Genomic DNA, 56978 nt, shown 5'->3' with positions numbered 1-56978 from the left:
CGTCTCCCGGGCCGCCCGGCTCACCCTGCTGGACGAGACCGGCGCGACGATCCGCGACGCGCACTGGAAGGACGATCTGGCGGCCTGGCTCGGCCGGGATCTCGGCGATCTGGCCTACTGGCCGACCGGGGACCTGGCCGCCGGGCCGAGCAGTGGCTCGTACCCGGCGCGCGGGATGGTCGTGGTGCCGGCCAGCACGGCCGCCTGTGCGGGCATCGCCATCGGCTTGTCCAAGGACCTGCTACAACGCGCGGCCGAGGTGAATCTCAAGGAACGGCGACGGACAGTCATCGTTCCGCGAGAGACGCCGGTTACCCGTAGTCACCTGGAGCACCTGATCGCCCTGCACGACGCCGGGGCGGTGGTGCTGCCGGCCAGTCCCGGGTTCTATGGATCCGGGGCGGACGCGACGGCACAACAACTGATCGACTTCGTGGCCGGCAAGGTGCTGGACGCTTTGGGCGTACCCCACTCGCTCTTCCGGAAATGGACCGGCGAATTGGGTGAGGGACGTGCTCAGCGCAACCCGTTGGGCGGGCCGTAGCCCGCGCCCGGGTTAGTGGGGCCGTTGTTACGCGGCTTGTTGGCGGCGTCGTCCTCGCGCATTTCCTCGATCACGCCGTCGCCCTCAAGCAGAGCGCGGACTTCGGACTCGCGGAATCGGCGGTGTCCACCGGGAGTACGGATGCTGCCGATGCGTCCGGCCGCAGCCCAACGCGTTACCGTCTTGGGGTCGACGCGGAATAACGCGGCCACCTCACCCGGTGTCAGCAGACGATCTCCAGTGTCCACAACCCCCTCCTCCGGTTTGGTATCTGGAGCGGCCGGTGGTCACGGTGAGTGTCGGCGTGCTCGATCTGGACGTAAAGCCATTAGAGCACCGCCCCTGAACCAAGTCCGTGAAATGCGGAAAAAGCCCCGATTGCGACAGTGGTCATTATCCTGCCGCCCATTCACCGCTACCGGGCGTGAAGGCTGGAGCGCCACCCGATTAGGGTTTCAACCATGGACTCCATCGACCTCCGGCTGATCGACCTGCTACGAGAGAACGCCCGCTCGTCGTACGCCGAACTCGCCCGCAAGGTCGGGCTCTCCGCACCCGCCGTGCACGAGCGTGTGGGTAAGCTCGAGACCGCCGGAACGATCCGTGGCTATCGGGCCGACATCGACCATGAGGCGATTGGGCTCGGCGTCACCGCGCTGATCGGCATCATCGAGGACTCCGGTGCGGACACCGACGACGTGCTCGCCGCGGTGCGCGCGATGCCCGAGGTGGAGAGCTGCTATTTCATGGCGGGAGTGGAGTCTTACCAGCTCATCGTGCGGGTGGGCACGATCGCCGAGCTGGAGCAGCTGATCGTGCGGATCAATCGGACGCCGGGCGTCGCATCGACCCGGACCGCTATCGCGCTGTCCACCAAGTGGGAACACCGGCCCCAGCCAGGTCTCGGATGACGTCCCTCGACCGCTGCGACGATGCCGTCCGCGACTGGACCCGGGACGCGATCGGACTGGTCGAGGCGGACGCCAATCGGTCCGCCGACACCCACCTGCTGCCGTTCCCGCTGCCGGCCTCCTGGGGAATCGATCTCTACCTCAAGGACGAGTCGTCGCACCCCACTGGTTCACTCAAGCACCGTCTGGCACGTTCGCTTTTCCTGTATGCCCTCTGCAATGGCTGGATCGGCCCGGATACGACGATCGTGGAAGCCTCGTCCGGATCGACCGCGGTGAGCGAAGCATATTTCGCGCGAATGCTCGGTCTGCCGTTCATCGCGGTGATGCCGGCCGCCACCTCCCCGGAGAAGATCTCGCTGATCGAGTTCCAGGGCGGCAAGTGCCATCTGGTGCCCGACCCCACCGCGGTGGTGGCCGAGGCCCGGCGGCTCACGGCCGAGCTGGGCGGGCACTTCATGGACCAGTTCACGCACGCCGAACGGGCCACCGACTGGCGGGGCAACAACAATATCGCGGAGTCGATCTACAGCCAGCTGGCGTTGGAGCGGCACCCCGTACCGGCGTGGATCGTGGTCGGCGCCGGCACCGGTGGCACCAGCGCGACCATCGGCCGGTACGCCCGCTACCGCCGATTCCCGACGAAGCTCTGCGTTGTCGACCCCGAGGGATCAGCCTTCTGGCAGGCTTATGTCACCGGCGACTGGAACGTCGTGACCGGCCGCGGATCGCGGATCGAGGGCATCGGGCGGCCCCGGGTGGAGGCGTCCTTCCAGCCCGCCGTCGTGGACCGGATGGTGCACGTACCGGATGCCGCGTCGCTGGCGGCGATGCGGGCCGGCTCCGCGGTGCTGGGCCGCCGGCTCGGTGGCTCGACCGGCACCAACCTGTGGGGCGCGTTCCGGCTGATCGCCGAGATGCTCGCGGCCGGGCGGACCGGGTCCGTGGTCACGTTGATCTGTGACGGCGGCGAGCGGTACGCCGACACCTACTACTCCGACGAGTGGGTCGCCGCGCAGCGGCTGGACCTGAGCCCGTACGCGACCGTGGTCGGCCGCTTCCTGGCCGACGGGAACTGGACGGGATAGCAGCTATCGACGGACCGTGATTAGATCCACGGTCGTGGAAGATCGTTCACCTCCGGTTCCCCCTTCCCCGGAGCGGAAGCGGAAGTCGCTGATCGCGATCCTCGTCGCGTTCGTGGTTCTGGCCGGTGGCGGCGCGGCCGCAGTCCTCTGGCCCGAGGCCGACGAACCGGCCGCCGCAGTGCCGACCCCCAAGCCGTCCCGGGCACCGACCCCCTTCGAGCGCGGTCTCGACGTGCTGGAAGCCCAGGCGGCGGCCCTGAGCGACGGCGACGAGAAGGCCTTTCTCGCTCCGGTCGACGCGAAGCAGCCGAAGCTGGTCGCCCGGTACCGGACGACGTTCCGCAACCTCCGGGGGATCGGTATCGGTCAGGTCGAGTACCACGGCCGGCCCGGTCCGGTGTCGAAGAAGGCCGCGGCCATCGTCAGCGCCACCCTCAGCTACTGCTTCCAGGGCGCGGCTTGCCCGCAGTGGCGCAACACGTACTCGTCCGGCCCGCCGAAGCTCTACCAGGACGTGACGTTCACGCAGCGCGGCGACCGTTACGTCATCACCGGGCTGGAGACGACCAAGAACCAGGGCGCCCTCTCCGCCCCGCCCTGGGAGGGACAGGCGCTCAGCTTCGCCACCGGAAAGCGAGTGATCGTGGCCGGCCCCGGCAGCCAGAAGAAGCACCTCAAGAAGATCCTCAAGGTCGCGGAGAAGGCGGCGCTCGTCACCGACCGGTACGCCGTCCTGGTCGGCAACAAGCAGGCCGCCCGGTACCGGATCTATCTGGCCGACGACAAGTCCTGGAAGTCCTGGTACGGCGGCAACGACAAGCCGTGGGCGATCGGCTACGCCCTCCCGCTCAACTCCGCCGGCACCGACATCGTCCTGCGGACCCGCAAGGTTCTCCAGGAACAGGACATGTCGCTCATCATTCAGCACGAGCTCGCGCACGTCGTCACCCTCGCCGGGCTCAGCACCCGGGACACCGACGACGACCAGTGGCTGGTCGAGGGCATCGCCGAATACATCGGCGCCTACCCGAAGAAGCCGCAGAACACCTACAGCCGGTACGCGCTGGCCGAGGCCTTCCAGAAGCGCGGCGCACCCAAGTCGATCGCGGTGAAGTCGCTGACCAACGAGGCCGACGATCTGACCGTCTCCACCCTCTACGCGATGGGGCACTACGCGAGCGCGTGCATGGCCACCAAGTACGGCGAGCCGAAGCTCATGCGGTTCGCCGACCTGGTCCTGCGGAAGGGGCGCAAACCGGCCGAGGCCGCCCCGGAAGCGTTCGGTCAGCCCTTCAAGACCGTCGACAAGGCCTGCCTGAGCTGGATCAAGAGCCGGGTGTGACCCGCTGCGCCAGCCCCGGGTAGTCGACCAGGAAACCGTCGTCGTCACAGACCAGGTCCGCACTGAAGGTCTCGCTCGCGAACCGGACCCGGTTGCCGCCGAGCGGCGTGTAGATCTGGTCCGCCTGCACCACCTCCAGGCTCGGCACCAGCACCCACGCGACGCTGAGCCGGTGCGCGACACCGGTCTCCGCCTTCAGCAGGTCCAGCCGGCGGATCGGCAGGCTGTTCGTCAGCGGCGAGCCGCCCAGATCAGCGTCGAACGCACCGTAGAGCAGATCGGGATCCTCACTGCCGGGCAGCCCGGCGCGGGCATGCCCGGCCGCGACCAGCGCCGCGTCGAGATCGCCCGACTCGGTGGCGGTGACCCGCCAGCGCCCGGCGGCCAGCTCCAGCCGCACACTCCGGCTCCAGCCGGCACCCTCGGTGCGGACGTCCAGCCGGGTAGTCAGCCAGCCTGGGTCGGTCTGTAGCTCGTAATGGCACGCATACGGCACCGGGGCGGCGGCCAGCGCGGTGCCGTGCGCGTACAGCCCGGTGCGTGCCTCGAGCAACGCATGCTCGGCGCCGGCAACGTCGCGGCGCTCCCAGAACAACGCTGTGGGTAGCGGCATGCCGGTAACCTACCTGCTTCGGCGGTTTCTTGCGCTTTTCTGCAAACCCTTCGAGGTACGCGTTCCGCACAGTCCCCTGCTACGACGCGATCCAGGAGCCAATCCAGGCCCCAGCGCGACCGCCGGGCTCCGGCCCAACAACGCCGAAGGCCCGGCACGCGATGCGTGCCGGGCCTTCGATCAGATCAATCAGTGACTGCGGGCCGGGCGAGCCGTGCCGAAACGGCCGGACGGGCCCTCCCGGCGATCGGTGCGGAAGCCCTCCCGGCGCTGGCCGGTCGGACGGTCACCAGTACGCGCCGGGCGGTCCCCGAACGGCCGGTCACCGAAGTGACGGTCGCCACCGGTCCGCTCGGTGCGCACCGGGCGGTCGCCGAAGTTCCGGTCCCCACGCGGACGGTCGCCGAACTGGCGATCCCCGAACTGACGGTCGCCGCCGGTACCGCCGGTGCCGCCGGACCGCTCACGGTCACCCGCCGGCCGGTCGCCGTACGGCCGCCGCGGCCGGTCGCCGAAGTTGCGCTCGCCGCCGTTGCGGTCCCCGCCACGGTCGCCGTAGGAACGCTGCGGCCGGTCGCCGAACCCGCCGCGCGGGCGGTCACCGAACCGGCGCGGACGGTCGCCCCGCTCACGGCGCGGCTCCGGCTCTTCCACAACCGGAATGCCGCTCGGCTCGCGGGCGCCGGTGATGTCGGCCAGCTTGTCGTCGCCGATGCGCACCCGGACCTCGCCCGGAGCGACTCCGGCCTTGGCCATCATGGCCTGCGTGCTGCGACGCTGCTTCGGGAGCACCAGCGTGACGACCGCGCCGGACTCGCCGGCCCGAGCCGTACGCCCGGCCCGGTGCAGGTAGTCCTTCGGGTCCTTCGGCGGGTCGACGTGCACGACCATGGAGATGCCGTCGACGTGGATGCCCCGAGCGGCGACGTCGGTCGCCACCAGGACGTTCGTCCGGCCTTCCTTGAACTCCGCAAGCGTGCGCGTGCGCACCCGCTGGGTCTTGCCGCCGTGCAGCGCACCGGCGCGCACGCCGACCGCCGCGAGCTGCTCGGCCAGCCGGTCCACGCCCATCTGGGTGCGGGCGAAGACGATGGTCTTGCCCTCCCGGTTGGCGATCCACGAGGTGATCGGGAACTTCTCCGCCGGCGGGATCAGCAGCAGGTGGTGATCCATGGTGGAGACGCTGGCCTCCGCCGGGGCGGTGGAGTGCGTCACCGGGTCGTGCATGAAGCGCCGGACCAGGGTGTCGACGTCACCGTCCAGAGTGGCCGAGAAGAGCAGCCGCTGCGCGTTCTCCGGGGTCTTGGCCAGCAGGTCGGTGACCTCCGGGAGGAAGCCCATGTCGGCCATCTGGTCGGCTTCGTCGAGCACGGTGACCTCGACGTCGTCGAGCTTGCAGGCGCCCCGCTCGATCAGGTCGCCGAGCCGTCCCGGGGTGGCGACGATCACTTCGACGCCGCGGCGCAGAGCGTCCATCTGCCGGTCATACGGAACGCCGCCGACGGCGGTCTTCAGGAAGACGCCCACCGAACGGCCGATCGGCATCAGCGCGTCGGCGACCTGCATCGCCAGCTCGCGCGTCGGAACCAGGATCAGGGCCTTGGGGTAGTGCGGGCGGGCCTTGCCGCTCTGCGCCGTACGAGCCAGCACCGGCAGGCCGAAGGCGAGCGTCTTCCCGGAGCCGGTCTGGCCACGGCCGAGCACGTCACGACCGGCCAGCGCGTCCGGAACGGTCGCGGCCTGAATCTCGAACGGGGTGGTGATGCCCTCACGGGTGAGGACTCGGACGATCTCGGCGGGCAGGCCCAGATCGGAGAAGCTGGTCACCGGGGCGGCGGGCGCGGCGGGGGCGGTCTCCGGCTCCGGGATTTCAGTAACGGGGATCTCGTGTACGGACGGGAACGTGCTGGGATCAGCGAAAGTGGTCAAGAGAACCTCTCTACGGGGGCGCATGCTCGCGAATGGCCCGCCGCGGCTGTCGAAAGCAACCGCTCGCTGAAATGCCCGCAAGAACGCCCGTGGCGTGCACCGGGTTGGCACGCCGCGTCAATAACTACCATCAGTGTACGGGGCAACGCCTCCACCGCCGACCGCATTCCCGTCGGGTAGTGGGCAGGCTCACCCCGGAGCACAACCTCGCCAGCTTAGGTCGTGCCGCCTGTCGCAGCAAACCCCGCTGGTCACCGAACGGGTGACGGAGGCCCGTCAGTTGGTCATGTTCTTAATCATGTCGGTGAAAGCGTCACCCGCTGTGAACACGAACACGAGGCTCACCGTAACCAGCAGGCCGAGGACGGCCAACATGGCCACGACCACCTTGAAGTTGCTGCGACGCTGCTCGACCGGAGCGTCGTACCAGCCCTGGGCCAGGATGTGGCCGGTCAGCGAGCCGGAGTTCTCCAGCGGGTCGGAGACCGGCATCGTCATGTCGATCGCCGGGTACCCGCCGGTGCTGTAGACGGTGCCCTGCCCACGCTGCTGCGGCACCCCACCGGACACCGGATCCACCGGGGTGGTCGGCGAGCCCCAGGCCGGCGCGCCGTGCGGGGTCGGGGGGCCATTGCGTACCGGCTGCGTCATGTCGATGTTCTCCGGGTTCGCCTTGCCGTACGTCGTCGGAGGCAGACCGGCCGGGCCGGTGCTTGGCGGCAGCGTATAGGCGGGCAGCCCGCTCCCGATGACCGGGGGCGGCGGGACGATCGGCGGCACCGGACCCGGCACCGGGCTCGGTCCGGGGCCGGGCGGGACCGGGCTTGGTCCAGGGCCGGGCGGCACCGGATCCGGGCCGGGGCCGGGTGGCACCGGGCTCGGCCCGGGGCCTGGGGGTACCGGACCGGGCGGAACGGGGCTCGGGTCGGGTCCGGGGCCGGGTGGCACCGGGCTGGGTGGGACCGGGGTCGGCGGCACGGGGCTGGGTGGAACCGGAGCGGGCGGTATCGGGCTGGGACCGGGGCCGGGCGGTATCGGGCTGGGGCCGGGGTCCGGCGGCACCGGGGAGGGCGCCGGCTCGGGAGCGGGCGTCGGGAACGGGCCGGGCGGCTCCGGGAAGGGTGGCGGTTTGATCGGCTCGGGGGGTCCGGGCTCCGGTCGCTCGCCTGGTTTTGGCTCGCCGGGCTTCGACGGGACCGGGCGGGGTGGCGCCGGGTGCGGCTCGGGCTCGGTGGGCTCGGGCTTGTCGGGCTGAGGCTCGGCGGGCTCCGGCTTGTCGGGTTCCGGCTCGCTCGGCTCCGGCTCGGCGGGTGCGGGCTTCTCCGGCGCGGGCTCGGCGGGATCGGCGATCTGGTGCGGTTCCGCTGCGCCGGATGGCCGGTGCGGTTCCGCTGAGTCGGGGGTCTGGTGCGGGGCGCCGTAGACGGTTGGCCGGCCGGCGGCAGCGTGCACGTCGCCGGAGGGGTGCAGGGCACCGGGCACCGCGGCGCGAGCCGCACCCGCGCCGGGCGCGGCGGAGATCGGCCGGGCCGAACCCGCGTAGCCCGCCTTCGGAGTCTCTGCTGGAGCCGATGCCGGAGCTGTGGCCCGGCTCGATGCCGGTACCGCGGCCTTGCCCGCGCTGGGTGCCGCCGAGACCGGCGCGCTGGAGGTCGTCGCCTTGCCGTTCGGCGGTTCAGCGCTCGAGCTGTCGTCGTCGGATGACTTGGCGGAAGCGTCGGAGGTAGCGGCCCAGAGCGCGCCCGGGGCGGGGGGTGGAGGTGGGGTGTAGCCCTCGCCGTCGTTCGCGGGCGGCCGCGCGGCGGGCGGCGTACCGGTATCGCCGTCCCGGGTCGCCTGCTGCTCGTCCATGTGGATCCTCCCGACCACCGCTGCCGACGGTTCGGACGCCGGTCGCTGACCTTAACCGTGCCACATCAGCCGGTGTGAACACACCCGGCCCGGGGCTCACCTCGCGACCTGCCGATGTCCGAGGCACATGTGGCCGTTTCGGATGATTTTCCCGGGCGGCGTTCTACTCGATATCCGGACTAACTGTCCGGCTACTTGGCGCTGGACGAAGCGGACGGCGAGGGCGACTTCGACGCGGCGGAAGCCGCCGCGGACGAGGCCGCCGACGACTCCGCGGCGTTCGCCGAGGAGGTCGTGCCGCTCGGCGACCGGGAGGTCGCCGCAGCGCTCGGGCTGGTGGTCGGCCGGTCCGACGACGCCCCGGGCTCGGGGGTCGGGCTCGGCGAGGACGCCGGCGACGCTGACGACGCCGAAGGCCTGGGTGCGGACGGCGACGAACTCGGGTTCTGGCTCGGCGAGGACGGCGACGCCGACACCGGCGGCGAGCTGGGCGAGGTGGGGCTGGTCGGCGAGGTCGGTGACGTCGGCGGCTTCGACCGCGTCGGGGTGCGGCTCGGGGTCGGCGGCGTGGGCGTGGTCCGGCTGGGCGCCGGGTTGACGCCGCCCGGCTCCTCCGGATCGGGGGTGCCGAGATCCGGGATCTCCCCCTCGCCCTCGACCGAGCCGAAGATGCGGGTGGATTGGAACAGCCGCGTCCAGCGAACCGGCACGAGCCGGACGTTCAAACCGGTCCGCGGGGCCTCGACCATCATGCCGTTGCCCGCGTACATCGCGACGTGGTGAATCCCGGTCCAGCTGTTCGTCGAGCTGAAGAAGAGCAGGTCGCCGGGGAGCAGCGAGTAGCGGTCCACCACCTTGTTACGAGTCTGGTAGTACTGGTCGCGGGACACCCGGACCAGCGGGAACCCGACCGAGCGGTAGGCCGCGTACATCAGACCGGAACAGTCGAACCGATCCGGGCCCTCCTCGGACCACATGTACGGATCGCCGCGCTGAGCCAGGGCGAACTCGAGCGCCCGGATGGCCCGCGGGTCGGCGCTCCGGCCGTCCTCCGCTCCGGCCAGGTACTCCGCGCCGAGCTGCTGATCGGCCGCGGTCTCGCTGCTCTCGGCGGCGCTCAGCTCGGCGGCGTTCTTCTGCTCGAGTTTCTGCTGTGCCGCCTGCTTCTGGGCGAGCTGGGTGTTGGCCTGCGTCCACTGGGCGGCCAGCGTCGTGTACCGCTGGCCGGCGGTGGCCTGTTCGGCGCGGGCGAGCTGGAGGTTGCTCTCCGCCGCCCGCAGCCGGCGCGCGGCGCCCTCGTCCGGCGGGACGTCGCCACGCTGCAACCGGGAGAGCGCGTCGAGGTCGAGCAGGCCCGAGTCGGAGTCGAGTGCGCCGGGCGGCAGTGCGGCCGCCTGCCGGACGGCGGCGTCAGCGGCGGCTGCCACATCCTCCTTGGCCAGGCGGATCGCCTCCTCCGCCTGGGCGATCTGCTGCGCGGCGGTGGTGGACTGGGTCTGCGCGAGGTCGCGCTCCTGACCGATCCTGATCAGCTGGTCACCGAGCGCGGAAATCTCGGCGCGGCCCTTCTCGATCTGCTGGACGATCGGGCTCACGATGGCGCCGGGTGTGGTCACCGACGGGGTGGTCGTGGTGGGCCGGACCGGCGTGCCGGGGAGAACGAGGGTGCCGGTCTGCACCGGGCGGGCGCCCGCGTCGGGAACCGAAGGCGTGGTGGAGACCGGCGGAGCCGCCGGGTTGGCCATCGCCGGGATCGGCTGGAGCAGCGCGGCGAGCGCGACGGCGGTGGCCGCGGACATGGTGAACGGACGCAACCAGGTTCGTGCCAGGCGCGTGGGGTTCGGTGACCCGTACCTCAGTGCCTTGGACATGAGCTCCCCGTCCGCGTCGGTCGGACCGTCGCTAGTCGTTCCTAAAGGGTTAATACCCCACGCGGAGTACCGGTGTCGATCGAATGAAGGTGAAAGGACGCTGAGAATTTTTCGGCTACCGGGTACGCCGATCGCCACGGTGCCCGCCGCGTGTCCGATGTCAGACCCGGGCCGTACTCTCGACGGCGAGGTGACGAGAGGGGCGCAGATGGATTCCGGGCTGAAGCGTGAGCTCGAGGCGAAGGTCTACGCCGGTGAGCGGCTGACCCGGGCGGACGGCATCGCGCTCTACGAGTCGGACGATCTGGCCTGGCTCGGCCGGCTGGCCCACCACAAGCGCACCGAGATGAACGGTGAGCGGGTGATGTTCAACGTCAACCGGCACCTCAACCTGACGAACGTCTGTTCCGCCAGTTGTGCGTACTGCTCCTTTCAGCGCAAGCCGGGGGAGAAGGACGCGTACACGATGCGCATCGACGAGGCCGTTCGTAAGGCCAAGGAGATGGAGGACGAGCAGCTCACCGAGTTGCACATCGTCAACGGCCTGCACCCCAGCCTGCCCTGGCGCTATTACCCCAAGGTGCTGCGCGAGCTGAAGGGCGCCCTGCCGAACGTCAAGCTCAAGTGCTTCACCGCCACCGAGGTGCAGTGGTTCGAGAAGATCAGCGGCCGCTCCGCCGGCGAGATCCTGGACGAGCTGATGGACGCCGGTCTGGAGTCACTTACCGGTGGCGGTGCCGAGATCTTCGACTGGGAGGTCCGGCAGCACATCGTCGACCACAACTGCCACTGGGAGGACTGGTCGCGGATCCACCGGCTGGCCCACGAGCGGGGCATGAAGACGCCGGCCACCATGCTGTACGGGCATATCGAGGAGCCCCGGCACCGGGTCGACCACGTCATGCGTCTGCGTGAGCTGCAGGACGAGACCGGTGGCTTCGTGGTCTTCATCCCGTTGCGCTATCAGCACGACTTCGTCGACTCGCAGGACGGCAAGATCCGTAACCGGATCCAGGCGCGCACCACGATGGCCGCGCCGGCCGAGTCGCTCAAGACCTTCGCCGTCTCGCGCCTGATGTTCGACAACGTGCCGCACGTCAAGTGCTTTTGGGTCATGCACGGCCTGTCGGTCGCCCAGCTCTCGCTCAACTTCGGCGCCGACGACCTGGACGGCTCGGTGGTGGAATACAAGATCACCCACGACGCCGACTCGTACGGGACGCCGAACACCATGCACCGCGACGATCTGCTGCACCTGATCTGGGACGCCGGTTTCCAGCCGGTCGAGCGCAACACGCGTTACGAGGTCGTCCGAGAGTACGAGTCGGCCCCCTCGCTGGCCGAGCGGCGCAGCGAACCGCAGCGGGTCTGGGCCTGAGCGGCGGCGGGTGGGTGACGTGGTGACTGAGCAGCGGAAGATCCGCGGTCTGCGGCGGGATGCCGGTGGGCGGCTGGCGACCATCGGCGACCTGCTGGGTTCCGCGTTCGCCGGTCTGGCCGCCGGCCTCGCCATCCTGCTGATCTTCGAGGCGGTGATGTCGCTGACCGGGCTCGGCACGTTCGGCGACACGAACGGCTGGTTGGCGCTGATCCTCCCGGTCTGGCTCTTCACCGAGGAGTTCCGGGCAGAGGGCTTCGGCGCACACCGCGTGCTGGTGGCCGGTCTGGCCGCCGGGTTCGGCGTCGCGGCCGGGATGACGGCCGCCGGTCTCATCGCCGGATTCGTGCCGGCGCTGGTCAGCGGCGCGGCCGGTGCCGCTACCGGTACGGTCGTTTATTGCCTGGTCTGGTTCTACGGCCTCCGGTGGCTCAGTCACCGGGCCGGTTGAGGGAGAGAAATCATGAGTCCCGCCGTCAAGTACACGCTCGGCCGGCTCGGCCTGTTCGCGGCCTCCTTCACCGCGCTCCTGCCCGTCCCGCTCAACCCGCTGGTCAAGCTGATGGTCGCGTTCGTGGCGTCGGCCGCCCTGTCGTTCCTGCTGCTGCGCAAGTGGCGCGACGACATGGCCGAGCAGCTCGGATCGATCGCGGCCCGGCGGGTGGCGGAGAAGGAGCGGCTGCGTTCGGCGCTCGCCGGCGACGAGAACGCGGCTGCCGCCGGCGACCGCGTGGCGGCGGCGGACGCCCCCGATCTGCCCACGACGACCGACCGGACCGTGGAGGGCCGCGCTTAGCCCCCGGCGAAGCGCCGGACGCCGCCCTCCGCGGTGGGCCGGTCACGGTGGCGGCGGCTGCGGTCTGCGTGGGCGGCCGCGGTGGCGGTGGGTGCGATCTACGTGCACGGTGACAACCGGGACGCGGCGCAGGAGTTCCGGCATTGTGGCACCTTTCGCCTGGATGTGGTGGAGGGGCGAATCGTGCTACTCGGCTGAGCCGGGGCAGGGGCGGTGGGTTAGCGTTTCAGGGACCGCGCCGCAGCGAAGCCGGTGTGAAACCGGAGCTGTCCCGCAACTGTGATCCCTCCGTTCGTGAGGTCTAGCCAGGTCGCCTGGGCGTCGGTCGCGATAAAGCGCTCTCGGGGAGGGGCGCCTCGCGGGCGGCGGCCGCAGTGGCCCCTGTCGGCGAAGCACCACAAGCCCGGCCGACAGGAGGAACTGTGAAACGTCTGCTCATCGCCGCGGTGGCGACCACCGCACTGCTGCTCGGTGGTTGCGCCGGTGACAGCGAGGAACCCACTACCGGTTCGTCGAGCGCCGCTGGCGCGTACCCGGTCACGGTGGGAACCGTGACCCTCGACGCCCGGCCCGAGAAAATCGTCTCGCTCAGCCCGACCACCACCGAGATCCTCTACGCCGTCGGCGCCGGACCGCAGGTCACGGCGGTCGACGATCAGTCGAACTACCCGGCCGACGCGCCGAAGACCGAGCTGTCCGGGTTCAAGCCGAACGCCGAGGCGATCGCCGCCAAGGACCCGGACCTGGTGTTGCTCACCAACGACACCGACAACATCGTTGCCCAGCTCACCCAGCTGAAGATCCCGGTCTTTCTGGCGCCGGCCGCGGCCAAGCTCGACGACACCTACAAGGAGATCCGCGAGATCGGCATGCTGACCGGTCACCAGGCGGAGGCGGAGAAGGTCAACGCGGAGATGGCCGCGAAGATCGACGGGATCGTCAAGTCGGTGCCGGCCCGGAGCAAGCCGCTCAGCTACTTCCACGAGCTCAGCCCGGACCTCTACACGGCCACCTCGAAGACCTACATCGGCTCGGTGTTCTCGCTCTTCGGCATGACCAACGTGGCGGACAGTGCCGACCCGGACGGCGCCCTCGGTGGATATCCGCAGATGTCGCAGGAGGCGCTGATCAAGGCGAACCCGGACACGGTGTTCCTGGCCGACAGCAAGTGCTGCCAGCAGTCCGCCGCGACGGTCAAGGCGCGGAGCGGATGGGCGGCCGTGACTGCGGTGCAGAAGGGGCAGATCTACCCGCTCGATGACGACATCGCGTCGCGCTGGGGTCCGCGTACCGTCGATCTCGTGCAGGCCGTCGCCGACGCGGTGAGCGGGATCCCAGCATGATTCTCCGCCGCGGCGCGGCGGAGAGCAGATCGAGACCGACGCCCGCTCGGCTGCGCCCGGCCTGGCTTGCCGCAGGCGTGCTGGCGGTGCTGGTCGCGACGATCGCCGGCCTCGCCTTCGGCTCGGTCTCGCTGCCGCCCGCCGGCGTCGCGGTGGAGATCCTCAACCTCCTTCCGGGGGTACGCCTGGACAGCGGCCTCACCGAGCGCGAGGCCGCGATCCTGCTCCAGCTCCGGCTGCCCCGGGTCGTGCTGGGTCTCCTGGTCGGGTCGATGCTGGCCCTCGCCGGCGCCGCGTACCAGGGCGCGTTCCGCAACCCGCTTGCCGACCCGCACCTGATCGGCGTGGCGGCCGGTGCCGGGCTCGGTGTGACCGTGGTGATCGTGCTGCGGGCCGGGACCACGGCGGAGCTGCCGATCGGCGTACCGGTGGCGGCGTTCGCCGGTGCCATCGGCGCGGTGCTGCTGACCTGGCTGCTCGGCGCGGCCGGCGGGCGGGACCGCTCACCGGCCACGCTGATCCTGGCCGGGGTCGCCGTGTCCGCGTTCCTCTCCGCCGGGCAGACCTACCTGCTGCAACGGCACGTGGAGTCGTTGCGGGAGGTGTATTCCTGGCTGCTCGGGCGGCTCGCCACCGCGGGCTGGCACGACGTGCTGGTGATCCTGCCGTACGCGGTGATCACCGCCGCGATCGTGCTGACCCAGCGCCGTGAGCTGGACGTGCTGACGGTCGGTGACGCGGAGGCGGTCAGCCTGGGCCTGCACCCGGAGCGGAGCCGATACCTGCTGCTCGTCGCCGCATCGCTGGGCACCGCGGCCGCGGTCTCGGTCTCCGGCCTGATCGGCTTCGTCGGGATCATCGTGCCGCACACCATCCGGCTGCTGACCGGACCGAGTTACCGCGCGCTGCTCCCGCTGTCCCTGCTGTTCGGCGCGGCCTTCCTGGTGCTGACCGACCTGCTGGCGCGAACCGCCGGCGGGGACGCGGAGATCCCGATCGGGGTGGTCACGGCGTTCCTCGGCGCACCCTTCTTCATCCTGGTCATGCGAACGAGCCGGGCGGTGCCGACATGACGACGTCCGGCGGGCACGCCATCGCGGTTGACGATCTGACGGTACGACTCGACGGCACCCTGATCGTCGACGGCGTGGACCTGGACGTCGCGGACGGCGAATGGGTCACCGTGATCGGCCCGAACGGCGCGGGCAAGTCCACCGCGTTGCGGGCGATCGGTGGACTCCTGCCCTTCAAGGGCGCGATCCGCCTGCACGGCACTCCGGTGGACCGGATGCACCGGCGGGAGCGGGCCAAGGCGATCGCCACCGTGCTGCAATCCCCGGTGGTCCCGCCCGCGATGCGCGTCTTCGACTATGTGCTGCTGGGGCGTACGCCGTACATCCCGCCGCTGGGTCGTGAGTCGGCCGCCGACCTGGACGTGGTCGACGAGGTCCTGGCCGCGCTGGACCTCACGCCGTTCGCCCGGCGCCGCCTGGAGACCCTTTCCGGCGGAGAACGGCAGCGGGTCTTCCTGGCCCGCGCGCTCGCCCAGGGCGCGGGCATCCTACTGCTGGACGAACCGACCAGCGCGCTGGACATCGGGCACCAGCAGGAGGTCCTGGAGCTGGTCGACCGGCTCCGCGCGGAACGCGGCCTGACCGTGCTCGCCACCATGCACGACCTCTCCACCGCGGGCGAGTACGCCGACCGCATGGTCCTGCTCGCCGGCGGCCGGGTGGTCGCCGCCGGCACCCCGGCGGAGGTCCTCACCGGGGCCAACCTGGCCGAGCACTACCGGGTAAAGGTCCGAGTGATCGAAGGTGATCACGGCCCGCTCGTGGTGGCGGTCCGCGGCTGACCCGGCAACCGGACGGCAACTCCACTGCGCCCGTTTCGCACTCCTCGGAATCCTCAAGTTCCCGATGTGATGGGCATGACGGACACGATGGTGATTGAGCTCGGACTGCAGGCCATGAGCGTCGCGGCGAAGTTGTCGGCGCCGGTGCTGCTGACCGCGCTGGCGGTCGGCTTCGCGATCTCGCTGTTCCAGTCCGTCACGCAGATCCAGGAGGCGACGCTGTCGTTCGTCCCGAAGGCGGTGGCGATCGGTGCGGCGCTCCTGCTGACCGGCAACTGGATGCTGCGGGAGATGATGACCTTCACGACGCAGCTGTTCGAGAAGCTGCCGGCTCTGCTGAGCTGAGCAGACGCGAAGAACAGGCCGCCCATCGGGCGGCCTTTTCGTTTACCGGGTGGCGGCGAGGACGGCGAACGTGCCGCCCTGCGGATCTTCGAGGACCGCATAACGACCCACCGCGATCGTGGTCGGTGGGTGCACGATCCGGCCGCCCAGCGCGTACGCGTGATCCGTCGCCACATCACAGTCACCGACCGCGAAATACACCAGCCAGTGCGGCGGCAGATCGTCCGGCCAGGCACTGCCGACCATCAACTGGATGCCGGCCACCGAGGTGCGGTTCAGCTCGCAGATCACGTACGGCAGGCTGCCGACCTGGGTCTGGCGGAACGTCCAGCCGAACACCGCGCCGTAGAACGCCTGCGCACCCTCCAGATCCCGGGTGTTCAGCTCCGCCCAGGTCAGCGCGCCGGGCAGATCGAAGACCTCGGCGCCGCGCATCATCCCGGCCTCCCAGACGCTGAACGGAGCGCCGGCCGGGTCCAGGAACGCCGCCATCCGGCCCTGATCCATCACGTCGAACGGTGGGACCAGCACCTTGCCGGTCGCGGCCTCGACCCGGGCGGCCACCACGTCGGCGTCGTCGACGGCGACGTACGTGCTCCAGGCGGTCGGCTGCCCCTCGCCGAACAGCGGCCCCGCCCCGGCGACCGGCAGCCCGTTGAGCAGGAACGTGGTGTATCCCCCGAAGTCGTCCCCGGAGATCTCCGCGGTCCAGCCGAAGAGGGTCGTGTAGAAACGGATCGCGTCCTCGAGGTCGGCGGTGGCCAGATCCACCCAGTTCGGCACGCCGGGCAACGGAGCGGTCATGTGTCGCATCGTTGCATTCACATGCCTGCCACCGTATGAAACTGTCATTGTTCTAGCCGAACCTGCGACCCTCATCTCGCCGGTAGGCCCACACCGCGAGGGCAGCGAACAGCCCGGTCCACCCGACCAGACTCGCCGCCGACCAGAACTCCAGCGGGTAATCGCCGACCGCGGCCCACATCAGTCGTACCGCGCCGCCGGTCGGCAGGTAGGGCGCCAGATCCTCGACGAACCCCGGGGCGCCGCCGGGCGGCGACATCAGCCCGCCGCCGAAGGCGAGCGGCAGGAACAGCACCTGGGCCACCACGATCGCGGCCTTCTGCGGAAGCGAGTACCCGATGGCGAGGCCCATCAGGATGAACGGGATCGAGATCGCGGCGGTCACCACGACCGCGGTGACGAACTCGGCCGCGGACAGGGTGGCCGCGGTGAAGAACATGGCGATCAGAACGACCGGAGTCAGCGCGACCGCCATCATGGCCAAGCCGGTCAGGATCCGGCCCGCGAAACGGGGCGCGGCACCGGCGGGCAGGGTCCGGACGAACGGATCCCAGGGTTGTGCCCGATCCTCCGAGACGCCGATGCCGTACTGGAACAGATTGGTGCTCATCACCGCGAACGTCACCATCGACGCGGTCGCATAGGTGGCGTAGACCGGCTCGTCCCCGACGAACGGCACGACGAACGCGAGCATCGAAGCGGCCGGCCAGAACGCGCTGCCGATCACCGCGATCGGGATCCGGAACAGCTCGATGATCTGGAACCTGGCGTGGGTCAGTGCGAGAGATGACATCACGACTCCGATCAGGCCGCGGCCGGGGAGTGGGTCAGGGCGAGGAACGCCTCCTCCAGCGAGGTGGGGCGTACCTCCAGGTCGCGGAACGGGACGTCGTGCGCGACCAGCGCGCGGACCAGACGGTCCGCGTCGGCCGTGAGGAGATGCAGGCGATCCTCCGCACGCTCCACACTCACCAGACCTTCAAGATCGGGGAGGGGTACGGGTGAGGTAAGGCTGACCCGGCGCATCCCGACCAGCCCGCGAACCGCCGTCACGCTGTCGTCGGCGAGCACCCGGCCGTTGGCAAGCACCACCACCCGCCGGGCCAGCGCCTCGATCTCCTCCAGATAGTGGCTGGTCAGCACGACCGTGCCGCCCTCGGCGTGGAAGGCGCGCACCCCGTCCCACAGGGAGCGGCGGGCCTCCACGTCGAGGCCGGTGGTGGGCTCGTCGAGGAAGACGATGCTCGGCCGGCCGGCGAAGGCCAGTGCCACGGCGAGGCGGCGCCGCTGACCGCCGGAGAGGCCGCCGGTCTGCCGCCGGATCAGGTCGGTGAGCCCGAACCGGTCGAGCAGCTCGTTCCTGGTCAGCGGGTTCGGGTAGTGCGCGCGTACGAAATCGATCACCTCGCCGACGCGCAGCGAGGCGGGTAAGCCGGTCTCCTGCGGGGTCACGCCCAGCGTGCGCCGGCTGGCCGGATCACGCGGATCGCCGCCGCACAGCTCGACCCTGCCGTGGGTCGGCCGGCGGATGCCGATCAGCAGGTTGACCAGGGTGCTCTTGCCCGCGCCGTTCGGCCCGAGCAGGCCGACCAGTTCACCCGCCCGCACCTGAAAATCGACGCCGTCGAGAGCGAGCGTCTTGCCGTAGCGGCGGCTGACGTTCTCGGCACGTGCCTGGATCATGGTGTCTCCCCCGGTGGTAGCAGGCTGCGCAGGACGGTGACGTACTCCTCGAAGGCGAAGCGGCCGCGGCGGGTGAGCCGGACCAGGGTGGCCGGGGTCCGCCCCCGGTGCGTCTTGGTGACCTCCACGTATCCGGCGTCCTCGAGCTTGCGGAGGTGGACCGAGAGGTTTCCGGCGGTCATCCGGAGGATCTCCTGGAGCCGCGGAAAGGCGATCCGGTCCGACTCGTTCAGCTGGGAGAGAGCGGAGACCACACGGAGGCGGGCCTGGGCGTGGATCACCGGGTCGAGGTCCGGCAGCGTTCCGTCGCTCATCGCAGGCGCCACCAGCCGACGAGCCCGGCGATCAGCAGCCCGCCGCCCCCGGCGATCGCCACGAGCAGCGAGTGCCAGCCGGGTCCGAGAAGGACACCGACGACGTTGACCCCGCTGATCCAGGCGCCCAGGACGAACATGTCCCGGTCGGTCCAGATCGCCGCGCCGGCCATGTACAGCGCGCCGACCAGGGCGACCATGCCGCCGCCCCAGAGGATGCCCATCAGCTCGTCCGGAATCGCCCGGGTGAGCCGGGCGAAGACCACGGAGAAGCTCGTGAAGCCGACCGACCAGGCGAAGCCGTACATGGCGCCCTGCCGGCTCGACGGACCGGAGACCTGCCGGCTCGATCGGGAGCCGACGATGCCGGTGGTGATGCCGGCGATGATCATCAGGCTGGACATGATCAGCAGCGGCAGCCAGCCGGGCATGTCGACGAAGACCCGGCCGTCCGGGCCGTAGCGGAGGAAGAGCAGGCCGGAGCCGATCAGCCAGGCGAGGCCCCACGGCCAGTACATCAACCGGGGGTCGGGAGTGAGCTCGCGCTCGAGGTTGGCCTGCTCGCGCTCGATCAGGCGCAGCGCCTCGGCGGGATCCTCAAAGGAGGATTCGTCGTCGATCGATGCCATGGCTCGACTTTACAACGCAAAGTCAAAGAACTTTGTGCCATAAAGTTCACGGAAGCCTCACTAGGGTGGCGGCGTGGCAGATCTGATCTTCAGGGCGGCGCAGGACGGCGAGCTCCCGGCGGTCCTCGACTTCTGGCAGGCGGCGGCGGAGAACGAGAGCCGGCCGGTGGACACCCCGGCGGCCATCGAAGCGCTGCACCGGCGAGATCCCGGCGCGCTCATCCTGGCGGTCGACGGCGACGAGATCGTCGGAACCGTGATCGCCGGCTGGGACGGCTGGCGCTGTCATCTCTACCGGCTCGCGGTCGCGCCGTGGCGGCGCCGGGAGGGCATCGGCGGCAGGCTGATCGCCGCGGCCGAGGGCCGCTTCCAAACCTTCGGGGGTACGCGCGCCGACGCCATGGTCCTCGACGGGAACGAGGTCGCCCACGGCATCTGGGCGGCCCACGGCTATGGCCGGCAGCAGGAGTGGTCCCGCTGGGTGAAGCCGCTCCCGCCCTTGACCGATTGATCAAGGGCGGGCCGGACTTCACCGTCCCAGAGCGGTGAGCGCGGCGCGCACCTGGCCGAGCGGGTCAGGGCCGAACGGGCGCAGCACGACGGTGCTCACGCCCGCCTCGGTGAGCGTGCGCACCTTCGCCGGGACCTCCGACGCCGGGCCGACCAGGGCGAAGACCTCCTCCGGCTGGACTCCGAGGAAGCCCGCCTGGCCGGTCAGGGCCTCCCGGCTGGTCCGCGCGGCACGCTCCGGATCGTCGTCGATGTGCAGGAAGGCGAAACCGATCACCTCGTGCTCGTCCGTGGCGCCGCCCCGGCGGATGTGCCCGATCGCCTCGATGATCTTGGCTGGGCTCAAGCCCTCGACCAGGATCGTGCCATCCGCCGCCCGGCCGGACAGTTCCAGCGACCGGGGGCGGACCACCCCGGTGACCACCGGCGGGACCACCTCGGGCGGATGCACCAGGCGGATCCCGTCGAGGTGCACCTCCCGGCCGTCGACGGTGACGGTCTCGCCGCGCAGCAGGCGGCGAACCGCGGTCACGCTCTCCTCGAGCATGGCCAGCGCCGACTTCGGCGCGACGCCGACCTGGCGCATCCATTCCGCCACGCCGTGTCCGAGACCGGCCACCACCCGGCCGGGATAGACCCGGGCCAGGGTGGCGATCTCCATGGCGTACAGAGCCGGGCTGCGCAACGGCGCCGGGGCGATGCCGATGCCGACCCGCAGCCGGGAGGTGGTGGCCAGGGCGATCGCGGCGGCACTCACGCCGCCGTTCCAGCCGAGATCCTCCACCACCCACAGGTCGTCCGCGCCGGCTTCGTCCAGCGCCTTGGCGAAACCGGGGAGCTCTTCAGGGGAAATGTCGCGGTCGAACATCACACCGATACGAGGCATCACATGATCCTAAGCGCGTCCGGCAGCGGCTTGGCGTGCAGAACGGAGAGTCGGGTGACGGCCCGGGTGAGGACCACGTAGAGGCGGTTCAGTCCCTTCGGTTCGGCGGCCACGATGTCGGCGGGTTCGTGGACGATGACATGGTCGTACTCCAAGCCCTTGACGATCGTGGCGGGCACCACCGTGACGCGCGCTTCGGCCTCGACGTCGTCGGGCGTCGCGTGCTCGACGCCGGCGGCGGTGAGATGCCCGCGCAGCCGCTCGACCGCGGCGTCCGCCGCGATCACCGCGACCGAACCCTCATGCCCCAGCGCGGCGGTCACCTCGGCCAGCGTCCGGGCGTCCAGGTCGTCCGGCTCGGCCTCGACGACGGCGAGATCGCCGTCGCGGCGCAGGGACACGGCCTCGGGCACATTCACCCCGAGTGCCGGCAGCAGGCGGTTGGCCAGCATGACAACCGCTTCGGGTACGCGAAAACCGACGGTCAACGGCACCACCGGCGCGTCCGGCTTACCGAGGTGACCGAGGATGTCCCGCCAGTCCGTGGTGGCCCACGGTGCGGTGCCCTGCGCCAGATCGCCCAGCAGCGTGATCGACCCGTGCTCGCTGCGCCGGGCCAGGGCGCGCGCCTGCATCGGCGACAGGTCCTGCGCCTCGTCGACCACGACGTGACCGAAACTGGTCTCCCGCTCCAGCAGTCCCGCCGCCTCGTCGAGCAGCAGCAGATCGGCCGTGCTGAACCGGGCCGACTTCACCGTCTTCGGCGGCTTCGCCCAGCGGATCGTCGCCTGCTCGTCCTCGGTGAGGATGCCGTCGGCCACCGAGGGGTCGGTCAGCACGCTCGCGACCAGCGCCTCCGGGGTCACGGCCGGCCAGCTCTGTTCCAGGAACGCGGTCACCGGCGCGACCTTGCTCATCTTGCGCAGCCAGGACTCGTTCGGCGAGTTGCCGCTGCGGTACTCCGACTGGCGTTGCAGCAGGCCGACCACGCGGGCCAGCACGCGATCCCGGCCGACCGAATACGGCAAGCCCTCCCGGCGGGCCTCGTCGACGATCCGGCGCAGCGGCTCGGCGTCGATCCGCCACCGGTACGAGCCGTCCGACACCATGATCGGCTCGGTGGGTTTGCCCAGCCGGCCCCACAGCGCCTTGCGGAGCACCTCCGCCATCCGTACGTCATGTTTGATCGCTGCCGCCGCGGGCGTGTCGGCGGCCTTGACCGGCACCCGGCCGATCAGCTCGTCCAGGGTGGACTGCTGCACCTCGACCTCGCCGAGGGTCGGCAGAACCGCGGAGATGTAGGAGAGGAACGCGGTGTTCGGCCCGACGATCAGCACACCCGACCGGCGCAGCCGTTCGCGGTGCAGGTAGAGCAGGTAGGCGGCGCGGTGCAGCCCGACCGCGGTCTTACCGGTGCCGGGCGCACCCTGCACGCAGATCGAGTCGCCGAGCTCGGCCCGGACCAGCTCGTCCTGCTCCGGCTGGATGGTGGCGACGATGTCCCGCATCGGCCCGACGCGCGGCCGCTCGATCTCGGCGGTCAGGATGCGGCTCTTCGTCCCCAGCTCCTCACCCCGGTCCAGGTGCTCGTCCTCGAAGCTGGTCAGCTCGCCCTTGACGAACCCGAACCGGCGCCGGGTGGCCACCCCCTGCGGGTCACGCACGCTGGCCCGGTAGAAGCTTCGCGAGAGCGGCGCACGCCAGTCCAGCACCATCGGCTCGCCGGCGTCGTCGGTGACGTGCCGGCGCCCGACGTGGTAGGCCGTCTCCTCGATGTCGAGGCGCCCGAAGAAGAGTGGAGTGTCCGGGTCGTCGGCCAGCTCCTTGACGCGGCGGGCCATGTGCCGGCCCAACTGCTCGGCGGTGTAGGCATCCCCGGCCACCTTGTCGCCGGTGGCGAAGAGCGACTGGGCGCGGTCGCGCATCCGGCGCAGCGCGGCCCGGGACTCGGTGAGATGGTTCCGTTCGGCGGTGAGTTCGGTGTCCAGGTCGGAAGCGGGCACAGGTCATCCCCAACAGGCTGATCAAGGCTGCTTGCTCGCGTATCCGAAAGGCGGGTCGGCCGCCCCTCGGCGCGGGAACGTCCGCTGCGGTGCATGCTCACCACGGCCGTCAAGCGGCCCTCCACGCTACGGAACGCGCCACCAGCCCGCCACCGATTTATGCTGCTGCCGATGCCGGTGGAGTTTCTGACCCGGCTGCGGACGATCCCGTCCTCCTCTGGCGTACGTCGCCTGGAAAGAATGGGGGGATGAGTGAGCTGTCGCAGGGGCGGATCTCGGATGCGCGCACGTTGCGGGCGCTGGCGCATCCGGCTCGGATCGAGATCGTCGAGCATCTGAGTGCTACCGGGGCGGCGGTGAGCGCTACCGAGTGCGCGGCGCTGGTCGGGCTCTCGCCGAGCGCTACCAGCTATCACCTGCGGGAGCTGGCCAAGTACGGGCTGGTCGAGCAGGCGCCGAGCCGGGGGGACGGGCGCGAGCGGCTGTGGCGCAGCACCAGCACGAGCCTCTGGATCGCGGGTGATGTCGAGCAGCCGGAGGCGCTGGCGGCGGAGCGGGCGCTCATCGATCTGTACATGACGCGCGACAAGGAGCGGCTGCGCGAGTGGGCCGACCGGCAGTCGCAGGAGTCGCCGGAGTGGCGGGACGCGGCGGCGATGATGGGGCAGCGTCTGCGGGTCACGGCGGAGGAGTTGCTGGAGCTGAACAAGCAGGTGCGTGCGCTGATGGAGCCGTATCGGATGCGGGCCCGGCAGGACGTTGCGCCGGAGGGGGCCCGCGAGGTCGTCGTGCAGTACGCCGCCTTCCCGAAGGCGTAGGGCTTGCCTTCAGCAGATGTGAAGGAATACTTTCGAAGTATGTCCTTCACATCTGCTGAATCGCGCTGGGCGGACGTCCGTCTCGCGGCGGCCGGGCGGGCGATCTCGGTCTGCGGGGATCTGCTGGCGGCCACCACGCTCGCCCTGGTGTTGCAGCAGTCCGGCCACGGCGGGTTCGCGGTGTCCGGGCTGCTCGTGGCGGCCAGCCTGCCGATCACCCTGCTGGCCGCACCCGCCGGGCGGCTCGTGGACCGTGCGGACAGCCGTACGCTGCTGGTGGTTGTGGGTCTTGCCCAGGCCGCGGTGTGCCTGGCGCTCGCCTTCGTCACCCAGCCGGTGTTGATCGTGGCCCTGGTCGCGTTGCTCTCCTGCGGCCTCGCCGTTACCCAGCCCACCCTGTCCGCGCTGCTGCCGGGGATGGTGCACAGCACCGACCTGGCCAAGGCCAGCGGCATCGTGCAGACCGCCGGGCTGGTCGGCATGCTTGTCGCTCCGGCGCTGGCCGGGATCCTGGTCGGGCAGGTGGGCGCGCGCGTGCCGCTGCTGCTGGACGCCGCCAGCTACCTCGCGCTGGTGGTGGTCGGCCTGCTGATCCGCACCCGGCGCGGGACGGCGACCGCGCGGCAGGCCGATGAGGTGGCGTTCCGCCTGCGTGCCGACCGTGAGCTCACGGTGATGACGGTGGCCGTCGCGGCGGTCGTCGCCGGGGTGAACGCGATAAACGTCTTCGAGGTGTTCTTCATCCGGGAGACGCTCGGCGCCTCCACCACGGTCTACGGCTTCGTGGTGGCGTCGTGGGCGGTCGGGATGCTGGTCGGTGGACTGGGCTTCGCGCGGATCCCGCGCCGACTGATCTCCGTGCGGATGGTTCTGGCGCTGCTCACCGTCTCGTGCCTCGCCGTGGTCGGTGCGGCGACGGTGTCGGCGGCTGCGTGGCTGATCCCGCTGTGGATCGTCGGCGGTGTCGCGAACGGCGCACTCAACGTCTGCACCACCGTGACGATTGCGACCCGGGTGCCGGCCGAGGCGCACGGCCGGGCCTTCTCGATCTACGGCGCCGCGGTGCAGGGCGCCGGGCTGTTCGGCCTGATCGTGGCCGGGCCGCTGGCCGAGCAGTTCGCGCCGCGAGGCCTGGTCGCGGGCGCCGGCGTGATGGGACTGCTCGCCGCGCTGGCCTGCGTGCCGCTGGTGCGACGTGAGCCACCTGTGGCCCCGCCCACCGGTCGTCGGACAGAGATCCCGGATAACGTCGCAGAATGAGCGACAGCGTCCGTCGGCCCCGGGTCGGGCACATCCAGTTCCTGAACTGCCTCCCGATCTACTGGGGTCTGATGCGCTCGGGCGCCCTCCTCGACGTCGACCTGCACAAGGACACCCCGGAGCGACTCAGCGCCGCACTCGTCGCCGGTGACCTGGACATCGGGCCGATCACCCTGGTCGAGTACCTGCGGCACGCCGACGAGCTGCTCCTGCTGCCCGACCTGGCGGTCGGCAGCGACGGCCCGGTGCTGTCGGTCAATCTGGTCTCCACCCGGCCTGCGGCCGAGCTGGACGGGCGGCCGGTCGCGCTCGGTTCCACCTCGCGGACCGGCGTGCTGCTCGCGCAGATGCTGCTGGCCGAGAGGTACGGCGCGGAGCCGGAGTATTTCCGCTGCCCACCCGACCTGTCGCAGATGCTGATGGAGGCCGACGCCGGCGTGCTGATCGGGGACCCGGCATTGCGCGCGTTGTACGAGGCACCCGCACTCGGCCTCCAGGTGATCGACCTGGCCGAGGCGTGGCGGGAGTGGACCGGCCTGCCGATGGTGTTCGCGGTGTGGGCGGTCCGCAAGGAGTTCGCCGCCGCGCACCCCGGCCTGGTGAAGGACGTGCACGAGGCGTTCCAGCGGTCCCGCGACCTCTGCCTCGGTGAGCTCGACGAGGTGGCCGAGGCCGCCGCCCGGTGGGAGCCGTTCGACGCCGCCACCCTCGCCAACTATTTCCGGGCGCTGGACTTCTCCCTCGGTGCGCGGCAATTGGCCGGAGTCCGGGAATTCGCCCGCCGTGCGGCGGATCGCGGTGAAGTGCCGTCTCTGCCCGATGAAGGGCTGCTTTTCGCCGACGTTTGATCTTCGCGTGGGCGGGCCTTACGATCCTCGGACTTTCCCGCGTTCCGAAATCGGTGACCATGCGTCTGCGCGCCTTGCTCCGCCGTCTCGTCCTGCCCGCCGTCGCCGGTAGCCTCGCGCTGACCGGCCTGGCCATGCCGGCCCGGGCCGCCGAAACTCCCGAGCCCGATATGCCGATGCTCGGCATTCTGAGCCCGGAGACGGTAACCGTGATCAACGGGCAGTCGAAGACGGTCAAAATCGACGTCTGGAACGTCGGCAACGCCGTAAAGGACGTCGTCCTCGACTTCGGCACCGCGGGCAAACCGGTCGCCGCCGATCTGGGATTCACGCCGCCGGCCGGGTGCACCGGCAGCGTGTGTGCCCTCGGCGACTTCAAGACCGGCGAGAAGCGCACGGTGAAGTTCACGCTGAAGCCGTCGGCGCCGGCCGGTGCGTCGCCGGCGAAGGTGCTCGGTCTGGCCACCAGCGTGGGCGGTGTGAAGAGCTTCGAGACCTCGATCACCGTGGTGCGGACCGCCAAGGGCGGCGCCGACCTGGAGATCGGTGACATCAAGGACCTGAAGCTGGGCCGGGGTCAGTCCGCGGACGTACCGTTCACCGTCGCCAACACCGGCAACCAGGAGGTCAAGGCGTTCGGCCTGCTGGTCCTCCCGGTCTTCGGCGGGGTGGAGGCGGTCCTGAACTACCGCAACTGCCTCACCGACGAGGAGATGGGCGGCGGCCTGATCTGCGTCTTCAACGAGCCGCTCGCCGCCGGTGGTGCCTTCGCCCTGCCGGAGTCGACGCCGCTGCGGGTCAAGGCCGCCTCGGACGCCGCCGGACCGTACGACTACCCGGTGTACGTCGCGGCGGTCGGGCTCACCGACACGTTCGTCCTGGACTTCGCCGCCAAGACGGCCGGGGCCAAGGGTGCGGAACTCAAGCTCGCGAAGCTCGCGACGGTCTCCGCCGAGCCGAAGGAGGTCGAGGACCTCAACCCGGAGGACAACATCACCGACTTCTCGGTGTCGGTGCCGAAGTCGTCCTCGGACAGCGCCGCCGTCGGCGGCGCGTTCACCGGCGCGGTCGGTGACAGCAGCACCGTCAAGGTGGGTGTGCGCAACCTCGGCCCGACCGGCATGATTCCGGCCTCGCTGACCTGGTTCCCGTACGTCCACGTCCGGCTGCCGAGCGGGATCGACCTGACCGAGGTCGACAACCGGTGCCTGCCGGGGACCAACCCCGATAACGCGGACTACATGGACTTCCGCAACCTCGCCGAGCGGGACTTCGTCTGCCTGGTCTTCGAGGACCTGCGCAAGGGCGACCAGGACCTGTTCCGCTTCACCGCCGACATCCTCGAGGGCGAGCACAAGGCCGGCAGCGTGACCGTCGACGGCGGCGTGCAGGACTCGAAGAGCGGCAACGACAAGGCGGCCGTCACGGTCGAGCTGACCGCCGGCGGCTCGGGTGGTGGGCTGCCGATCACCGGTGCCCCGGCCGGGCTGGTCGCGGGTGCTGGTGCGGTGTTGCTGGTCGCGGGCTTCTTCGCGTACCGGATGGCCCGTCGCCGCCGGATCGTCACGGTCGTCGACTGACGAGCCGGGTGCGCGCAAGCGCACCCGGCCCCGCCTCAGCTCTCCAGCAGCGCGTCGAGCGCGGCGATGTCGGCCGCGCTGAGCTCCCAGGCCGCCGCGGCGGCGTTGGCCTGCACCTGCTCGGCGGTGGTCGCACCGGCGATCACGCTGGTCACCGCCGGCCGGGCCGCCAGCCCGGCGATCGCCACTTCGAGGACGCTGTGCCCGCGCTCCCGCCCGTACGCGGTGAGCGCCTCGATGGTGTCCCAGTCGGCGTCGGCCAGCCACGGCCGGTAGCGGTCCTGGGCGAGCCGGGTGCCCGCCGACGGCTGCTCCCCACGCTGGTATTTGCCGGTGAGCAGGCCGGAGTCGAGCGGGAAGAACGGCAGCAGCCCCAGGCCGAACTGCTCGCACGCCGGGACCACCTCGGCCTCGGCCTCGCGGTGCAGCAGGCTGTAGCGGTTCTGCGCGCTGACGAACCTGGTCAGGCCCCCGGTCCGGGCGGTCCAGTCCGCGTCGGCGATCTGCCAGCCGGAGAAGTTCGAGTTGCCCAGGTAGCGCACCTTGCCGGAGCGGACCAGGTCGTCCAGCGCGGACAGGGTCTCGTCGATCGGGGTCGCCGGGTCCGGCTCGTGCATCTGGTAGAGGTCGATGTAGTCGGTCTCCAGCCGGCGCAGCGACGCCTCCACGGCCCGGACGATGTATCGCCGGGAGCCCCGGGCGCCGAAGTCACGGCCGTTGAGGCCCTCCATGTTCATCCCGAACTTGGAGGCCAGTACGACCTCGTCGCGGCGGCCCTTGAGCGCCGCGCCGAGCAGCTCCTCCGAGGTGCCGTGCGGGGTGCCGTAGATGTCGGCGGTGTCGAAAAGTGTGATGCCGGCGTCCAGCGCGGCGTCGACCACCTCGCGGGTGCCCTCGGCGTCCAGTTTGCGGCCGAAGTTGTTGCAGCCGATGCCGACCACGGACACCACGAGGCCCGAGTCGCCCAAGCGGCGGTAGCTCATCTCACTCATGGTCCGACCCTATGCCGGGGCGACCACGGCATCGCGCCACGTCGGGATATTGGTTATCATCTATCGCCGCGTCCGTCGTGGACTCGCCCACGATCGGTTCACGATGGTCGCGGCCCCACACCTCACTCCTCGGTTTTCCCCAGGTCGCGATAGGTGGAGCGGAGGATGTCCACCAGCGGGACGTGCCGGATCTTCACCGGCGGCGGGTCGAGCGCCCGCAGCAGGAGCTCCGGCGGTGCCACGGTGCGCGGTGGGCGCTCGCGGAGCCGGCCCAGGCTGATCGCCGGGCTGTAGAAGTCCGCCAGCCGGCCGTCCAGGGGCTCGTCGTCCACGGCGAGCGGGTCGATCACCGCTTCGTCCGGGTCGGGCGTGCCGCGCAGGGCGTCGAGCAGCGCGTCCCGGGCTCGGCCCCGCCAGGCCAGCACCAGGAACGGGTCGTCGTCGAAGGCCTCGGCCAGCACGTACAGCGTGGCGGAGCCGTGTTTGCACGGGACTCCCCAGTCCGGGCAGGAGCAGTGGATGTCCAGCTCGGAGGGGAAGAGCGGCTCGCCGATCTCGGTGAAGAGGTCCACGATCTCGTGCGGCATCTCGCCGGCCAGCAGGGCGGCGCGGTAGAGCGCCCGCGATCCGAGCTGTTCGGTGATCTCGGTCCACTGCGCCTCGTCGTAGGCGGCGATGGTGATGGTGACCTGGTACGGGGTCGGCCGTGAGCCCTGCACGCGGGCTTTGATCTGACCCGGCGTCAGGACGAAGTCCATCACCTGGCCTTTTCGGGCATAGGTCCGGCCACGTGCGAGCCGGCCCGGATCGCAGATGCCCTCCAGGACGTCCACGAACCGGCGCGACCACCACTGCTCGCCGATCTTGCCCCGTTTCGACCGGACGGCGAGGCCACCGTCCACTTCGATCGGACGGGACGATTCGAAGAAGCGACCGGCCATCAGCTCACCGCCGCCGGGTCGAGGGCGAACAGCTCACGCAGTTGATCGGTGCTCAGGTCGGTGATCCACTGCTCACCGGTGCCGACGACCGAGGAGGCCAGTGCCTTCTTCCGCTCGATCATGGCGTCGATCTTCTCCTCCAGTGTGCCGGTGCAGACGAACTTGCGTACCTGCACGTTGCGCGACTGTCCGATTCGGAACGCGCGGTCGGTGGCCTGATCCTCGACCGCCGGATTCCACCACCGGTCGAAGTGGACGACGTGGTTCGCGGCGGTCAGGTTGAGGCCGGTTCCGGCGGCCTTCAGCGAGAGCAGGAACAGCATCGGCTCGTTCTCGCTCTGGAACCGCTCCACCAACTCGTCGCGCCGGGCCTTGCTCAGTCCACCGTGGAGCCACAGCACCGGGCGGTCGAGGTGGGCGGCGAGATAGGGCTGGAGCAGCGAGCCCCACTCCGCGTACTGGGTGAAGATCAGGGCCTTGTCGCCGTCCTCGACGATCTCCTCGGCCAGTACCTCCAGGCGGGCCAGCTTCCCGGATCGGCCGGGCAGCCGGGAGCCGTCCTTGAGCAGGTGCGCGGGGTGATTGCAGACCTGCTTCAGCTTCATCATCGCGGCGAGTACGTTGCCGCGGCGCTGAATGCCCTCGCTGCTCTCGATCTCGGACATCATGTCCTCGACCACCGCCTGGTACAGGGTGGCCTGCTCCGGGGTGAGCGAGCACCACACCTTCATCTCGTTCTTCTCCGGAAGGTCCGAGATGATGGTCTTGTCGGTCTTCAGGCGGCGCAGCACGAACGGCCCGGTCGCCCGTTTCAGCGCGGCGGTCGCGTCGGCGTCCTGCCGGACCTCGATGGGCTCCTGGAACCGGCGGCGGAACCGTTTCGCCGGCCCGAGCAGCCCCGGATTGCAGAAGTCCATGATGGACCAGAGCTCGGCCAGGTGGTTCTCCACCGGAGTGCCGGTCAGGGCGAGCCGGGTCCGGGCCGGGATGGCGCGTACCGCCTGGGACTGCCGGGTACCGCTGTTCTTGATCGCCTGAGCCTCGTCGCAGACCATCCGGCCCCAGGTGACGCTCCGTAGCGTTTCAAGATCACGCAGCGCAGTCCCGTAGGTGGTGAGAACCAGGTCCGCCTCGGCGACGGCGGCGTCGAACTCCTCGCCACGCCGCCGGGTGCCGCCGTGGTGCACGTAGACGCGTACCGAGGGGGCGAACCGGGCGGCCTCCTTCTGCCAATTGCTGACCAGGGACATCGGGCAGATGAGGAGGGTCTTGACGGACTCCTCCGCCAACATGAGCGACAGCGTCTGCGCGGTCTTGCCGAGACCCATGTCGTCGGCGAGGATCCCGCCCAGCCCCAGCCGGCTGAGGAAGTGCAGCCAGGAAAGACCCCGTTCCTGGTACGGCCGTAGCGCGCCGTGGAAGCCGGCCGGGGTGGGAAGCGGGGTGAGCCGCTCGGCCGCCTGACCCGACAGCAGGTCGCCCAGCATGCCGTCCGCGTCCACCTCGACCAGCGGAAGGTCCTCCTCGCCGCCGTCGACCACCTGCTGAAGCACCTCACCGGCGGTCAGCTCGCCCTCCCGGCGCCCGCTCACCGCCTTCAGTGCCGCCTTCAGCTGCCGGTCGTCCAGCTCCACCCACTGGCCACGAACCCGGACCAGCGGCACCTTGAGCCGGGCCAGCTCGGCCAGCTCGTCGGCGGTCACCACGCCGTCACCGATCACCAGGTCGAGCCGGAAGTCGACCAGCTCGGCCAGGCCGAAACCGGAGTCGGCGACCGCCCGGGACGACGAGCCCTTCGGCTTCGACCGGGTGGTCAGCTTCAGCCCGACCGCCTTGCGGCCGGCCCAGGACGGCAGCTGTACGCCGAACCCGGCGGCCTGAAGCAGCGGAGCGACCTGCCGGAGGAACTCGTACGCCTCCCCGGTGACCAGTCGCATGGCGGCCGGCCGCTGTTCGAGCAGCGCCACGTGGAGCAGCGGAAACAGTCGAACCGCCCGGCCCAGCCCGGCCAGCAGGGTCTCGTCCGGACGCTTCGGCAGGCCGGGGAAACGCTCACCCTCCCAGAGATCCGCCGCCGGCAGATAGAGGCTCGGATCCTCCGCCGACTGCAGGGCGAACTCCAGACCCCAGCCGTCCTCGCCCGGCTCCGGCTCGATCAGCCGGAAGCTGACCCGGATCGGTCCGTTCGCCTCGTTGGCGGCGCGCATCCAGTCGTCGAGCGCCTGTCGCAGCTCGCGGACGTCACCGGCCCCGGCGCCGGGCAGCGCCGGATCCTCCGCGGTGAGGGCGGCGACCCAGCGGTCCGGCAACGCCGCCTTCGGCCCCGGACGCTGCCCCACCATGAGCCGCTCCGGCAGCACGGAGCGGGCCGCCCCGTCGAGCAGCGTGTCGAGCGCGTCCCGCACGGTTCGTCCCAGCGGGTGCCCGTCGACGGTTTCCGCGGCCCGGACGACCGGCGGCATCCCGGCCGCGAAGTCCCGGTAGGTGGCCGCGTCGGCACCGGTCAGCACCGGCCGCCACCGGGCTGTCGGCACGCCGTCCTCGAGCACCAGCTGCGGCAGCATCCGGCCGCGCCGGGCCAGGTCGCAGGCGAAACCGGCGAGCAGGGCGAGGTAGCGCAGCGACGGTCCGGCGACCCAGGGCGCGGCCGGATCCGGGTCGGCCAGCGTGCTCAGCACCGCGGTAACGAGATGGTCGGGCACCGAGAGCAGGGGGACGGTCCAAGCCCCGAGCCGGATGCCACGTGTGGGCGCCTCCACCCCGGTCTCCGGCGAAGGAACGGGTCCGCGCGCCGTACCGGGAAGTCGCACGGTGCCGGACCCGGCCGGAAGGACGTCCGCGAGGTCGCTGCTGAGCGCCTCGGCGAGGGCTTCGGCCGGGACAGCGAACGGATGCGGCCGCGATTTCGCCCGGGAAGCCGAGGTCAGCGGCAGTGCCGGGTCCTCGGCCCAGAGCACCAGCCGGCCTGGCCGACCCGTACCGGGTACCCAACCCCCATGAACGACGAGCAAGTCCACCCCCTGAACGACCTGTCGAGATTAGCCGCCAGCCGGCCGTGACCGGCGCCGCTGACGGTTGACGCCGCGTGGACGTACGCTTCTGGTCGTGACGGCGAACCAGGAGATCGACAGCATCCTGCAGCGTGGTGCCGACGGTGGGCGGATCACGCCCGAGGAGGCGCTGCTGCTCTACACGCAGGCCCCGTTCCACGCGCTGGGCGAGGCGGCCGACGCGGTGCGCCGCCGTCGCTACCCGGACGGCGTCGTCACCTACCTGATCGACCGGAACATCAACTACACCAACGTGTGCGTCACGGCGTGCAAGTTCTGCGCGTTCTACCGGGCCCCGAAGCACAAGGAGGGCTGGTCGCACCCGACCGAGGAGATCCTGCGCCGGTGCGGCGAGGCGGTCGACCTCGGCGCCACGCAGGTGATGCTCCAGGGTGGCCATCACCCCGACTACGGCGTCGAGTACTACGAGGAGCTCTTCTCCTCGGTGAAGCAGGCGTACCCGCAGCTCGCCATCCACTCGATCGGCCCGAGCGAGATCCTGCACATGGCCAAGGTCTCGGACGTCTCGATCGAGGAGGCGGTCCTGCGGATCAAGGCAGCCGGGCTGGACTCGATCGCCGGCGCCGGCGCCGAGATGCTGCCCGACCGGCCGCGCAAGGCGATCGCACCGCTCAAGGAGAGCGGCGCGCGCTGGCTGGAGGCGATGGCAGTGGCACACCGGAACGGCCTCTCCTCGACCGCCACCATGATGATGGGTACGGGCGAGACGAACGCGGAGCGTATCGAGCACATCCGCATGATCCGTGACGTGCAGGATCTCGCCGTCGCCAACGGCTACCGCGACGACGCCGTCGAGCAGAGTCACGAGGTGGGTGGCTTCCGCGCGTTCATCCCGTGGACCTACCAGCCGGAGAACAACCACCTGAAGGGCCGCACCCAGGCCACCACGATGGAGTACCTGCGCTTCATCGCGGTCTCCCGGCTCTTCTTCGACAACGTCGCCCACCTGCAGGCGTCCTGGCTGACCACCGGCAAGGACATCGGCCAGCTCTCGCTGCACATGGGTGTGGACGACCTGGGTTCGATCATGCTGGAGGAGAACGTGATCTCCTCGGCCGGCGCCCGGCACCGGTCGAACCTCCAGGAGCTGATCTCGATGATCCGCACCGCGGACCGGATCCCGGCGCAGCGCGACACCTGGTACCGCCATCTCGCCGTGCACCACACGCCCGCGGACGACCCGACGGACGAGCGCGTGGTCTCGCACTTCTCCTCGATCGCCATCCCCGGTGGCGGCGCGGGCCGGACCCAGCTGCCGCTCGTAGAGGTCAACTGACCCCCTTTCGTAGGGGCCGGGCTCGGCCGTTCGGCCAAGGGTCGATCACCGGACCGTTGAGGACGGGTTGCTCCTCGGTAACGAGCCCGCCAGTTGACTGTCCCGGCTGGTTCCGGCTGGTTAGGTTGCCTGCGTAAGGCAATCGAACACTCAGTCGTCGCCCGCCGCGGTGACGGGAAGTCGGACCCGACCGATGGCGGTCGTATATATAACGCACAAGGTACGGGCGGGATGGGTGACCATCCCGCCCGTTCTGTTCGCGGTCCGATGGGGCAGAGTTGTCTTCGTGACGCGCGCAGATCTGGACAAGCAGCCGCACGAGGTCGCCGAGATGTTCGACGGCGTGGCCGAGCGCTACGACCTCACCAACACCCTCATCTCCTTCGGGCAGGACCGCGGCTGGCGCCGGGCCACCCGGGCCGCCCTGGGTCTGCGGCCGGGCGAGCGGGTCCTGGACGTGGGCGCGGGCACCGGCGTCTCCACGCAGGAGCTGGGCCGCTCCGGCGCGTTCGCGGTCGGCGCCGACCTGTCGGTGGGCATGCTGCGGGCCGGTCGGCGGGTCCGGCCGGACGCGCCGCTGCTGGCCGGCGACGCGCTGCACCTGCCGTTCGCCGACGCGACCTTCGACGCCGTGACGATCTCCTTCGCGCTCCGTAACGTCGTCGACACCACCGCTGCGCTCCGTGAGCTCGGGCGGGTCGTCCGTCCGGGCGGCCGGCTGGTGGTCTGCGAGTTCAGCCACCCGACCAACGCGGCGTTCCGGACCGTGTATCTCTCGTACCTCATGCGGTCTCTGCCGGTGGTGGCCCGCGCCGTCTCCAGCAACCCGGAGGCGTACGTCTACCTCGCCGAATCCATCCCGGCCTGGCCGGACCAGCAGGGTCTGGCGAGCCGGATCGCCGAGGCCGGGCCGTGGGACCGGGTCGGCTGGCGCAATCTGACCGGCGGCGTCGTGGCTCTGCATCGCGCCACCAGGGTATAAATCCGGCATTCGCCTTACAGGCTGGCGAAGGTGCTGTTTAGCTCGCAGACATGACGAAGATCGGGCATCTCGAGGACACCGACATCGACATCGCGATCGACGAGGGTGAGGCCGGCGAGCGGCGCGCCACCGAACTGGCCACCCGTCTGCGGATGGTCGCCGCGCAGGACCCGCTGCTCGCCCAAGACCTGGTGGAGGAGCTGATCGTGGCCCTGGACCGGGCGATGAACGGCACCATCCGCGACCATCTGGACGGGCCCGCGCTCGGCGTGGCGGACCGGGTTCTACGTGACTCTGACCAGGCCTGAAGCGCTCTCTGCGAAATTAGGGCAACCTAAGCGCAAAGATCTTCGATTGTCGGCCTACACTCCGATCGAGGCATGCTTGTGAACTAATTCACGAGCCTCGCGCGAGACCGGAGGTGGATCGTGAGCGACCACGGAGCAGGTGCGATCGTCGCCGACGAGGCGGACGTGATCGTGGTCGGAGCCGGTCCGGGCGGGTCAGCCGCTGCCTACCATCTGGCCCGCCACGGCGTCCGGGTGCTGCTCCTGGAGAAGACCGAGTTCCCGCGCGAGAAGGTCTGCGGCGACGGTCTCACCCCGCGCGCGGTCCGCCAGCTCATCCGGATGGGTGTGGACACCTCGGAGAAGGCGGGCTGGCTGCACAACCGCGGCCTGCGGGTGATCGGCGGCGGCGTCCGGCTGGAGCTGGACTGGCCGGAACTGGCCAGCTTCCCGAACTACGGCCTGGTCCGTACCCGAATGGACTTCGACGACATGCTGGCCCAGCGCGCCACGGAAGCGGGCGCGCTGTTGCGTACCGGCGTGAACGTCACCGGGCCGGTGCTGGACGACGACGGCTACGTGATCGGCGTCCAGGCGAAGACCGGGCCGGAGCGGGAGCCGGTGGAGTACCGCGCGCCCCTGGTGATCGCCGCGGACGGCGTCTCCGGCAAGTTCCCGCTCGCCCTCGGGCTGGCCAAGCGGGACGACCGCCCGCTCGGCGTCGCGGTTCGCCGCTACTACCGGTCCGCGGTCAAGGCGGACGACAACTTTCTCGAGTCCTGGCTGGAGCTGCGCAGCGCGCAGGACCCCGGCCGGCTCCTGCCGGGGTACGGGTGGATCTTCGGTCTCGGTGACGGCCGGGTGAACGTCGGGCTCGGCATCCTCAACTCCTCCGACGCGTTCGGCAAGACCAACTACCGCGCCCTGCTGACCGACTGGCTCGGCACCACCCCGGAGGACTGGGGGCTGCGTGACGAGGTGAACGCGGAGGGTCAGACGCTCGGTGCCGCGCTCCCGATGGGCTTCAACCGGGTGCCGCACTACACCCGCGGAGTCATGCTGGTCGGCGACTCCGGTGGCATGGTCAACCCGATGAACGGCGAGGGCATCGCGTACGCGATGGAGTCCGGCGAGATGGCTGCCGAGGTGGCCGTGCAGGCCCTGGCGCGCCCGGCCGGCCCGGAGCGGGAGCGGGCGCTACGTGCGTATCCCGCCGAATTGAGTCTGCGGTTCGGTGGTTACTACCGAATCGGCGGGATATTCGTGAAGTTGATCGGAAACCCGCAGATCATGCGGCTCGCCACGAAGTACGGCATGCCGCAGCCGCTGCTCATGAAGTTCGTTCTCAAGCTCCTGGCCAACCTCACCGACCCACGGGGTGGCGACGCCATGGATCGCATCATCAACGGCTTGACCAAGGTGGCGCCCGCCGTCTGACGGTGATCAAGGCACCCCGACCAAAGGACTACAGAAGCACAGTAACTAGTGTGAAGCGGCTAACAGTCGTACGGGAGTAGTGATGACGGTCAACCCTTATGTCCCGATCGTCGGGTTGCTGATCCTCGGCGCCCTCTTCGCGTTGTTTTCAGTGTCAGTCGCACCGATCGTCGGGCCCAAGCGTTACAACCGGGCGAAACTCGACGCCTATGAATGCGGCATCGAGCCCGCACCACAACCGATCGGCGGCGGCCGGTTCCCGGTGAAGTTCTATCTGACCGCGATGCTCTTCATCATCTTCGACATCGAGACCATCTTCCTCTACCCGTGGGCCGTGTCCTTCGACGTGCTCGGGCTGTTCGGGTTCGTGGAGATGGTCCTCTTCATCGTCACCGTCTTCATCGCCTACGCGTACGTGTGGCGGCGCGGCGGCCTGAACTGGGACTGATAACCATGGGAATCGAAGAGAAGCTACCCAGCGGCATCCTGCTCACGTCGGTGGAGAAGCTGTCGAACTGGGCTCGCAAGTCGTCGTTCTGGGGCGCCACCTTCGGCCTGGCCTGCTGCGCCATCGAGATGATGGCCGCCGGCGGACCCCACTACGACCTCGGTCGGTGGGGGATGGAGGTGTTCCGGGCCTCGCCCCGTCAGGCCGACCTGATGATCGTCGCCGGCCGGGTCAGCCAGAAGATGGCTCCGGTGGTGCGGCAGATCTACGACCAGATGCCGGAGCCCCGCTCGGTGATCTCGATGGGCGTCTGCGCCTCGTCCGGCGGCATGTTCAACAACTACGCGATCGTGCAGGGTGTGGACCACATCGTCCCGGTCGACATCTACCTGCCGGGCTGTCCGCCCAGGCCGGAGATGCTGATCGACGCGATCCTCAAGATGCGCGAGAAGGTCATGGCCCAGCCGCTCGGCCCGAACGGTCGGAAGATGCTGGCGGCCCGTGAGGCCGAAGGCCGTGTCCCGATCGTCGCTCCGGGTGCCATGCCGTCGTCGTACCGGGCCGACAAGACCCGTCGCGCGGAATGGACCCAGGCCGTCAAGGAAGGCCGTGAGGAGCAATTGCGGATCGAGAACTGGATGAAGCTCCAGCCGCATTTGCGGGAGGTGGGCAAATGACAATTCAGCCCGGAACTGAGGGTGGTGTTCCGACTACCGCACCGGCGGGTGCGGAGATTGGTGCTCCCGCGCAGACTCCGCCCAGCCCGGATAAGGGCATGTTCGGTGTCCAAGGCACCGGAGATGTTTCCGGCTTCGGTCGTCTGGCCCGCCCGCGACCTGCTGTTTTGGACAGCCCGCGGCCGTACGGCGAATATTTCGACGACGTCTATGACGCGTTGGAGGAAGCTTATCCGGCCATCAACGACGCCATCGAGAAGGTGGTCGTGGATAGGGCGGAGCTCACACTTCACGTACGTGCGGAACGTATCGCCGAAGTGTGTCAGGTAATGCGCGACGACGAGTCGCTGCGATTTGAACTCTGCTCGTCGGTGGACGCGGTGGACTATCTCGGCTCCGATGAGCGCCGGTTCCACGTGACCTACCAGTTGACCTCCATGACGTACCGGCGGCGGGTACGTCTCGAGGTCGCGGTGGCGGACGGCGTGACCGTTCCGAGCGTGACCCAGGTCTACCCGACGGCCGACTGGCAGGAGCGGGAGATCTACGACATGTTCGGCGTCGTCTTCCCCGGCCATCCCAACCTCACCCGGATCCTCATGCCGGATGACTGGGAGGGCCACCCCCAGCGCAAGGACTACCCGCTCGGCGGCGTGCCCGTCGAGTACAAGGGCGCCGAGATTCCGCCGCCCGACCAGCGGAGGGTCTACCAGTGACGACATCCGAGTACGCAAGCGAGCGCGAGACCACCGAGGGCCGGGTCTTCACGGTCACCGGTGGCGACTGGGACACGCTGACCGCCAGCGTCGACCCGCTCAGCAACGAGAAGATCGTCGTCAACATGGGTCCGCAGCACCCGTCCACGCACGGTGTGCTCCGGCTGGTGCTCGAGCTCGAGGGCGAGACGGTCACCGAGTGCCGCCCGGTGGTCGGGTACCTGCACACCGGGATCGAGAAGAACCTCGAGTACCGGAACTGGACCCAGGGCGTCACGTTCGTGACCCGCATGGACTACCTGTCCAACATGTCCAACGAGGTGGGCTACTGCCTCGCGGTGGAGAAGCTGCTCGGCATCACCGATCAGATCACCGAGCGGACGAACACCATCCGCGTCATGTTCATGGAGTTGCAGCGGATCGCCTCGCACCTGGTCTGGCTCGCCACCACGGGCATGGAGCTCGGCGCGATCTCGATGATGCTGTACGGCTTCCGCGAGCGCGAATACATCCTCGACATCTTCGAGGAGACCTCCGGCCTGCGGATGAACAACGGCTACATCCGTCCCGGCGGCCTCGCGCAGGACCTTCCGGAGTCGGCGGTTCGCAAGATCCGCGACTTCCTCAAGTACCTGCCGAAGAAGCTCAAGGAGTACGAGGCCATGCTGTCCGGCCAGATCATCTGGCAGCAGCGTACGCAGGGTGTGGCCGTCCTGGACGTCACCGGATGCCTGGCCCTCGGCATCACCGGCCCGGTGCTCCGCGCCGCCGGTCTGCCCTGGGACCTGCGCAAGACCATGCCGTACTGCGGGTACGAGAACTACGACTTCGACGTGCCGACCGCGACGACGGCCGACGTCTGGGGCCGTTTCCTGGTCCGGGTGGCGGAGATCAGGGAGTCGCTGAAGATCGTCGAGCAGTCGCTGGACCGCCTCCGCCCGGGCCCGATCTGGATCGAGGACAAGAAGATCGCCTGGCCGGCGCAGCTCGCGCTCGGTCTCGACGGGCTCGGCAACTCGCTGGAGCACGTCGCCAAGATCATGGGTCAGTCGATGGAATCGCTTATCCACCACTTCAAGCTCGTGACCGAGGGCTTCCGAGTTCCGCCTGGTCAGGTCTATGTCGCGATCGAGCATCCGCGTGGCGAACTCGGCGTACACGCGGTTTCCGACGGCGGGACCCATCCGTACCGGGTGCACTACCGCGAGCCGAGCTTCGTCAACCTTCAGGCCATCCCCGCGATGGCAGAGGGGGCGCTGCTGGCCGATGTGATCGCCGGTGGTGCCTCGCTGGACCCCGTGATGGGTGGGTGTGACCGCTGATGTCAGAGAAAACGGTGGACTTCTCGCCGGCGGCCGCGCCGCTCGCCGAGAAGCTGCTCGAGCCGGCGCTCGAGATCCTGGCCCGCTACCCGGTGGGCCGGGAGCGCTCGGCGCTCCTGCCGCTGCTGCACCTGGTGCAGACCGAGGAGGGCCACGTCAGCCCGAACGGGGTGGCGTTCTGCGCCGAGATCCTCGGCATCAACAAGGCCCAGGTCGGTGCGGTGGCCACCTTCTACACCATGTACAAGCGCCGCCCGACCGGTGAGTACCTGGTCAGCGTCTGCACCAACACCCTCTGCAACGTGATGGGTGGCCAGGAGGTCTACGACCAGCTCAGCGAGCACCTCGGCGTCGGGCACGACCAGACCACCGCCGACGGCAAGATCACGCTGGAGCACGCCGAGTGCCTCGCGGCCTGCGACTACGCCCCGGTGGTGACGGTCAACTACGACTTCACCGTCGACGAGGCCACGCCGCAGAGCGCGGTCGAGCTGGTGGAGAGCCTACGCAACGGCGAGCGGCCCACCCCGGCCCGGGGCGCCCGGATCTGCTCGCTCAAGGAGATGCAGTACCAGCTGGCCGGCTTCGCCGACCCGCGCGACGGTGCGGTCGGCGACGGGGTGGCCGGGGCGCCGACCCTGCGCGGCGTACGGCTCGCGCAGGAGCACGGCATCGCGGTTGCCGGGTTCGATCCGGACAGCCCGATCACCAAGACCAAGCCGGTCCGGGACGAGACCGCGCTGCCGCAGCAGCCGGCCTCCGAGGAGAAGCCGGGCCGGGTCGCCTCGGTCGCCAGGAAGGCGGCCGGCGCGGTGAAGGCGGCGGCCGGTGCGGTCGCCGAGAAGGTCGATGAGCGCCGGCACGCCGGGCGGACCACCGACACCGGCGACGTCAAAGACCCCGAGGTACGCGCAGCCGAGTCCCGGAACCCCACCGCGGACACCCCCGCACCGTCGGGTACGGCGACCACGCCGGTCCCGACCACCCCCGCGGAGGCGGACGGCGTGGCCGACAACGAGCCGGCTGGTGACGGCAAGCCCGCTGGTGACAGCACTCGGGGCGAGTCGATCGTCAGCCAGCGCACCGCCGAGCAGAAGCCGGCCACCAACGTGACACGCCGTACCGAGGAGGAGAAGTGACCCAGCCACGGCCGGAGGTCCTCCAGAAGCTCACCCCCGTACTGACCAAGCGCTGGCTGTCGCCGGACGCCTGGCAGATCGGCGTCTACGAGCGGCTCGACGGCTACTCGGCACTGCGCAAGGCGCTCGACGTGCACCCGGACGACCTGATCCAGCTGATCAAGGACTCCGGCCTGCGTGGTCGTGGTGGCGCCGGCTTCCCGACCGGCCTGAAGTGGGGCTTCATCCCGCAGGGCGACGGCAAGCCGCACTACCTCGTGATCAACGCGGACGAGGGCGAGCCGGGCACCTGCAAGGACCTGCCGCTGATGACGTACGACCCGCACTCGCTGATCGAGGGCGCGATCATCGCCTCCTACGCGATCCGGGCCGAGCGGGCGTTCATCTACATCCGCGGCGAGGCGGTGCACGCCGCGCGGCGGCTGCGCCACGCGGTCCAGGAGGCGTACGCCAAGGGCTACCTCGGCAAGAACATCCTCAAGTCCGGGTACGACCTCGACCTCGTCGTGCACAGCGGCGCGGGGGCGTACATCTGTGGTGAGGAGACCGCGCTGCTGGACTCGCTGGAGGGCTTCCGTGGCCAGCCCCGGCTGCGCCCGCCCTTCCCGGCCATCGCCGGCCTGTACGCGAGCCCGACCGTGGTCAACAACGTCGGCACCATCGCGAGCGTGCCGTACATCGTGCTCGGCGGCGCCGACTGGTGGAAGAGCATGGGCACCGAGAAGTCGGCCGGCCCGATGATCTACTCGCTCTCCGGCAGGGTGGTCAACCCGGGCCAGTACGAGTGCGGCCTCGGCATCACCCTGCGCGAGCTGATCGAGCTGGCCGGCGGGATGAAGCCCGGGCACAACCTGAAGTTCTGGACGCCGGGCGGCTCGTCGACACCGATTCTGACCGCCGAGCACATCGACACCCCGATGGACTTCGAGGGTGTCGCGGCGGCCGGGTCGATCCTCGGCACCACGGCGATGCAGATCTTCTCGGACCAGGACTGCCCGGTCTACAACACGTGGCGGTGGCTGGAGTTCTACCACCACGAGTCGTGCGGCAAGTGCACCCCGTGCCGGGAGGGCAACTACTGGATGGTCCGCACCTACCGGCGGATCCTGTCCGGCCAGGGCACCTACGCCGACCTGGACACCCTCCAGGACACCGCGGACAACATCTTCGGCCGGTCCTTCTGCGGCCTCGGCGACGGCGCGGCGACGCCGGTCGTGTCGACGCTCAAGTGGTTCCGGGACGACTACCTCGGCTACATCGAGGGCCGCACCGCGCCGCGGCTCTCCGAGAAGTCCCTTGTAGGAGCGCACTGATGACTGATGTAGCCAAGAGGGCTGACACCGTCACGCTAACCATCGACGGCGTAGAGGTGACGGCCGAGAAGGGCGAGCTGGTCATCCGGGTCGCCGAGCGGATGGGCATCGCCATCCCGCGGTTCTGCGACCACCCGCTGCTCGCCCCGGCCGGCGCCTGCCGGCAGTGCCTGGTCGAGGTGGAGGGCCAGCGCAAGCCGGTCGCCTCGTGCACCCAGACGGTGGCCGAGGGCATGGTGGTCAAGACCCAGCTCAGCTCGCCGGTCGCCGCGAAGGCGCAGGCCGGCATCATGGAGCTGCTGCTGGTCAACCACCCGCTGGACTGCCCGACCTGCGACAAGGGCGGCGAGTGCCCGCTGCAGAACCAGGCGATGAGCAGCGGCCGCGCGGACTCCCGGTTCCACGAGCACAAGCGGGAGTACGAGAAGCCGATCCACATCTCCAGCCAGGTGCTGCTGGACCGGGAGCGCTGCATTCTCTGCCAGCGCTGCACCCGGTTCTCCGAGGAGATCGCCGGAGACAAGTTCATCGACCTGATGGACCGCTCCTCCGGCGAGCAGATCAACGTCTACCGGGACGACTTCTTCGGCGGCGAGGGCACCGGGGACGGTCAGGCCGGTGACGGCGAGGGGGACGTCCCGTTCAACTCGTACTTCTCCGGCAACACCATCCAGATCTGCCCGGTGGGCGCGCTCACCGGCGAGCAGTACCGGTTCCGGGCCCGGCCGTTCGACCTGGTCTCCACGCCGAGCGCCTGTGAGCACTGCGCGGCCGGCTGCTCCCAGCGCACCGACCACCGCCGCAACAAGGTGCTGCGCCGGCTGGCCGGCGACGACCCGGCGGTCAACGAGGAGTGGAACTGCGACAAGGGCCGCTGGGGCTTCCGGTACGCCAACGCCACCGACCGGCTCACCACCCCGCTGGTCCGCGACGCGGACAGCGGTGAGCTGCGCGAGGCCTCCTGGAGCGAGGCGCTGCTCGCGGCGGCGGAGGGTCTGAAGGCCGCGCGAGAGCGCGGCGTGGGGGTCCTTCCGGGCGGTCGGCTCACGGTGGAGGATGCGTACGCGTACGCGAAGTTCGCCCGGGCCGTCCTCGGCACCAACGACATCGACTTCCGAGCCCGTCCGTTGCGTGCCTCCGGTACGCCGGCTTCGTCGACCGAGGAGGCGGACTTCCTCGCCGCCTCGGTGGCCGGCACCTCCGAGGTCACGTACGCCGACGTGGAGAACGCTCCCTCCGTCGTCATCGTCGGGCTGGAACCGGAGGAGGAGTGCCCGATCCTCTTCCTGCGGCTGCGCAAGGGACACGTCAAGCGGAAGCTCAAGGTGACGGCTGTCGCGCCGTACCTCTCCCGGGGTTTCGAAAAGCTCGGCGCCGCGCTCGTCGCGGCGGTCCCGGGTGACGAGGCCCGGCTGCTCAACACCGACGCGGCCATCGCCGGCGCGCTCAGCGCGCCCGGCGCACTGCTGATCGTCGGCGAGCGGCTGGCCACGGTGCCGGGCGGGCTCAGCGCGGCGGCGGATCTGGCGGCTCGCAGCGGGGCCCGCCTCGCCTGGGTGCCGCGCCGGGCCGGTGACCGGGGCGCGCTGGACGCCGGCTGCCTGCCGAACCTGCTGCCCGGCGGCCGTCCGGTCACCGACGCGGCGGCGCGTGCCGAGCTCTCGCTGGCCTGGCGGATCGAGTCCGGCGTGCTGCCGAGCTCCCCGGGCCGGGACACCGACCGGATCATCGCGGCGGCCGCGGACGGCACGCTCGGTGCTCTCCTGGTCGGCGGCGTGGACCCGGCCGACCTGGCCGACCCGCGCCTCGCCGAGGAGGCGCTCGACGCGGTGCCGTTCCTGGTCAGCCTGGAGGTGCGGCAGAGCGCGGTGACCCGCCGGGCCGACGTGGTACTGCCGATCGCCCCGGTGGTCGAGAAGGCCGGCACCTACATGGACTGGGAGGGACGGCTGCGGTCGTTCGTGGCGGTGCTTCCGGGCGCCGCGATGACCGACGGCCGGGTGCTGGAGGCGATCGCGGCGCTGCTCGACGTCCCGTCCAACCACCCCGCCGCCGCCCAGAAGACGACCAAAGGCTTCTCTCTGAACACCGGCGACGTGATGGCCATCCGGCGCGAGCTGGGCGGGATGCCGGCCAGCAGCGCGCCGCGCCCGGCGCATCCGTCGACCGCGCCGGCCGACCTGCCACGACCGGGCGAGCACGAGGCCGTGCTCGCCACCTGGCACCAGCTGATCGACCTGGGTTCCCTGCTCGACGGCGACCCGGTGCTGGCCGGCACGGCCCGGCCGCCGGTGGTTCGCCTCGGCAAGGACCTGGCCGAGGAGCTCGGGGTCGTCGACGGTGACCTGGTCACCGTCGGCACCGGCCGCGGCACGGTCACCCTGCCGGCGTCGATCACCGACCTGCCGCCGCGGGTGGTGTGGCTGCCCACCAACTCGCCGGGCTCGACGGTGCGTCGCAGCCTCGGCGTCACCGCCGGTGCGGTGGTCAAGCTGACGGCCGGGGTGCCCGGTCCGATCCTTGCCGAGGGAGCTTCCCGATGAACGTGGTGCTGGCGGCGCACGCCGTCGACCCGACGCTGGAGACGTTCGAGAACGACGTCTGGTGGATCACGCTGATCAAGTTGCTCGGCGTCTTCGTGCTGCTCCTGCTCATGACGCTGTTCACGATCAACTATGAGCGCAAGGTCGTGGCCCGGATGGCGGTCCGGCCCGGACCGAACCAGGTGGGTCCGAAGGGCTGGTTGCAGAGCCTCACCGACGGCCTGAAGCTGCCGTTCAAGGAGGAGATCATCCCGAGGACCGCCGACAAGGTGGTCTACTTCATCGCGCCGGTCATCTCGGCGACCGTGGCATTCACCGCGTTCGCGGTGATCCCGTTCGGTGGCGTGGTGAACATGTTCGGTCACCAGACCGCACTGCAGCTCACCGACGTGCCGGTCTCGGTGCTGGTCCTGCTCGCCTGCTCGTCGATGGCGGTGTACGGCGTGGTGCTGGCCGGCTGGGCGTCCGGCTCGACCTACCCGCTGCTCGGCGGTCTCCGGTCCAGCGCGCAGATGATCTCGTACGAGGTCGCGATGGGGCTCTCCATCGTGGCGGTGTTCATGACCGCCGGCACGATGAGCACCTCGCAGATCGTCGCGGCGCAGGCCGACGGCAACCCGGTGAACATCGGCGGGATCGAACTGACCGCACCCGGCTGGTACGCGGTCCAGCTCCTGCCGAGCTTCCTCATCTACATGATCGCGGCGGTCGGCGAGACCAACCGGGCACCGTTCGACCTCCCCGAGGCCGAGTCCGAGCTGGTCGGTGGTTTCCACACCGAGTACTCGTCGTTCAAGTTCGCGCTCTTCTTCCTCGCCGAGTACATCAACATGATCACCGTCTCGGCGTTCTGCACGACGCTGTTCCTCGGCGGCTGGCGGGCCCCGTGGCCGATCACCGCGGTCTGGGAGGGTGCCAACGCCGGCTACTTCGGCCTGATCTGGTTCTTCCTCAAGGTGTTCGCGCTGCTCTTCGGCTTCATCTGGCTGCGCGCGACGCTGCCCCGGATGCGCTACGACCAGTTCATGCGGTTCGGCTGGAAGGTGCTGATCCCGGTCAACCTGGTCTGGATCCTCTTCCTGGCGTACTTCAAGGTCGCCCAGAGCGGTGCGTTCTCCACCGAGGTCCGGTGGATCTCCACCGGTGTCATCGCGTTCGCGGTGCTGGCCCTCGCCTGGGGCTGGCCGACGACGAAGAAGCCGAAGAGATTGTCACTCCAGGAAGAGGTGGCCCAGCGGCCGCCGGGCAGCTTCCCGGTGCCACCGATGGATCTGCAAGTGCCGCCGAGCCCGCGCGCCCGCCGAGCCGTGGCCGAACGTGCCCCGGCCACCGTCGGCGGCGAGTCCGAATCGAAGGAGGTGTGACGTGGGCACGTTGACCGGCTCCTTCAAAGGTTTCGGCGTGACCTTCGCGCACATGTTCCGCAAGGTGATCACGACCGACTACCCGTTCTCGCCACCGAAGCCGGCGCCGCGCTACCACGGCCGGCACATCCTCAATCGGCACCCGGACGGGCTCGAGAAGTGCATCGGCTGCGAGCTGTGCGCCTGGGCCTGCCCGGCCGACGCGATCTACGTCGAGGGCGGCGACAACACCGATGAGCAGCGGTTCTCGCCGGGTGAGCGGTACGCCAAGATCTACCAGATCAACTACGCCCGGTGCATCTTCTGCGGGCTCTGCATCGAGGCCTGCCCGACCCGCTCGCTCACCATGAGCAACGAGTACGAGCTGGCCCGGGACAACCGCCAGGACCTCATCTTCACGAAGAAGGAGCTTCTGGCGCCGCTGCTGCCCGGCATGGAGCTGCCGCCGCACCCGATGCGCCTGGGCGAGACCGACAAGGACTACTACATCGGTGCTCTCACCAACCCGGGCACCTCGGTCGGCGCCGAGCGTGCCCCCTGGTCGGACGCCGGGTCGCACGACGCCTCCGAACCGCAGGAGAGCGCCGACCGGCCGGAGACGGCCGGCACCGTCCGGAAGGAAGGTGCGCCGCGATGACCGATCTCGTCCTCGCGGCCGCGGTCGGTCAGGTCTCCACCGGTGAGGCGGTCGCCTTCTGGGTCCTGGGTCCGCTCGCGGTGATCGGCGCGCTCGGCATGGTGCTGGCCCGTAACGCGGTGCACTCCGCGCTCTGGCTGGTCGTGACCATGCTCTGCCTGGGCTTCCTCTACGTGGTCAACGCGGCGCCGTTCCTCGGCATGGTCCAGGTCATCGTCTACACCGGCGCGATCATGATGCTGTTCCTGTTCGTGCTGATGCTGGTCGGCCGGGACGCCTCGGACTCGCTGATCGAGACGCTGCGCGGGCAGCGGGTGGCTGCGCTCGTGCTCGGTGTCGGCTTCGCCGCGCTGATCGCGACCGGGCTGTCCCGCTCGCTCGGCACGACCGCCGTGGCGGGGCTGGACGCGGCGAACGCGAACGGCAACGTTCAGGGTCTCGCCGCCCTGCTCTTCACCCAGTACGTCTTCGCCTTCGAGGTGACCTCGGCGCTGCTCATCACGGCGGCGGTCGGCGCGATGATCATGGCGCACGTGGAGAAGGCCAAGGAGGACAGGGTCGACCAGCTCACCCGGATGAAGGAGCGCTTCCGGCCGGGCAACTACCCCGGTCCGAAGGCGGGTCCCGGCATCTACGCGAACACCATGTCGGTGGCCGCGCCGGCGCGGCTGCCGGACGGCAACGGTGCCGAACGCAGCATCTCGCCGATCCTCCCCGTCCGTGAGCTGACGGAGATCGAGGCGGCTCCGAAGGGAACCGAGAAATGACGCCTGACTACTACCTCGTACTGGCGACCATCCTGTTCACCATCGGTGCCACGGGGGTGCTGATCCGCCGGAACGCCATCGTGCTGTTCATGTGCATCGAGCTGATGCTCAACGCGGCGAACCTGGCGCTCGTCACCTTCAGCCGGATCAACGGCAGTCTGGACGGCCAGATCATCTCGTTCTTCGTGATGGTCGTCGCGGCAGCCGAGGTCGTGATCGGCCTCGCCATCATCATGTCGATCTTCCGTACGCGGCGCTCGGCGAGCGTTGACGACGCGAACCTCCTCAAGTACTGAAGGGCCTTCACGTGGAACAAACAGTGGAGTTCGCCCCCGCGACGGGAGTGTTGAGCCTCATCTGGTTGCTTGTGGCGATCCCGCTCGCCAGTGCGGCCGTGTTGCTGCTCCTCGGCAGGCGAGCCGACAAGTGGGGCCACTGGCTCGGCGTCCTGTCGGTCGCCGCCTCGTTCGTGCTGGGGCTGGTCTTCTTCGCCAACCTGGCCGGTCTGGAATCCGGGAGCCGCTCGGCCGAGCTGAGCCTCTGGGAATTCATCGCCGTCGGAAAGCTCCAGGTCGACTTCGGCCTGCTCTTCGACCCCCTCTCCGGCGTCTTCGTCCTGCTGATCACGGGCGTCGGCTCGCTGATCCACCTCTACGCGGTCGGCTACATGGAGCACGACCCCGGCCGCCGGAGGTTCTTCGGCTACTTCAACCTCTTCGTCGCGGCGATGTTGCTGCTGGTTCTGGGCAACAACTACGTGATGCTGTACTTCGGCTGGGAGGGCGTCGGTCTGGCGTCGTACCTGCTGATCAGCTTCTGGTACACGCGCCCGTCGGCGGCCACGGCCGGCAAGAAGGCGTTCCTGATGAACCGGGTCGGCGACGCCGGCCTGGCCATCGGCATCTTCATCATGTTCGCCACGCTGGGCACCACCGACTACGGCGCGGTGTTCAACGGACTCAGCGGGCTCTCCGCGACCACGGTGCTGGTCCTGGGGCTGCTGCTCCTGATCGGCGCCTGCGGTAAGTCGGGTCAGTTCCCGCTCCAGGCGTGGTTGCCGGACGCGATGGAGGGTCCGACCCCGGTGTCGGCGCTCATCCACGCGGCGACCATGGTCACCGCCGGTGTGTACCTGATCGCCCGGTCCAACCCGGTCTACACGGCCAACGAGACCCTGCAACTGGTCACGGTCGCGGTCGGCGCGATCACGCTGCTGATGGGCTGCATCATCGGCGCGGCGAAGGACGACATCAAGCGTGTCCTCGCCTGGTCGACGGTGAGCCAGATCGGCTACATGTTCCTCGGCGTCGGGCTCGGCGGTGGCGCGTACGCGCTGGCGATCATCCACCTGCTGGCGCACGGCTTCTTCAAGGCCAACATGTTCCTCGGGGCCGGCTCGGTCATGCACGGCATGCACGACCAGGTCGACATCCGCCGGTTCGGCGCGCTGTCGAAGCACATGAAGATCACCTGGTTGACCTTCGCCACCGGCTGGCTGGCCATCATCGGCATCCCACCGCTGTCCGGCTACTTCTCCAAGGAACCGATCATCGCGGCCGCGTTCGAGCGGGAGGTGGCCTGGGAAGCCTGGGTCTTCGGACTGGCGGCGCTGCTCGGTGCCGGTCTGACCGCCTTCTACATGACCCGGCTCTTCGTGCTGACGTTCCACGGCCCGGCCCGTTGGACCGAGGACAACCAGCACCCGCACGAGTCGCCGCTGATCATGACGATTCCGCTGATCCTGCTGGCGATCGGCTCGGTCGCGGCCGGATGGCTGATGAGCACGAGCGTGGCGGACTGGCTGACGCCGGTCTTCGGTGCGGAACAGGCGGAGCCGCATGGCGTGCTGTCGCACACCATGATCACGATCCTGTCGCTGGTGGTCACGGTCATCGGTGCCGGTCTGGCCTGGTCGTTGTTCCGTAGGGGCACGGCTCTCGAGCCGCAGCCGGCGGGCGTGGTGGTCACCGCGGCGCGGCGCAACCTCTACACCGACGCGTTCAACGAGGCGGTGTTCGAGCGGCCCGGCATCTACCTCACCCGCGCTCTGGTCTTCCTCGACAACAAGGGCGTCGACGGTGTGGTGAACGGCATCGCGGCCGCGGTCGGCGGCGGGTCCGGGCGGCTTCGGCGGCTCCAGACCGGGTTCGTGCGCTCGTACGCCCTGTCGATGCTCACCGGCGCGATGCTCGTCGTCGGCGCCTTCATCGCAATCCAGCTGGGGTGGTTGGTTTGAGCGACTTTCCTTTCCTCTCCATCCTGACGCTCCTACCGCTGGTAGGCGCCGCGGTGGTGGCTTTCATACCGCGCAGCAAGGCTGAACTGGCCAAGCTGGTGGCGCTGGTCTGGTCGCTGGTGGTGCTCGCACTGAGCATCTTCATGTGGGCCGCGTTCGCCGTGGACGGTGACCGGTTCCAGTTCCACGAGTCGTACCCGTGGATCCCGGCCTGGGGTGCCAACTTCACCTTCGCCGCGGACGGCATCGCGCTCGTCATGCTGATGCTGATCGCCATCCTGTTCCCGGTCGTCATCCTGGCGTCCTGGCACGACGTGGATCAGAGCAAGCGGTCGGCGCCCGCCTACTTCGCGCTGCTGCTCACCTTCGAGTTCACGATGATCGGCGTCTTCGCCGCGGCGGACGTCTTCCTCTTCTACGTGTTCTTCGAGGTCATGCTGATCCCGATGTACTTCATCATCGGATCGTTCGGCAGCGGCCAGAAGCAGTACGCGGCGGTGAAGTTCTTCCTCTACAGCCTGGTCGGCGGCCTCTTCATGCTGGCCGCGGTGATCGGGCTGTGGGTGGTCGGCGGGCGGACCTTCGACTTCGCGGAACTCGCACAGGGAGCCGGCTCGCTGGACACGAACACCGCGCGATGGCTGTTCCTCGGCTTCTTCGTGGCGTTCGCGATCAAGGCACCGTTCTTCCCGTTCCACACCTGGCTGCCGGACTCCGGTGGCGCCGCTCCCGCCGGTGCGGCGGCGCTGCTCGTCGGCGTGATGGACAAGGTGGGCACGTTCGGCATCCTGCGCTATTGCCTCTCGCTCTTCCCCGAGGCGTCGCGCTGGTTCGCTCCGGCAGCGCTGACCCTGGCCGTCATCGGCATCATCTACGCGGCGCTGCTCGCGGTCGGGCAGAACGATCTGAAGCGGCTCGTGTCGTACACGTCGATCGCCCACTTCGGCTTCATCGGCATCGGCATCTTCGCCTTCACCACCCAGGCCGGAACCGGTGCGGTGCTTTACATGGTCAACCACGGCCTCGCCACCGGCCTGCTGTTCATCGTGGTCGGGATGTTCGTGGCCCGGCGTGGCTCGGCGCTGGTCAGCGACTTCGGTGGTGCCGGCAAGCTGGTACCGGTCCTGGCCGGGGTGCTCTTCTTCGCCGGTCTCGCCTCGCTGGCACTGCCCGGCACCGCGCCGTTCGTCAGTGAGTTCCTGGTGCTGATCGGCACGTTCAGCACGCACAAGGGCTTCGCCGTGGTCGCGACCCTGGGCATCATCCTGGCCGCCGCGTACGTGCTCTGGATGATCCAGCGCACCACCCAGGGCACGCTCAACCCGGCCCTGACCGAGGTGCCGGCGATGTCGAAGGACATCACCCTGCGGGAGAAGGTCGTGGTAGCGCCGCTGATCGCCCTCCTGCTGGTGCTCGGCTTCTACCCGAAACCGGTCACCGACGTGATCAACCCGGCGGTGCAGGCCACCCTGCAGGACGTCGGCACGACCGACCCGGCTCCCACAGCCGTGGCCGACGGAAAGGTGGGCGGCTGAGCCATGGAACAACTCGAACTGCCCTCGATCGACTACGCGGCGCTGCTACCCATGCTGATCCTCTTCGGGGCGGCGTGCGTGGGTGTCATCCTCGAGATAGTCGTCCCGCGCAAGGTCCGCAACGGCATCCAGCTCGGGCTGTCGCTGCTCGCCGTCGTCGCGGCGCTGGTCGCGGTGGTGGTGGAACGCGGCACCCGGACGATCACCATCGGCGGGGCGGTCGCGGTCGACGGCCCGACCCTCTTCCTGCAGGGCTCGATCCTCGTGCTCGGCGGCGTGTCGCTGCTGCTGATCGGGGAGCGCACCGTCGAGAAGGGCGGGGCGTTCGTCTCGCAGGCCGCCATCACGGTCGGCTCCAAGAAGGACATGGAGCAGGCCAGCGGGCAGCCCGGATCCACCGAGGTGTACCCGCTGACCACGTTCGCGCTCGGCGGGATGCTGCTCTTCGTGGCCGCGAACGACCTGCTCACCATGTTCGTGGCACTGGAGGTCTTCTCGCTGCCGCTCTACCTGCTCTGCGCGCTCGCCCGTCGCCGGCGACTGCTCAGCCAGGAGGCCGCGCTCAAGTACTTCCTGCTCGGCTCCTACGCCTCCGCCTTCTTCCTGTTCGGCGTCGCCTTCATCTACGGCTTCGCCGGCGGGATCCAGCTGGACAAGGTGCACGCGGCCGTCGCCAACCCGACGCAGAGCCAGGTGCTGCTCTACGCCGGCTTCGGCCTGCTCGCGATCGGCCTGCTGTTCAAGGCGGCGCTCGCGCCGTTCCACGTGTGGACGCCCGACGTCTACCAGGGCGCGCCGACGCCGGTCACCGCGTTCATGGCCGCCTGCACCAAGGTGGCGGCCTTCGGTGCCCTGCTCCGGGTGCTCTACGTGGCGTTCGAGGGGGTGCGCTGGGACTTCCAGCCGGTGCTCGGCACCATCGCGGTGCTCACCATGTTCGTCGGCGCGGTGCTGGCGGTCACCCAGACCGACCTGAAGCGCCTGCTGGCGTACTCGTCGATCGCGAACGCCGGCTACCTGATGGTGGGTGTCCTGGCCCTGAACGACGAGGGCCTCAGCAGCACGATGTTCTACCTGGTCGCGTACGGCTTCTCGGTGCTCGCCGCCTTCGCGATCCTCAGCCTGGTGCGGGACGCCGACGGCGAGGCCACCCACCTGTCCCGGTGGGCCGGGATCGGCCGGAAGAGCCCGCTGCTCGCCGCAACCTTCACGTTCGTCCTGCTCGCCTTCGCCGGTATTCCGCTGACCAGCGGCTTCACCAGCAAGTTCGCGGTCTTCGGCGCGGCCGTCGAGGGTGGCCAGACCTGGCTGGTGATCTTCGGTGTGATCACCAGCATGCTGCTGGCCTTCCCGTACCTGCGGGTCGTGGTGTTGATGTGGCTCTCCGAACCGGGCGAGTCCACCCCGGCGGTCTCGATCCCGGGCTTCCTCACCTCGGCGGTGCTGGGCATCGGCGTGCTCGTCACGCTGGGCCTCGGGGTGGCGCCGTCCCCGCTGATCGACCTCACCCGGCAGGCGGCGGACTTCGTCAGGTGATCCGGCTGTCGTAGGCGAGGGCCCCGGCACCCAGGTGCCGGGGCCCTCGCCGTAACGAAGACGTGTGACGGACGTCGGCGAGTCCATCTAGGATGATCGCTGTGTCAGACGCGTCTGTGCTCCTGTCGCCCGGATCCGCGCTGGTCGCGGACATCGATGCCTACCGAACCTGTGAGTTCGCGACCCTCACCAAGAGCGGCTCGCCAGTCGCCTGGCCGACGTCGGGGATGGTGACGGCGGACGGGACGTTCCTGCTGACCACCTCGCTGGGCTACCCACAGAAGGCGATAAACGTGCGCCGGGACGGCCGGGTGGCGCTGCTCTTCTCCAACCCCACGGCGAGCGGTCTGCCGCAGCCTGACCAGATTCTGGTACGCGGGGTCGCGACCTGCCCCGACGAGGTGTACACCGAGCCCAGCGGCGATCTGGAGAGGCTCTGGAAGCGGCTCATGGAGCGGCAGCCGAGCTCGCAGGCGTACCTGGACTGGCCGATGACCCGGCTGACCGATTTCTACTACATGCGGTTGCTGATCACCGTGACCCCGACCGAGGTCGTGCGGCGGACCCTGCCGGACCCGTCCGGGAGCTCGGCAGCGCTCGCGACCAGCGGTCTTCTCGGCGCGCCGGTGCTGGCCACGTTCGAGTCGGCGGTGCTCACCGCGGTGGACGAGGCCGGTGCGCCGGTCCTGGTGCGGACCACGGTGACCGCGGCGGACGGCGGCTACCGGGTCGCGGTGCCGGCCGATGTCCCGGTCGCTGCCGGACCCGCGGGGCTGCTCGTGCACCGGCACGACGAGCTCCTGTCGAAGCTGTACAACGCCAGTGTGCGCGGCGAGCTGGTGGCCGACGAGCAGGGGTGGCTGCTGAAGCCGGAGCGGCTCGTCGAGCCGGGTGCCACGCACAAGGGCGGGCCGCTCGACCAGTTCCGGCTCGTCCGGGACATCCGGAAGGCCACCAAACGCTATCTGGAACGGCGGCAGTTGGCCCGGCCGGTCATTCCGTGGGACCAGTACCGGGCGATTCGTTCCGCAGCGCGCGCCGCCGCGAAGGGGTAGGCCGGACCACCGCATCAGCCCGGCGGCGGCGCTGGGCGCCGGTGTTCTGCTGAGGTCGCCGGGTGGCCGGGGGACTGTGTGTTGACTCGTACCGTCGCTGTCAAGTTTTTGATCTTGTCGCGTGCCACCCTGGGACGTAAACCGTCGGACCGGTATGGCATCGTGAAAGCGTGGTGAGCACCGGTGATCTGACCCCGCACGAGTTGGCGCTGTCGTCGCTGGGCTTCGACGTGGATCCCGCGATGGATACGTCGGTGTCGGCGATGCTGGCCGCTGTGGATGAGGCGCTGCGTGGCCATGTGGCCAGCGCCGATCCTCTGGTGGCAGAGGCCGCGCGCCATCTCGCCGATGCCGGGGGCAAGCGGTTCCGTCCGTTGCTGGTGGCGCTCGGTGCCCAGTTCGGCGATCCGTCGTCCCCGCAGATCGTCGATGCGGCGAACGTGGTCGAGCTGACCCACCTCGCGACGCTGTACCACGACGACGTCATGGACGAGGCCGCTGTCCGGCGTGGGGCGCCCAGCGCGAACGCGCGCTGGGGCAACTCGGTGGCGATTCTCGTCGGCGACTACCTGTTCGCGCAGGCCGCCGACCTGGCCGCGACACTCGGCACCGAGGCGGTGCACCTTCAGGCGGAGACCTTCGCGCGGCTCGTGCACGGCCAGATCGCCGAGACGGTGGGTCCGCGCGGCAGCGACCCGATCGAGCACTACCTGCACGTCATCACAGAGAAGAGCGCCTCGCTGATCGCCACCGCGGCGCGGTTCGGCGGCCTGTTCTCCGGCGCCCGCCCGGAGTTCGTGGAGGCGCTGGCGGGTTATGGCGAGACGATCGGCATCGCGTTCCAGCTCTCCGACGACCTGCTCGACATCGCGTCGGAGTCGGTGCAGTCCGGCAAGACGCCCGGCACCGACCTGCGCGAGGGCGTGCCGACCCTGCCGGTGCTGTACGCGTTGGCCGACGACGACAGCGACCCCGCCGCGGTGCGGTTGCGCGAATTGCTGTCGGCCGGCCCGATCACCGATGACGCGTTGCATGCCGAGGCGCTGACGTTGCTGCGGGAGTCGGCGGCGATGAAGCGCGCCCGGGAGACGGTGCGGACCTACGCGGAGGAGGCGCGGGCGCGGCTGGCGCCGCTGCCCGCCGGTGAGGCGCGGCGGGCGATGGAAGCGCTCTGCGACTTCATGGCTGACCGTACGGGCTGAGGCGCCCTCTTCTGCCGCCACTGGACCGCCGAACTCTGGTGGCATTCCAATCTGGACGGCGGGTTCGGCGACCGGAAAGACCGGTGTCTAAACAGCTGTCGCCGTGGTAGGCGATGATCGTCTTTGCGAGGCATTCTCGCTGGTGAAAACGGTTCCGCCGGTTGGCTTTTCGGGTGCGCGGATCGAGTCGTCATCTCTCCGCGCGGATGCGCACAGTCCCATTGATCGCACCCGCTGTGTAAATCGATCGTGATCCACATGCATTTGGCATTCCTTCCACGGGCGTTTCTTCATATGGTGTAAGTCCCTGGCCTCGGAGGTAGCTGTGCGTGACCCCCTAGCGGAGCCGTCAGATCTCATCCGGAGCGTGTCGCGCGCCCTGCGCGTGCTGGAGTCGGTTGGACGCGCGCCGCGAGGACTCACCGTGAAACAGATCGCCCGGCGGTGCGAGCTGACCGTCGCGACGACCTACCACCTTGTGCGAACCCTGGCCTACGAGGGCTATGTGATTCGCCGGGAGGACGGCACGTACATCGTCGGTCTGGAGATCGCCGATCGCTATCGGGAGCTGGTTTCCGCCTTCCGCGGGCCGCCCGCGGTCGGCGAGGCGTTACGCCGCGCCGCCCTCGACACCGGCTACAGCCATTACCTGGGCCGCTTCGTCGGCGGCCGGATCGCCGTAACCGCCTCGGCCGAGGGTGCCCGGTCGCCGTTCCTCGACGACATCGCGCCCGGCTTCGACGAGGGTGGGCACGCCACCGCGCTGGGCAAGGCTCTGCTTGCCACGCTCACGCCCGATCAGAGATCCCGCTACCTGCGCGACTACGGCATGCGGGCGTTCACGCCGGCGACCCTGACGACGCCCGAGGCGCTGGAGGCGGACCTCGCCGCCGGGGAGCGGCGCGGCATGCAGATCGAGATGGGACAGTTCCGGCAAGGGCTCGCCTCGGCCGCCGTGATCGTCGTGGCGGATCGGGACATGGAGCGCCGGTTGGTCCTGGCGTGCTCGATGCCCGCCGCCGAGATGCTCACCTCGGCCCGGGTGGTGCGGGCGAAACTGACCGCGGCGGCGCGCAACGTCGCCGAGGCGCTCTCCGGGGGCGAGTCGGCGACCGCCTGACTCTCTGCTTCTGGACCGCCACGTTTTGACGAGGACCGTTAAGGAGCCGTTGAACCTTCGCGTCGTATGCCGCGTACCAAAGACCGGGACAGGAAAAGCCGGTTGGAGGCGAAACGATGCGATGCGAGGACGGGCACGACGACGCCGCCTACGTCCTCGGTGCGCTGTCGCCGGGCGAACGGGCGGCGTACGAAAGCCACCTGGCGACGTGTTCCTTCTGCCGTGAGGCCGTGGCCGACCTGTCCCGGGTCCCGGACATGCTGGACCGGCTGGACGCGGAAGAGTTCGCGCGCCTGTTGGACCCCACACTGACCTCACCCGGACCGCCCGCACGGGGACCCCACCCGCGCCCACGACCACGCGTCCGGGCCTTCCCGATCCGGCTTCTCAGCACCGCCGTCGCAGCGGTGCTGGTGCTTCTGGTCGGCGGCGGCGTGGTGGCGTGGAGCATGGACCGGCAGACCCCGGTCAGCCCGCCGCCCGGCCCGGCGGCCGCGATGTCACCGGTTGAGGACGTCTCCCCGATCACCGCCACGGTGCGCCTCACCAGCACGGCGGGTGGGACGCAGGTGGAGATGGTCTGCTCGTACAGCAAGGCGGCCGATCGGCCGTACACCTTCCGGATGATCGCCTACGGGCCGGACGAGCAGGAAGAACAGCTCGGCTCGTGGCAGGCGAAGCCGGGGGCCACGTTCACGATGCAGGGCGCTACGCACTTCGCTGAGGGCAGCTTGGCTCGGCTCGAGGTCGTGCGGTTCGATGGCAAGGCGATGCTCGAGTACGACTTGCCGGGGTTTGGTTCTGGGGGTTGACGCCCGTCTTCCGGGCTTCTGGTGTGTTCCTGGGGTTCCTTGCGTTCCCGGCGTGCCGGCGGTGCGGGGCAGGCTGTGTTTCGTCAGTGGGCGGGTAGGGCGGCGGCTGGCGGCTCGATGACGACGGCGGCCGCACGGTTCCGTGCCGCGGCGCGGGCACCTCGGATGCCGTCCACGGTGAAGATCATCAGAGCGACCCAGACCAGCCCGAACCCGGCCAGCCGGGCCGGCGGCATCGGTTCGTGGAAGAGCAGCACGCCGCAGGCCAGCTGCAGAATCGGCGCCACGTACTGGAGGATGCCGAGCTCGACCAGCGGCACCCGGTTGGCCGCGCTCGCGAAGAGCAGCAGCGGAATCGCGGTGGCCACC

The 56978-nt window shown here is 69.8% G+C and carries 54 protein-coding genes (2 of these 54 cut by a window edge); 38 read left to right on the top strand and 16 right to left on the bottom strand.

Annotation, left to right across the window (positions count from 1 at the left end; all coding sequences use genetic code 11):
- Positions 1–544, top strand: partial view of a UbiX family flavin prenyltransferase gene (locus I4J89_RS28055; RefSeq protein WP_196417081.1) — the 3' portion only. 104 nt of this gene lie to the left of the window's left edge; 544 of the gene's 648 nt are visible here — the last part of the coding sequence; its start codon lies off the left edge, out of view; it ends in the stop codon at positions 542–544.
- Here the strand turns inward: I4J89_RS28055 and I4J89_RS28050 are convergent.
- The gene (locus tag I4J89_RS28050) at positions 517–792 is read right to left on the bottom strand and encodes a BldC family transcriptional regulator (RefSeq protein WP_014440318.1); all 276 of its coding nucleotides are present in this window, start codon (positions 790–792) and stop codon (positions 517–519) included. The two genes, I4J89_RS28055 and I4J89_RS28050, sit on opposite strands and share 28 nt — an antisense overlap.
- Positions 793–1005: 213 nt before the next feature.
- Here I4J89_RS28050 and I4J89_RS28045 point away from each other — a divergent pair, with 213 nt between their 5' ends.
- Genes I4J89_RS28045 through I4J89_RS28035 form a run of 3 tightly spaced genes read left to right on the top strand, consistent with a single transcriptional unit; the run spans position 1006 to position 3885 of the window.
- Positions 1006–1455, top strand: coding sequence for an Lrp/AsnC family transcriptional regulator (locus I4J89_RS28045; RefSeq protein ID WP_196417080.1), 450 nt, complete (start codon positions 1006–1008; stop codon positions 1453–1455).
- Positions 1452–2543 carry an L-cysteine desulfhydrase Cds1 gene (cds1, locus tag I4J89_RS28040; protein ID WP_196417079.1) on the top strand — a complete coding sequence of 364 codons (1092 nt, stop codon included), beginning with the start codon at positions 1452–1454 and terminating at the stop codon, positions 2541–2543. The genes I4J89_RS28045 and cds1 overlap by 4 nt, the downstream gene beginning before the upstream one ends.
- A 34-nt stretch (positions 2544–2577) precedes the next feature.
- Entirely contained in the window at positions 2578–3885 is a 1308-nt protein-coding gene (locus I4J89_RS28035; protein WP_196417078.1) for a flagellar basal body-associated FliL family protein, read from the top strand.
- Here the strand turns inward: I4J89_RS28035 and I4J89_RS28030 are convergent.
- The 4 genes from I4J89_RS28030 to I4J89_RS28015 all read right to left on the bottom strand — a co-directional run bounded on the left by I4J89_RS28030 (position 3869) and on the right by I4J89_RS28015 (position 10149).
- Complete coding sequence (locus I4J89_RS28030; RefSeq protein ID WP_196417077.1) at positions 3869–4498, bottom strand: putative glycolipid-binding domain-containing protein; 630 nt, start codon at positions 4496–4498, stop codon at positions 3869–3871. The two genes, I4J89_RS28035 and I4J89_RS28030, sit on opposite strands and share 17 nt — an antisense overlap.
- 189 nt (positions 4499–4687) lie before the next feature.
- A complete protein-coding gene (locus tag I4J89_RS28025; protein ID WP_230859695.1) occupies positions 4688–6427 on the bottom strand; it encodes a DEAD/DEAH box helicase in 1740 nt (579 codons plus the stop codon).
- Between the two features lie 276 nt (positions 6428–6703).
- Positions 6704–8278: a hypothetical protein gene (locus tag I4J89_RS51290; protein ID WP_196417075.1), complete on the bottom strand. Its 1575-nt coding sequence runs from the start codon at positions 8276–8278 to the stop codon at positions 6704–6706.
- A 191-nt stretch (positions 8279–8469) separates the two neighbouring features.
- Positions 8470–10149, bottom strand: a complete 1680-nt coding sequence (locus tag I4J89_RS28015; RefSeq protein ID WP_196417074.1) for a C40 family peptidase — start codon at positions 10147–10149, stop codon at positions 8470–8472.
- A 208-nt stretch (positions 10150–10357) separates the two neighbouring features.
- Between I4J89_RS28015 and mqnE the strand changes: the two genes are divergently transcribed.
- From mqnE to fliQ, 7 genes are all read left to right on the top strand, one after another.
- Entirely contained in the window at positions 10358–11527 is a 1170-nt protein-coding gene (gene mqnE, locus I4J89_RS28010) for an aminofutalosine synthase MqnE (protein WP_196417073.1), read from the top strand.
- A 22-nt stretch (positions 11528–11549) separates the two neighbouring features.
- The gene (locus tag I4J89_RS28005; RefSeq protein WP_196417072.1) at positions 11550–11978 is read left to right on the top strand and encodes a hypothetical protein; all 429 of its coding nucleotides are present in this window, start codon (positions 11550–11552) and stop codon (positions 11976–11978) included.
- Positions 11979–11990: 12 nt separating this feature from the next.
- Entirely contained in the window at positions 11991–12323 is a 333-nt protein-coding gene (locus I4J89_RS28000) for a DUF4229 domain-containing protein (protein WP_196417071.1), read from the top strand.
- 422 nt (positions 12324–12745) lie between these two features.
- A complete protein-coding gene (locus I4J89_RS27995; RefSeq protein WP_196417070.1) occupies positions 12746–13666 on the top strand; it encodes an ABC transporter substrate-binding protein in 921 nt (306 codons plus the stop codon).
- Positions 13663–14739: a FecCD family ABC transporter permease gene (locus I4J89_RS27990; RefSeq protein WP_196417069.1), complete on the top strand. Its 1077-nt coding sequence runs from the start codon at positions 13663–13665 to the stop codon at positions 14737–14739. The genes I4J89_RS27995 and I4J89_RS27990 overlap by 4 nt, the downstream gene beginning before the upstream one ends.
- Positions 14736–15521 carry an ABC transporter ATP-binding protein gene (locus I4J89_RS27985; RefSeq protein WP_196417068.1) on the top strand — a complete coding sequence of 262 codons (786 nt, stop codon included), beginning with the start codon at positions 14736–14738 and terminating at the stop codon, positions 15519–15521. Before I4J89_RS27990 ends, I4J89_RS27985 begins: the two co-directional genes overlap by 4 nt.
- A gap of 75 nt (positions 15522–15596) precedes the next feature.
- The gene (gene fliQ, locus I4J89_RS27980) at positions 15597–15866 is read left to right on the top strand and encodes a flagellar biosynthesis protein FliQ (protein ID WP_196417067.1); all 270 of its coding nucleotides are present in this window, start codon (positions 15597–15599) and stop codon (positions 15864–15866) included.
- Positions 15867–15908: 42 nt separating this feature from the next.
- On the opposite strand, the gene I4J89_RS27975 is transcribed toward fliQ, so the two are convergent.
- Genes I4J89_RS27975 through I4J89_RS27955 form a run of 5 tightly spaced genes read right to left on the bottom strand, consistent with a single transcriptional unit; the run spans position 15909 to position 19296 of the window.
- Complete coding sequence (locus I4J89_RS27975; RefSeq protein ID WP_196417066.1) at positions 15909–16670, bottom strand: VOC family protein; 762 nt, start codon at positions 16668–16670, stop codon at positions 15909–15911.
- A gap of 52 nt (positions 16671–16722) precedes the next feature.
- Entirely contained in the window at positions 16723–17463 is a 741-nt protein-coding gene (locus tag I4J89_RS27970) for an ABC transporter permease (RefSeq protein ID WP_196417065.1), read from the bottom strand.
- Positions 17464–17474: 11 nt separating this feature from the next.
- Positions 17475–18353: an ABC transporter ATP-binding protein gene (locus tag I4J89_RS27965; RefSeq protein ID WP_196417064.1), complete on the bottom strand. Its 879-nt coding sequence runs from the start codon at positions 18351–18353 to the stop codon at positions 17475–17477.
- Complete coding sequence (locus tag I4J89_RS27960) at positions 18350–18667, bottom strand: winged helix-turn-helix domain-containing protein (RefSeq protein ID WP_196417063.1); 318 nt, start codon at positions 18665–18667, stop codon at positions 18350–18352. The genes I4J89_RS27965 and I4J89_RS27960 overlap by 4 nt, the downstream gene beginning before the upstream one ends.
- Positions 18664–19296 (bottom strand): transporter, encoded by a 633-nt coding sequence (locus tag I4J89_RS27955; protein ID WP_196417062.1) that lies wholly within the window; start codon positions 19294–19296, stop codon positions 18664–18666. Before I4J89_RS27955 ends, I4J89_RS27960 begins: the two co-directional genes overlap by 4 nt.
- Before the next feature lie 73 nt (positions 19297–19369).
- Between I4J89_RS27955 and I4J89_RS27950 the strand changes: the two genes are divergently transcribed.
- On the top strand, positions 19370–19807 hold the full coding sequence (locus I4J89_RS27950; RefSeq protein WP_196417061.1) for a GNAT family N-acetyltransferase: 438 nt from the start codon (positions 19370–19372) through the stop codon (positions 19805–19807).
- A gap of 18 nt (positions 19808–19825) precedes the next feature.
- Here I4J89_RS27950 and I4J89_RS27945 read toward each other — a convergent pair whose 3' ends face one another.
- Both I4J89_RS27945 and I4J89_RS27940 read right to left on the bottom strand, forming a co-directional pair.
- The gene (locus tag I4J89_RS27945; RefSeq protein ID WP_196417060.1) at positions 19826–20692 is read right to left on the bottom strand and encodes an LLM class flavin-dependent oxidoreductase; all 867 of its coding nucleotides are present in this window, start codon (positions 20690–20692) and stop codon (positions 19826–19828) included.
- The gene (locus I4J89_RS27940) at positions 20692–22695 is read right to left on the bottom strand and encodes a HelD family protein (protein ID WP_196417059.1); all 2004 of its coding nucleotides are present in this window, start codon (positions 22693–22695) and stop codon (positions 20692–20694) included. Before I4J89_RS27940 ends, I4J89_RS27945 begins: the two co-directional genes overlap by 1 nt.
- 248 nt (positions 22696–22943) lie before the next feature.
- On the opposite strand from I4J89_RS27940, the gene I4J89_RS27935 reads away from it, so the two are divergent.
- The 4 genes from I4J89_RS27935 to I4J89_RS27920 are packed head-to-tail and all read left to right on the top strand — an operon-like array spanning position 22944 to position 27201.
- Complete coding sequence (locus I4J89_RS27935; RefSeq protein ID WP_196417058.1) at positions 22944–23513, top strand: helix-turn-helix domain-containing protein; 570 nt, start codon at positions 22944–22946, stop codon at positions 23511–23513.
- 39 nt (positions 23514–23552) lie between these two features.
- Positions 23553–24773, top strand: a complete 1221-nt coding sequence (locus tag I4J89_RS27930; RefSeq protein WP_196417057.1) for an MFS transporter — start codon at positions 23553–23555, stop codon at positions 24771–24773.
- Positions 24770–25621, top strand: a complete 852-nt coding sequence (locus I4J89_RS27925; protein ID WP_196417056.1) for a menaquinone biosynthetic enzyme MqnA/MqnD family protein — start codon at positions 24770–24772, stop codon at positions 25619–25621. The genes I4J89_RS27930 and I4J89_RS27925 overlap by 4 nt, the downstream gene beginning before the upstream one ends.
- A 59-nt stretch (positions 25622–25680) precedes the next feature.
- The gene (locus tag I4J89_RS27920) at positions 25681–27201 is read left to right on the top strand and encodes a COG1361 family protein (protein ID WP_196417055.1); all 1521 of its coding nucleotides are present in this window, start codon (positions 25681–25683) and stop codon (positions 27199–27201) included.
- Positions 27202–27236: 35 nt separating this feature from the next.
- Here I4J89_RS27920 and I4J89_RS27915 read toward each other — a convergent pair whose 3' ends face one another.
- The 3 genes from I4J89_RS27915 to I4J89_RS27905 all read right to left on the bottom strand — a co-directional run bounded on the left by I4J89_RS27915 (position 27237) and on the right by I4J89_RS27905 (position 32145).
- A complete protein-coding gene (locus I4J89_RS27915; protein ID WP_196417054.1) occupies positions 27237–28193 on the bottom strand; it encodes an aldo/keto reductase in 957 nt (318 codons plus the stop codon).
- 122 nt (positions 28194–28315) lie between these two features.
- Positions 28316–29134 (bottom strand): SWIM zinc finger family protein, encoded by an 819-nt coding sequence (locus I4J89_RS27910; RefSeq protein WP_196417053.1) that lies wholly within the window; start codon positions 29132–29134, stop codon positions 28316–28318.
- Positions 29134–32145: an SNF2-related protein gene (locus I4J89_RS27905; RefSeq protein WP_196417052.1), complete on the bottom strand. Its 3012-nt coding sequence runs from the start codon at positions 32143–32145 to the stop codon at positions 29134–29136. Before I4J89_RS27905 ends, I4J89_RS27910 begins: the two co-directional genes overlap by 1 nt.
- A 94-nt stretch (positions 32146–32239) precedes the next feature.
- Here I4J89_RS27905 and mqnC point away from each other — a divergent pair, with 94 nt between their 5' ends.
- The 22 genes from mqnC (at position 32240) to I4J89_RS27795 (ending at position 56609) form a co-directional block, all read left to right on the top strand.
- Positions 32240–33481, top strand: a complete 1242-nt coding sequence (gene mqnC, locus I4J89_RS27900) for a cyclic dehypoxanthinyl futalosine synthase (protein WP_196417051.1) — start codon at positions 32240–32242, stop codon at positions 33479–33481.
- Positions 33482–33767: 286 nt separating this feature from the next.
- Complete coding sequence (locus tag I4J89_RS27895) at positions 33768–34463, top strand: demethylmenaquinone methyltransferase (protein WP_309238508.1); 696 nt, start codon at positions 33768–33770, stop codon at positions 34461–34463.
- 50 nt (positions 34464–34513) lie between these two features.
- Positions 34514–34771, top strand: a complete 258-nt coding sequence (locus I4J89_RS27890) for a hypothetical protein (RefSeq protein ID WP_196417049.1) — start codon at positions 34514–34516, stop codon at positions 34769–34771.
- Positions 34772–34891: 120 nt separating this feature from the next.
- The gene (locus I4J89_RS27885; RefSeq protein WP_196417048.1) at positions 34892–36187 is read left to right on the top strand and encodes a geranylgeranyl reductase family protein; all 1296 of its coding nucleotides are present in this window, start codon (positions 34892–34894) and stop codon (positions 36185–36187) included.
- Between the two features lie 82 nt (positions 36188–36269).
- The gene (locus tag I4J89_RS27880) at positions 36270–36635 is read left to right on the top strand and encodes an NADH-quinone oxidoreductase subunit A (RefSeq protein WP_196417047.1); all 366 of its coding nucleotides are present in this window, start codon (positions 36270–36272) and stop codon (positions 36633–36635) included.
- A 5-nt stretch (positions 36636–36640) separates the two neighbouring features.
- The gene (locus I4J89_RS27875; RefSeq protein WP_196417046.1) at positions 36641–37312 is read left to right on the top strand and encodes a NuoB/complex I 20 kDa subunit family protein; all 672 of its coding nucleotides are present in this window, start codon (positions 36641–36643) and stop codon (positions 37310–37312) included.
- Positions 37309–38028: an NADH-quinone oxidoreductase subunit C gene (locus tag I4J89_RS27870; protein ID WP_196417045.1), complete on the top strand. Its 720-nt coding sequence runs from the start codon at positions 37309–37311 to the stop codon at positions 38026–38028. Before I4J89_RS27875 ends, I4J89_RS27870 begins: the two co-directional genes overlap by 4 nt.
- On the top strand, positions 38025–39350 hold the full coding sequence (locus I4J89_RS27865; protein ID WP_196417044.1) for an NADH-quinone oxidoreductase subunit D: 1326 nt from the start codon (positions 38025–38027) through the stop codon (positions 39348–39350). Before I4J89_RS27870 ends, I4J89_RS27865 begins: the two co-directional genes overlap by 4 nt.
- Positions 39350–40489 (top strand): NADH-quinone oxidoreductase subunit NuoE, encoded by a 1140-nt coding sequence (gene nuoE / locus I4J89_RS27860; RefSeq protein ID WP_196417043.1) that lies wholly within the window; start codon positions 39350–39352, stop codon positions 40487–40489. Before I4J89_RS27865 ends, nuoE begins: the two co-directional genes overlap by 1 nt.
- A complete protein-coding gene (nuoF, locus tag I4J89_RS27855; RefSeq protein WP_196417042.1) occupies positions 40486–41802 on the top strand; it encodes an NADH-quinone oxidoreductase subunit NuoF in 1317 nt (438 codons plus the stop codon). The genes nuoE and nuoF overlap by 4 nt, the downstream gene beginning before the upstream one ends.
- Positions 41802–44345 carry an NADH-quinone oxidoreductase subunit G gene (locus I4J89_RS27850; RefSeq protein ID WP_196417041.1) on the top strand — a complete coding sequence of 848 codons (2544 nt, stop codon included), beginning with the start codon at positions 41802–41804 and terminating at the stop codon, positions 44343–44345. The genes nuoF and I4J89_RS27850 overlap by 1 nt, the downstream gene beginning before the upstream one ends.
- On the top strand, positions 44342–45709 hold the full coding sequence (nuoH, locus tag I4J89_RS27845; RefSeq protein WP_373688166.1) for an NADH-quinone oxidoreductase subunit NuoH: 1368 nt from the start codon (positions 44342–44344) through the stop codon (positions 45707–45709). The genes I4J89_RS27850 and nuoH overlap by 4 nt, the downstream gene beginning before the upstream one ends.
- A gap of 1 nt (position 45710) precedes the next feature.
- Positions 45711–46346 carry an NADH-quinone oxidoreductase subunit NuoI gene (gene nuoI / locus I4J89_RS27840; RefSeq protein WP_196417040.1) on the top strand — a complete coding sequence of 212 codons (636 nt, stop codon included), beginning with the start codon at positions 45711–45713 and terminating at the stop codon, positions 46344–46346.
- Positions 46343–47113 carry an NADH-quinone oxidoreductase subunit J gene (locus I4J89_RS27835; protein ID WP_196417039.1) on the top strand — a complete coding sequence of 257 codons (771 nt, stop codon included), beginning with the start codon at positions 46343–46345 and terminating at the stop codon, positions 47111–47113. The genes nuoI and I4J89_RS27835 overlap by 4 nt, the downstream gene beginning before the upstream one ends.
- Positions 47110–47409 (top strand): NADH-quinone oxidoreductase subunit NuoK, encoded by a 300-nt coding sequence (gene nuoK, locus I4J89_RS27830; RefSeq protein ID WP_196417038.1) that lies wholly within the window; start codon positions 47110–47112, stop codon positions 47407–47409. The genes I4J89_RS27835 and nuoK overlap by 4 nt, the downstream gene beginning before the upstream one ends.
- Positions 47410–47420: 11 nt before the next feature.
- Positions 47421–49349, top strand: a complete 1929-nt coding sequence (gene nuoL / locus I4J89_RS27825; protein ID WP_196417037.1) for an NADH-quinone oxidoreductase subunit L — start codon at positions 47421–47423, stop codon at positions 49347–49349.
- Complete coding sequence (locus tag I4J89_RS27820) at positions 49346–50884, top strand: NADH-quinone oxidoreductase subunit M (protein ID WP_196417036.1); 1539 nt, start codon at positions 49346–49348, stop codon at positions 50882–50884. The genes nuoL and I4J89_RS27820 overlap by 4 nt, the downstream gene beginning before the upstream one ends.
- A gap of 3 nt (positions 50885–50887) precedes the next feature.
- Positions 50888–52420, top strand: coding sequence for an NADH-quinone oxidoreductase subunit NuoN (gene nuoN, locus I4J89_RS27815; protein WP_196417035.1), 1533 nt, complete (start codon positions 50888–50890; stop codon positions 52418–52420).
- Between the two features lie 101 nt (positions 52421–52521).
- Positions 52522–53475 (top strand): pyridoxamine 5'-phosphate oxidase family protein, encoded by a 954-nt coding sequence (locus tag I4J89_RS27810; protein ID WP_309238507.1) that lies wholly within the window; start codon positions 52522–52524, stop codon positions 53473–53475.
- 242 nt (positions 53476–53717) lie between these two features.
- Entirely contained in the window at positions 53718–54677 is a 960-nt protein-coding gene (locus I4J89_RS27805) for a polyprenyl synthetase family protein (RefSeq protein ID WP_196417162.1), read from the top strand.
- Between the two features lie 325 nt (positions 54678–55002).
- Positions 55003–55797 carry an IclR family transcriptional regulator gene (locus I4J89_RS27800; RefSeq protein ID WP_196417033.1) on the top strand — a complete coding sequence of 265 codons (795 nt, stop codon included), beginning with the start codon at positions 55003–55005 and terminating at the stop codon, positions 55795–55797.
- Positions 55798–55913: 116 nt separating this feature from the next.
- A complete protein-coding gene (locus I4J89_RS27795; protein ID WP_196417032.1) occupies positions 55914–56609 on the top strand; it encodes an anti-sigma factor family protein in 696 nt (231 codons plus the stop codon).
- Positions 56610–56692: 83 nt separating this feature from the next.
- On the opposite strand, the gene rarD is transcribed toward I4J89_RS27795, so the two are convergent.
- Positions 56693–56978: the 3' end of an EamA family transporter RarD gene (gene rarD / locus I4J89_RS27790; protein WP_196417031.1), read on the bottom strand. Its footprint extends 653 nt past the window's final position; only the last 286 of its 939 coding nucleotides appear in the window; the start codon falls outside the window, past its right edge — the gene reads right to left on this strand; the stop codon is at positions 56693–56695.

It is taken from the genome of Actinoplanes aureus, assembly GCF_015704865.1.
GTDB classification, from domain to species: domain Bacteria; phylum Actinomycetota; class Actinomycetes; order Mycobacteriales; family Micromonosporaceae; genus Actinoplanes; species Actinoplanes aureus.
This window is presented reverse-complemented; position numbering and strand designations above follow the sequence as displayed.

Excerpts from the sequence above, each read along its gene's own strand:
- I4J89_RS27960 (WP_196417063.1), bottom strand. The coding sequence starts at position 18,667 with ATGAGCGACGGAACGCTGCCGGACCTCGACCCGGTGATCCACGCCCAG.
- nuoN (WP_196417035.1), top strand. The coding sequence starts at position 50,888 with ATGGAACAACTCGAACTGCCCTCGATCGACTACGCGGCGCTGCTACCC.
- I4J89_RS27935 (WP_196417058.1), top strand. The coding sequence starts at position 22,944 with ATGAGTGAGCTGTCGCAGGGGCGGATCTCGGATGCGCGCACGTTGCGG.
- I4J89_RS27945 (WP_196417060.1), bottom strand. The coding sequence starts at position 20,692 with ATGCCTCGTATCGGTGTGATGTTCGACCGCGACATTTCCCCTGAAGAG.
- cds1 (WP_196417079.1), top strand. The coding sequence starts at position 1,452 with ATGACGTCCCTCGACCGCTGCGACGATGCCGTCCGCGACTGGACCCGG.
- I4J89_RS27890 (WP_196417049.1), top strand. The coding sequence starts at position 34,514 with ATGACGAAGATCGGGCATCTCGAGGACACCGACATCGACATCGCGATC.
- I4J89_RS27975 (WP_196417066.1), bottom strand. The coding sequence starts at position 16,670 with ATGACCGCTCCGTTGCCCGGCGTGCCGAACTGGGTGGATCTGGCCACC.
- I4J89_RS27955 (WP_196417062.1), bottom strand. The coding sequence starts at position 19,296 with ATGGCATCGATCGACGACGAATCCTCCTTTGAGGATCCCGCCGAGGCG.
- I4J89_RS28015 (WP_196417074.1), bottom strand. The coding sequence starts at position 10,149 with ATGTCCAAGGCACTGAGGTACGGGTCACCGAACCCCACGCGCCTGGCA.
- I4J89_RS28030 (WP_196417077.1), bottom strand. The coding sequence starts at position 4,498 with ATGCCGCTACCCACAGCGTTGTTCTGGGAGCGCCGCGACGTTGCCGGC.
- mqnE (WP_196417073.1), top strand. The coding sequence starts at position 10,358 with ATGGATTCCGGGCTGAAGCGTGAGCTCGAGGCGAAGGTCTACGCCGGT.
- I4J89_RS27965 (WP_196417064.1), bottom strand. The coding sequence starts at position 18,353 with ATGATCCAGGCACGTGCCGAGAACGTCAGCCGCCGCTACGGCAAGACG.
- fliQ (WP_196417067.1), top strand. The coding sequence starts at position 15,597 with ATGACGGACACGATGGTGATTGAGCTCGGACTGCAGGCCATGAGCGTC.
- I4J89_RS27850 (WP_196417041.1), top strand. The coding sequence starts at position 41,802 with ATGACTGATGTAGCCAAGAGGGCTGACACCGTCACGCTAACCATCGAC.
- nuoK (WP_196417038.1), top strand. The coding sequence starts at position 47,110 with ATGACGCCTGACTACTACCTCGTACTGGCGACCATCCTGTTCACCATC.
- I4J89_RS27985 (WP_196417068.1), top strand. The coding sequence starts at position 14,736 with ATGACGACGTCCGGCGGGCACGCCATCGCGGTTGACGATCTGACGGTA.
- I4J89_RS51290 (WP_196417075.1), bottom strand. The coding sequence starts at position 8,278 with ATGGACGAGCAGCAGGCGACCCGGGACGGCGATACCGGTACGCCGCCC.
- I4J89_RS27805 (WP_196417162.1), top strand. The coding sequence starts at position 53,718 with ATGGATACGTCGGTGTCGGCGATGCTGGCCGCTGTGGATGAGGCGCTG.
- I4J89_RS27920 (WP_196417055.1), top strand. The coding sequence starts at position 25,681 with ATGCGTCTGCGCGCCTTGCTCCGCCGTCTCGTCCTGCCCGCCGTCGCC.
- I4J89_RS27930 (WP_196417057.1), top strand. The coding sequence starts at position 23,553 with ATGTCCTTCACATCTGCTGAATCGCGCTGGGCGGACGTCCGTCTCGCG.
- I4J89_RS27915 (WP_196417054.1), bottom strand. The coding sequence starts at position 28,193 with ATGAGTGAGATGAGCTACCGCCGCTTGGGCGACTCGGGCCTCGTGGTG.
- I4J89_RS28045 (WP_196417080.1), top strand. The coding sequence starts at position 1,006 with ATGGACTCCATCGACCTCCGGCTGATCGACCTGCTACGAGAGAACGCC.
- I4J89_RS27910 (WP_196417053.1), bottom strand. The coding sequence starts at position 29,134 with ATGGCCGGTCGCTTCTTCGAATCGTCCCGTCCGATCGAAGTGGACGGT.
- I4J89_RS27875 (WP_196417046.1), top strand. The coding sequence starts at position 36,641 with ATGGGAATCGAAGAGAAGCTACCCAGCGGCATCCTGCTCACGTCGGTG.
- I4J89_RS27795 (WP_196417032.1), top strand. The coding sequence starts at position 55,914 with ATGCGATGCGAGGACGGGCACGACGACGCCGCCTACGTCCTCGGTGCG.
- I4J89_RS28000 (WP_196417071.1), top strand. The coding sequence starts at position 11,991 with ATGAGTCCCGCCGTCAAGTACACGCTCGGCCGGCTCGGCCTGTTCGCG.
- I4J89_RS27970 (WP_196417065.1), bottom strand. The coding sequence starts at position 17,463 with ATGTCATCTCTCGCACTGACCCACGCCAGGTTCCAGATCATCGAGCTG.
- I4J89_RS27870 (WP_196417045.1), top strand. The coding sequence starts at position 37,309 with ATGACAATTCAGCCCGGAACTGAGGGTGGTGTTCCGACTACCGCACCG.
- I4J89_RS27835 (WP_196417039.1), top strand. The coding sequence starts at position 46,343 with ATGACCGATCTCGTCCTCGCGGCCGCGGTCGGTCAGGTCTCCACCGGT.
- I4J89_RS27880 (WP_196417047.1), top strand. The coding sequence starts at position 36,270 with ATGACGGTCAACCCTTATGTCCCGATCGTCGGGTTGCTGATCCTCGGC.
- nuoH (WP_373688166.1), top strand. The coding sequence starts at position 44,342 with ATGAACGTGGTGCTGGCGGCGCACGCCGTCGACCCGACGCTGGAGACG.
- I4J89_RS27925 (WP_196417056.1), top strand. The coding sequence starts at position 24,770 with ATGAGCGACAGCGTCCGTCGGCCCCGGGTCGGGCACATCCAGTTCCTG.
- nuoE (WP_196417043.1), top strand. The coding sequence starts at position 39,350 with ATGTCAGAGAAAACGGTGGACTTCTCGCCGGCGGCCGCGCCGCTCGCC.
- I4J89_RS27990 (WP_196417069.1), top strand. The coding sequence starts at position 13,663 with ATGATTCTCCGCCGCGGCGCGGCGGAGAGCAGATCGAGACCGACGCCC.